Here is a 57,671-nt window from a genome sequence, read left to right as displayed (position 1 = left end):
CGTCGGTCACGATCGTGATGGTCGCGACCTCCTCGTAGAGCGGGCGGCGCTGATCGAGCAGGTGCTTGAGCGTGGCCCGGGGGTTGATCGCCAGCAGCGGGCGGCCGGCGCCGAGGCCGACGCGGGAGATGGCGTCGGCGAACCCGACGGCGAGGTACACCACCGTGTGACCGGCCAGGGCCTTGCGGTTCTCCTCGGCCAGCACGGCGCCGCCGCCCAGGGCCAGCACGCCGTCGAAGCCGGCGAGCTCGTCGGCGAGCGTGGCGCGCTCCAGGGCGCGGAAGTGGTCCTCGCCCTCGTCGAAGAAGATCTCGGGGATCGGCTTGCCGGCGCGCTCCTCGATCGCCGCGTCGGCGTCGCGGAACGGCACGCCGAGGCGGGCGGCCAGCAGCTCCCCCACGGTCGTCTTACCGGCGCCGGGGGCGCCGACGAGCACGGCCCGGGGGCTCACCGGATGACCAGGTTGTCGAGGTACCCGGCGACGTTGCGGCGGATCTCGGCCACCGAGTCGCCGCCGAACTTCTCCAGCGCCGCCTCGGCCAGCACCAGCGCCACCATCGCCTCGGCGACGACGGCGGCGGCCGGGACCGCGCAGACGTCGGAGCGCTGGTTGATCGCGGTCGCGGGCTCGCCGGTGGTCACGTCGACGGTCTGCAGGGCCCGGTTGAGCGACGAGATCGGCTTCATCGCGGCCCGCACGCGCAGCGGCTCGCCGGTGGTGATGCCGCCCTCGAGGCCGCCGGCGCGGTCGGTGACGCGCCGGACGCCGTCCGGGGTGTTGATGATCTCGTCGTGGGCGACGGAGCCGCGGGAGCGGGCCTGCGTAAAGGCGTCGCCGATCTCCACGCCCTTGATCGCCTGGATCGACATGAGGGCCGTGGCGAGCCGCGCGTCGAGCTTGCGGTCCCACTGCACGTGGCTGCCCAGGCCCGGCGGCACCCCGTACGCCAGCACCTCGACGATCCCGCCCAGCGTGTCGGCGTCCTTCTTGGCCGCGTCGACCTCTTCGACCATCCGGGCACTCGCGTCCGGGTCGAGGCAGCGCAGCGGGTCGGCGTCGATGCGCTCGAAGTCCTCCGGCCGGGGCAGCAGGCCGGGCTTGGCGGCGACCGAGCCGAGCTCGATGACGTGCGAGACGATCTCGACGCCGAGGGCCTGGCGCAGCAGCGCCTTGGCCACGGTGCCGACCGCGACCCGGGCCGCGGTCTCGCGCGCGCTGGCCCGCTCGAGGATGGGCCGGGCGTCGGTGTGCCCGTACTTCTGCATGCCCGCCAGGTCGGCGTGCCCGGGCCGGGGCCGGGTCAGCGGCGCGTTGCGGGCCTGCGCGGCCAGCACGTCCGGGTCGACGGGGTCGGCCGCCATGACCGTCTCCCACTTCGGCCACTCGCTGTTGCCGACGCGGATGGCCACCGGGCTGCCGAGCGTGAGCCCGTGCCGGAGGCCGCCGATGAACTCGACGACGTCCTGCTCGAAGCTCATCCGGGCGCCGCGGCCGTAGCCGAGGCGTCGACGGGCCAGCTCAGCCGCCACCGACGCGCTCGTCAGCTCGATCCCGGCGGGCACGCCCTCCAGGACCGCGACGAGCGCCGGGCCATGGGATTCTCCAGCGGTCAACCAGCGCAGCACGCCAGCAAGTCTGTCACGGACTCCGATCACGCCCCGGACAGGGCCGCGCGCATCTCACCCACTGGCGCCTTGGCCCCGGTGAAGAGCTCGAACTGGTCGACCGCCTGCCACAGCAGCAGGTCCAGGCCCGACACGATCGGGCACCCGGCGGCCTGGGCGCCGGCGGCCAGGGGCGTCGGCCAGGGGTCGTAGATCGCGTCGAAGACGACGGGGCGTTGCGAGAAGTCGGCGAGCCCGAGGTGGTCGGCGGCCCCCTTGGGTACCGTCGAAATGACCACGGGCGCGGACATCGCCTCGGCCGCGGACGCCCAGGGCGCGGCGGTCAGCTCGACGTCCAGGGCCTCGGCCACCGGCCGCAGTTCCTCGGCCGCCTCCGGTCTGCGGGTGTACACCGTGACGTCCGCGGCCAGGCTGGCCGCCGCCGCGATCGCCGCCCGGGCCGTCCCGCCCGCACCGAGCAGCGCCAGCCGGGGCGTGCGCGACACCCCGGCCTCCAGCAGCGCCCGAACCATGCCCGGCGCGTCGGTGTTGTAGGCGTGCCAGCCGTACGAGCGCCGCACGAGGGTGTTGGCCGCGCCGATCGCCGCCGCGAACGGGTCGACGAGCGCGGCGACGCCGAGCGCGACCTCCTTGAGCGGCATGGTCAGCGACAGGCCGGCCCACTCGGGCCCGAGCGAGGCGACCAGCGGCGCCAGGTCCTCTTCGCCGCATTCGATCGCCGTGTACTTCCAGTCGCGAAGCCCCGCCGCCGCGTACCCGGCGTTGTGGATCGCCGGTGAGCGCGAATGGCCCACCGGCTTGCCCAGTACCGCGGCTCGCACTACTTGACGCCGTTCTTCTGGGCCTGCGCCCAAAGGTCCTGGAACTCCTTGTACGTCTTGGCGTAGGCGGTGTCGCCGGCCGTGTTGATGGCCAGGAAGTAGTAGAACTCGGCCTTGGTCTTGTCCGGCGCCATGGCCGCGCTCAGGGCGCTGGTGCCCGGGTTGCTGATCGGGCCGATCGGCATGCCGGGGTTGTCGTGGGTGTTGTACGGGTTGTTCTTGTTGTGCAGCTCGGAGTTCAGCAGCTCGGTCGAGGGCTTCGCGCCCTTGCCGGTGATGCGCAGGTAGTAGTTCACCGTGCTGTCGACCTGCAGGCAGTTGCAGGGGAACTTGTTGCTGTACACCCGGTTGTAGAGCACCCGCACGATGCCCGCCTGGTCCTTGTCGAGCCCCTCGACCTGCGCGATCGACGCGCCGACGAGCGCCTCGAACGGCGAGATGTGCAGGGTGTTCGTCACCGCGTCGATGAAGCCGATCTTCTCGACTTCCTGGTTGAAGCGCTGGACGATGATCTTGAGGATGCCGGTGGCGTCGACGTTGGGCGGGAACTCGTACGTCGCCGGGAACAGGAAGCCCTCGATGCCCGGGGCCCGCTCCTTCTTGTCCGTTCGCGTGTACCAGACGTCGCCGACGCCGAGCGCCTTCGGATCCTTGGCCGCGTTCTCGAAGTCCTCGTAGGGGATCTTCGTCGCCTCGGACAGCTTCTTGAACGTGTCCTGCCAGGTCAGACCCTCGGCCAGGGTCACTTTGTTCACGAGGCGGCTGTGCGGGTCGAGCATCAGCGTCAGCGCGGCCGAGGCCTTCATCTGCTTGCGCATGTTGTAGAAGCCCGGCTGCAGCTTCTTGCTGCGCTCGTCGTTCTTGGCCGCCTCGACGAACGCCTTGGCGCTCTTGACGACGCCCTTCTCCTGCAGCGTGTTGCCGATGTCCGCGGCGAGCTGGCCCTGGATGACCTCGACCGTGACCGACCCGGTGCCGCCGCCGTCGTAGTCGGGGGCGCTGAAAAGCCCCTTGATCTTGTCGATTCCGGCGTAGGCTCCAAGCGCCAGGCCGCCGACGACGAGCAGACAGAGGAAGAAGGCCAGGAAGGTCCTTCCGCCGCGCCCCTTCTTCTTCCTGCTCTTGGCCGGGGCCGAGGCGGCGCGCCGCCGGTGGTTACGCGGGCGCTCCTCGTCTTCCCAGGCCAGATCGAGCTCGTCCATCTGCACTCTGCCTCCTGGCGCTCAGCCGCGAACTGCTCCGGCACGTCTGGCGTCGAGCCAACGCTGCAGGATTTCCACCGCGGCCACCTGGTCGATGACCGCGCGCTGGCGCCTGCCTCGGACGCCGCGCTCCGACAGCCTACGTGCTGCCGTCGCCGTGGACATCCTCTCGTCCGTCAGCACGACAGGGACGGGCGCCGCCAGCTCCGCCAGCCGGTCCGCATATTGCCTGATCAGGACCGCCGCCGGGCCTTCCTTGCCGGCCAGGTTGATCGGCAGTCCGACGATGATCTCCACTGCCTCGTATTCACCGACGTAGCGGAGGATTTCCGACATGTCGGCCGGCGTCGCGTCACCTTCGGCGCGCTGGTCCCGGGCGACGGTCGCGACGGGGCTGGCAAGGATGCCGTCGGGATCGCACACGGCGACGCCGACCCGCACCGACCCCACGTCGATGCCGAGCCGCCGGCCGCGCACCCACTGCTGTTGCCCCACACGCGCACCATAACGGTTCGGCGCACAGTGGCGTCGACCGCCCGATGCCATGCCGATCTTCCAGGTCGCGGCACTATATGCCGATAAGTCCGACATGTCGGGCGCGTCAGCGCCTGACATGTCGCCTAAATCGGGATCACGCCGGTCGTGGCGGCCATGTGGCGGCAACCGCGCCAAACTCGAACGTTGGCACGCGGCGTCACGCAACGTGCTGACCCGTCGACGCAACGGCCCGCCCGGCGTTTTCGCCGGGCGGGCCGTGTGCGCGCGTGTCAGAGGGCCTTCTCGACCGCCAGCAGCAGGTTCGGGGCCTCGGTGGCCGGCACGCCGCCGCCCTGGGCGAGGTCGGCGTTGCCGCCGCCCCGGCCGGACAGCGCGCCCTTGACGAGGTCGCCGGCGGACAGGCCGCGGGACTTGCCGGCGCCGTTGACCGCGACGACCAGCGACGCCTTGCCGCCCGCGCGGGAGGTCACGGCGACGACCGCGGGGCGCTCGGCCGGGATGCGGCCGCGGATCTCCTGGACCAGGGTGCGCACCTCGTTGGCCGAGGTGCCCTCGGGCGCCTCGGTGCCGACGAACGCCACCCCGTGCACGTCCCGGGCCGCGTCGGCCAGGCCGCCGGCGCCGGCCAGGACCAGGGAGACGCGCAGCTTCTCCAGTTCGCGCTCGGCGTCGCGCAGCTGCGCGACCGTCTGCTCGACCCGGTCGGCGACCTGGTCGCCGGGGACGCGGAACAGCTCGGCCAGGCGCGAGACGAGGACGTGCTCGCGGGCCAGGTGGCTGAAGGCGTCCAGGCCCACGAGGGCCTCGACCCGGCGTACGCCGGAGCCGACCGACGCCTCCGAAAGGATCTTCACCAGGCCCAGCTGCGAGGAGCGCTCGACGTGCGTGCCGCCGCACAGCTCGCGGGCGTAGTCGCCGACCTCGACGACGCGGACCTCGTCGCCGTACTTCTCGCCGAAGAGGGCCATCGCGCCGATCTTGCGGGCCTCCTCCTGCGAGGTGATGAAGGCGTTCACCAGCAGGTCGCGCAGGAGTACCTCGTTGACCTGCTGCTCCACGTCGTGCAGCACGCTCGGCGGGACGGCCGCCGGGGTGTTGAAGTCGAAGCGCAGCCGGCCCGGGGCGTTGAGCGAGCCCGCCTGGGTCGCCGACTCGCCGAGGAAGTTGCGCATCGTCTGGTGGATCAGGTGGGTCGCCGTGTGGGCGCGCGAGACGGCCCGGCGCCGGTCGACGTCGATCTCGGCGAACGCCGTGTCGCCGGCGCGCACCTCGCCGGCCACCACGCGGGCGCGGTGCACGGTGAGGCCGGGCAGCGGCGCCTGCACGTCGAGCACCTCGACCTTGCCGCCGCCGAGCGTGATGAAGCCGGAGTCGGCGAGCTGGCCGCCGCTCTCGGCGTAGAACGGCGTGGCGTCGAGGACGATCGAGACCTCTTCGCCCTCGCCGGCGGCCTGGACGCCCAGCAGCGAGCGCACGCGCGATTCGCGGGAGATTTCGCGGTACCCCGTGAACTCCACCGGCCCGCCCTGCTCCAGCGCCGCCCGGTACACCGAAAGGTCGGCATGCCCGGTCTTGCGCGCCTTCGCGTCGGCCTTGGCGTTGGCCTTCTGCTCGGCCATGAGGCGGCGGAAGCCGTCCTCGTCGACCTGCAGGCCCTGCTCGGCGGCGATCTCCAGCGTCAGGTCGATCGGGAAGCCGTAGGTGTCGTGCAGCTGGAAGGCCTTGTCGCCGGCCAGGACCGCGCCGCCCTTGGACTTGGTCTCGGTCATCGCCAGGTCGAGGATCGTCGTGCCGGCGTTGAGGGTGGCCAGGAAGCGCTCCTCCTCGCCGTACGCGTACTGCGAGATGCGGTCGTACTCGTCGGCAACCTCCGGGTACGACGGCGCCATGCAGTCGCGGGCGATCGGCAGCAGCAGCGGCAGCGCCGGCCCCTCCTGCCAGCCCAGCAGACGCATGGAGCGGATCGCGCGGCGCAGGATGCGGCGCAGCACGTAGCCGCGGCCCTCGTTCGACGGGATGACGCCGTCGGAGATGACCATCAGCGCGGTGCGCACGTGGTCGGCGATGACGCGCAGGCGCACGTCGTCGGGGTGGCTCTCGGCGGCGACGTGTGAGACCGCCTGGCCGTACCGCTTGCCGGTCAGCTCCGCGGCCTTGGACAGGATCGGGGCGACCTCGTCGATCTCGTACAGGTTGTCGACGCCCTGCAGCATGGAGGCGATGCGCTCCAGGCCCATGCCGGTGTCGATGTTCTTGTTCGGCAGGTCACCGACGATGTCGAAGATCTCCTTCGACTTCACGTTGGTGATCTCGTGCTGCATGAAGACCAGGTTCCAGTACTCCAGGTAGCGGTCCTCGTCGACCTCCGGCCCGCCCTCCTTGCCGTAGGCGCCGCCCCGGTCGTAGTAGAGCTCGGAGCAGGGGCCGGCCGGGCCCGGGATGCCCATCGACCAGAAGTTGTCCTTCTTGCCGCGGCGCACGATGCGCTCGGCCGGCAGCCCGGTGCGCCGCCAGATGTCGATGGCCTCGTCGTCGTCCAGGTAGACGGTGGCCCAGATGCGCTCCGGGTCGAGCCCGAACCCGCCGTCGTCGACCGACTTCGTCGACAGGTCCCAGGCCAGCTTGATGGCGCCTTCCTTGAAGTAGTCGCCGAAGCTGAAGTTGCCGTTCATCTGGAAGAACGTGCCGTGCCGGCTGGTCTTGCCGACCTCGTCGATGTCGGGCGTGCGGATGCACTTCTGCACGCTCGTGGCGCGGCTGTACGGCGGGGTGCGCTGGCCCAGGAAGAACGGCACGAACTGCACCATGCCGGCGTTGATGAACAGCAGGTTGGGGTCCGCGATGGCCGGCAGCGGGGCGGAGGGCACCACCGTGTGCCCGTTGGCCTCGAAGTGGGCCAGGAAACGTCGCTTGATCTCGGCGGTTCTCATCCGTGCTGCCGGCCTTCCGGGTAAAGGTCCTCGTCCAGGGGCAGGCCTTCGGCGAACGCGGCGTGGATCTCGGCTTCGCGCTCGGCCATCCCGTCGCGCACGTCATCGACGAAGCTGCGCACGCCGGCGGCGATGCCCACGGCGGAGTCCCGCGCCGATGCCGCGATGCCCTGCGGGGTGAAGGCCTGGGCCTTCTTGGTGACCGCCCGGACCACCAGCGCCCCGACGGCGAGTCCGATTCCGAGCCACAGCAGACGCCGCATGGCTCAACCTTCCTTCAGATATGTGATTTCGTACCGCGTCAGCCGCGCCGGCGACGCTGCTTGATCTGCTCGCGCACCTCGGCCTCGTCCGCGTCGCGGCGACGGTTGGCGGCGGCCTTGCGCACCCCGTACCCGAATGCGGCGACCTTCACCAGCGGGTTGGCCGCGGCGGCGCTGACCACCGTTGACAGGTTCGCAACGTTTGCGCTGACGTGCGACACGTTTTCGGTGATGGTGTCGATCCGCGCGAGCTGCATGTTGACCCCGTCGAGGGTCGTGTGCACCTGCGTCAGCGCCGTGTTGACGTTGTCGATGGTCATGTTGACCCGCTCGAGCATCGGTGTGGTCTGATTGCCGGCGTCGCGCATGGCAACGGTGGCCGCGTCGATCGTGTGGCGCACGCGCAGGATCGGCACGGCAAGCACGAGGACGAGCACCAAGAATCCACCAGACGCCACCAGCGCCGCGATTCCGCCCAGGGACACGGTCACGCATGCCTCCTTCAACCCGCATGGATGCGCGATTCCAACGGAGGAACCCTACCCTCCGTGATGCGGCCCCGCGCTTCGACCGGCCGCGAAACGGTATTGCCCCACCGCCGGTGCATTCATCCGCGGGCGTCAGGGCGCCGCCGGGCCGCTCTTATTCGCGGCCGTCAGGGCCCGCCCTGGCCGCCGCCGCCCGGGTCGTAGCTGATCCGGTTGAAGACCTTGATGGTGGTCACGGCCAGTGGGCAGATCGCCGTCGGCGCGGGCCCGGGGGCCTCGCTCTCGCCGCCACCGGGGTCCGCCGACGCCGGCGCGGAGGGCGCCTTGGTCGCGCTGGGCTTGCCGGTGGGCGCCTTCGTGGCGCTGGAGCCGGGCGCCGGGCTGATCGTCGGCCGGGCCCCCTTCACGTCGCAGACGGCCGCGCGCACCCACAGGTCCAGCACGTACTCGTCGCGCTGCCAGCAGGTCTCGATCCCGTCCACGCCCTCGGCCTGGCAGTCCGGGATGTCCCACTCGACCCAGCCGGCGTCGCGCAGCTTGCCGACGAAGGCCCGGTTGGTCTCCTCGGGCCCGCGCGCCGACTCCCACGTGCGCTGCCGCGACCGGCACTCCCGGATGCACCACCGGCTCCCGAGCGCCCCGTCGGTCGGGTTGCGGGCCGCCCACTCGGGCAGGTTGAGGTCGTCGAGCTCGACGAAGACCGGGTCCCGCGAGAGCTCCCGGATGACGAAGAACGCCGCGGGCGCGCTGACCACGGCCAGCACCACGAAAATGATCGTGGCGAACCGCAGCTGCCGCACCCGCTTGGCCTGCGCCCGCTGCAACAGCCCGAACGGCGCGACCTGCGTCGTCGACTCCCAGTCGAACGCCATCGGCGAGCTGGCCGTGCCCCGGTAGGTCACCGGATTCGGATCGAACCGCGCCAGGTCGACGAACGGCTTCGGCGGCGGCCCGTCGCCCGGGAACCGCCCGCCGGGCGCCCTTCCACCCTGGTACGGCGTAGGCCGCCCACCGGGCCCCCCAGGCCCACCGGCGCCACCACGGCCGCCCTGCCCGGGTCCGCCAGGCCCACCCGGCCCGCCACGACCGTCGCGCCCGTGCCCTCCGGCGCCACCCTGGCCGCCCTTGCCGGGTCCGCCAGGCCCATCCGGACCGCCACGACCGTCGCGCCCGCTCCCGCCCGCGCCACCCTGGCCGCCCTGGCCGGGTCCGCCTGGACCGCCGGGTCCACCGGCCCCGCCTGGACCGTTGGGGCCGCCCGAACCGCGGGGTGCGCCCGGAGCGTTGGGTCCGCCCGGAGCGCGAGTCGGCGCGTCCATCGGCGCGTTGCCGGCAGCGGCGGCCCGGCCGCCGCGGGCGTCGCCGGTACGCGGGTCGGGCACGCGCGGGTCGGGCACGCGCGGGTCGGGCACGCGCGGCTCGGCGCCGCGGACGTCGGGTCCCTGTCCCGGGTTGCGGCCGCCCGGACCCTGGCCCGAGCGGAACGCCGCCGGCTCGTCGGCTTCGGCCGCGTGCCGACGCCCGCCACCGGAAGCACCAGAGCCGCCGGGGCCGCTCGGGATCCGGCCGGTGCCGGGCGCGTCGGGCTCGGCCTGGCGGGGTTCGGGCAGCGCATGTGCGGCCCGGCGCCCACCGGTCGGCGACTCCCGCTCGCTGTCCGGCGCGCGGCGGCGCCCGCCACCACCACCGGCGCTGCCACCAACGGCACTGCCACCGCCGCCAACGGCACTGCCACCGCCACCAACGGCGTTGCCAACACCACCGGCGTTGCCCGCGCCGGCACCGGGGTTGCCCGCGCCCGCACCGGCGGCGGGCGGTGGGGTGTCGTTCGCGGCCCGCCAGGCGTCGGCGTCCTCGCGGGCGGCTCGGCGCCCGCGCGACGGCGACTCCCCCGACGGCTCGTTCGAGACCCGCCACGGCTCCGGCACACCCGACAGCCCGGGCGTCGCCGGCCGCTCGCCCCGGCCGGACGGCCCCTGAGCCGGCGGCACGGCGGCCGGCGCCGAGGGAGGCACCGCGGCCGAAGCCCGGGACCCACTAGGCGCGGCCGGCGGCGGCACCGCGGCCCGCGCGCCGGCCGAAGACACCGGCGGCACAGCGGCCCGGGAACCGGCCGGGGACGCGGGCGGCACCGCGGCCCGCGCGCCGGGCGGAGACGCGGGCGGCACCGCGGCCCGCGCGCCGGGAGGGGACGAGGGCGGCACCGCGGCCCGCGCGCCGGGCGGGGACGAGGGCGGCGTCGCTGGCCGCGCGCCGGGCGCAGACGCGGGCGGCGTCGCGGGCCTGGAGCCCGACGGCGTCTCGCGAACGGCATCCCGCAGCGAGCGCCAGTCCTGCGGCGCGCCCCGCGACCCGGACGGCGACTCGCGCCCCGCATCGCGCGGCGGCGTGGCCGCCCGCGAACCCGACGTCGACTCCCTCGCACCGTCACGCGGCGCGCGCCAGGCCTGCGTAGCGTCCGGCCCACCCTGCGACGGCGCCGCCGGCCGCGAACCGGACGCCGACTCCCGCGCACCCTGCGACGGCGTCGCCGGGCGTGAACCGGACGTCGACTCCCGCGCACCCTGCGACGGCATGGCCGGGCGTGAACCGGACGTCGACTCGCGAGCGCCGTCACGAGGAGTGCGCCAGGCCGGCGTCGGCTCCGGGGCGCCCTGCGACGGCGCGGCCGGGCGTGTACCCGAGGCCGGCTCCCGGGCGCCGTCGCGCGGGGTGCGCCAGGCCTGCGTCGGCTCGGCGGGCGGAGGCGTGACCTCGCTGCGTGACTGGGGCGGTACCGTGCGGCGGGGATTCACCTGATCGAGCACGTCGCCGGGCGCGGGCGGGCCGCCGAACGAGCCCAGGTCGTCCTCGCCGCCGCGGCCGGCGCTGCGCAGCTCCGCCAGCCAGCCGAGTTCGTCGTCGCTCGGGCCTTGTTCGGCCTTGCCGCGGCCGCGCCGCTTCTTGGCCTCGTCCCGACCCGATGTCACCGGTGCCGCTCCTCCGCAATGCCGTCCTGCTCCGAAGCGTCACCCGCCTCGACGGGCGCTCCGGTCCCCCGCACGATACGCCGCAGCTTCGGCAATCGTTCCGCCACCGCGCGCTCAGCGCCATGGCCCGTAGGGCGGTAGTACTCCCGGTCGCCGAGCCCCTCCGGGGCGTACTGCTGCTGCACAACGCCTCGGGGATCGTCGTGAGGGTATTTGTACCCCTTCCCGTGCCCGACCCGGCTCGCACCCTTGTAGTGCGAATCGCGTAAATGCGCGGGAACTGCACCGCCCTGTCCGGAGCGGACGTCGGCCATGGCGGCGCCGATGGCGGCGACGACCGCGTTGGACTTCGGGGCGAGGGCGAGATGGATCACGGCCTGGGCGAGGACGATCTGCACCTCGGGCAGGCCGACGTACTCCACGGCGTGCGCGGCCGCCGTCGCGATGGGCAGCGCGGTCGGGTCGGCCATGCCGATGTCCTCGCTGGCTGAGATGACCATGCGGCGGGCGATGAACCGGGCGTCCTCGCCGGCGGTGATCATGCGGGCCAGGTAGTGCAGGGCGGCGTCGACGTCCGAGCCGCGGATGCTCTTGATGAACGCGCTCACGACGTCGTAGTGCTCGTCGCCGGCCCGGTCGTAGCGCAGCGCGGCCACGTCGACGGCCTTCTCGGCGGTCGCCAGGTCGATGCTGGGGTTGCCCTGCGCCGCCGCCGCGCCCGCGGCCGCCTCCAGCGCCGTGAGGGCCTTGCGCACGTCGCCGCCGGCCAGGCGTACCAGATGCGCCTCCGCGTCCGCGTCCAGCGCCACGGCGCCGTCCAGCCCGCGGGCGTCCGCGACGGCCCGGCGCAGCAGGGCGCGCACGTCGTCGTCGGTGAGCGGCTGCAGCGTCAGCAGCACACAGCGCGACAGCAGGGGCGAGATGACGGAGAAGTACGGGTTCTCGGTGGTGGCCGCGAGCAGCGTGACGGTCCGGTCCTCGACGGCGGCGAGCAGCGAGTCCTGCTGGGTCTTGCTGAAGCGGTGTACCTCGTCGATGAACAGCACGGTCGGCGGCCCGCCGCGGCGGCGCTCCCGGCGGGCGGTGTCGATGACCGCGCGGACGTCCTTGACGCCGGCCGACAGCGCGGACAGCGCCACGAAGCGCCGGTCGGTGGCGCCGGCGACGAGGTGGGCGATGGTCGTCTTGCCCGAGCCGGGCGGGCCCCAGAGGATCACCGACATCGGCGAGGCGCCGCTGCGCGGGGCTAATCCATTCGCAGCGCCGACGAGCTGGCGCAGCGGCGCGCCCGGGGCCAGCAGGTGCTGCTGGCCGACCAGCTCATCGAGGGTGACCGGGCGCATACGCACGGCGAGCGGCGAGTCGGCCGCCACGTCGGTGAAGGCCCCGGTGGCGACAGGATCGCTGCCGCCACCGGGTGGCTGAACCTCAAACAAGCCGTCCACGGCCCCAGACCCTACAGTCTGGATCTCACTTCGAGCGCTCGACCGGAACCTTGACGTCGTGCGGGACCGGCCCCTTGGGCTTGGCGTCGATGCCGGCCTCGGCCCGCTGCTCGGCGGTGATCGGGGTCGGCGCCCCGGTGAGCGGGTCGTAGCCGCCGCCGGTCTTCGGGAACGCGATGACCTCGCGGATCGAGTCGTAGCCGCCAAGCAGCATGCAGATGCGGTCCCAGCCGAACGCGATGCCGGCGTGCGGCGGCGGGCCGTACTTGAACGCCTCGAGCAGGAAGCCGAACTTGTCGGCGGCGTCCTCGGCGGTGATGCCGAGCATGTCGAAGACCCGGCGCTGCACGTCGCCGCGGTGGATACGGACCGAGCCGCCGCCGATCTCGTTGCCGTTGCACACGATGTCGTAGGCGTAGGCGAGGGCCTCGCCCGGCGCCTCCTCGAAGCGGTCGATCCAGTCCGCGTTGGGCGAGGTGAACGGGTGGTGTACCGCGGTCCAGCCCTTCGCCCCGCCGCCCGTGCCGCCGGCCTCGGGGTCGGTCGGCTCGAACATCGGCGCGTCGACGATCCAGCAGAACGCCCAGGCGCTCTCGTCCACCAGCTTGGCCCGCTTGGCGATCTCGATGCGGGCGGCGCCGAGCAGCTCCTGCGCCTCGCGGCGCTCGGTCGAGGCGGCGAAGAAGACCGCGTCGCCCGGCTTGGCCCCGACAAAATCCGCCAGACCCGACAGGTGCTCGGCGGACAGGTTCTTGGCGACCGGGCCGCGGGCCTCACCTGTTGCAGCGTCGAGGACCACGTAGGCCAGGCCCTTGGCGCCGCGCGCCTTGGCCCAGTCCTGCCACCCGTCGAGCTCCTTGCGGGTCTGCGCGGCGCCGCCGGGCATGACGACCGCGCCGACGTAGCCGCCCGCGTCGATGGCGCCGGCGAACACGCGGAACTCGGTGCCGCGCAGGTACTCGGTCAGCTCGGTGAGCTCGACGGAGTAGCGCAGGTCGGGCTTGTCGGAGCCGTAGCGGGCCATGGCGTCGTGCCAGGTCAGGTGCGGGATGGCGCCGTCGATCTCGTGCCCGGCGAGGTCGGACCACAGGGCCCGGACGATCGACTCGCCCAGCTCGATGATGTCGTCCTGGGTCACGAACGACATCTCGATGTCCAGCTGCGTGAACTCCGGCTGCCGGTCGGCCCGGAAGCCCTCGTCGCGGTAGCAGCGGGCGATCTGGTAGTACCGCTCCAGGCCGCCGACCATGAGCAGCTGCTTGAACAGCTGCGGCGACTGGGGCAGCGCATACCAGGTGCCGGGCTGCAGCCGTACGGGCACCAGGAAGTCGCGGGCGCCCTCCGGCGTCGAGCGGGTCAGCGTCGGGGTCTCGACCTCGACGAAGTCGCGGTCGGCGAGCAGGTTGCGGGCGATCTGGTTGGCCCGGCTGCGCAGCTTCATGGCCTTGTGCGGGCCGCTGCGGCGCAGGTCGAGGTAGCGGTAGCGGTAGCGCACGTCGTCGCTGACATTCTCACCGCCCCGTGATTCGCCGTCGTCGATCGGCAGGGGTAGCGGTGCGGCCTCGGACAGCACGTCGAGCCCGGTCGCGACGACCTCGACCTCGCCGGTGGGCAGGTCCGGGTTCTCGTTGCCGGCCGGGCGGGCCCGCACCTCGCCGGTGACGAGCACGCAGTACTCGTTGCGCAGCGCGTGCGCGGCCTGCATCTCCTCGCGGAAGACCACCTGGACGACGCCCGAGGCGTCGCGCAGATCGACGAAGATGACCCCGCCGTGGTCGCGGCGGCGGGCCACCCAGCCGGCCAGCGTCACGGTCGTTCCGGCGTCGGCGCCACGCAGGGTGCCGGACTCATGGGATCGGATCACAGGGTCTCCTTCGGCGAACTACGCAAGACTGCTCATTCTCTCACCGCAGCATGGGGGCCATGTCTTCGGCCGGGGGGTTCCAGTCGTCGCTGGACGCGGGGACCTGCTCGCCGGAGCGGATGTCCTTGACCTGGTCGCCCCCCTCGGCCGAGGCGCTGGCCGGGAACCAGACGAACGGGATGCCGCGGCGCTCGGCGTAGCGGATCTGCTTGCCCAGCTTCGCCGGGACGGGCGCCACCTCGGTGGCGATCCCCCGGGCGCGCAGCGCGGCGGCGATGCGGTTGCTGGCCGCCCGCTCCTCCTCGTTCCACAGCGCGACGAGCACCGCGGTCGGGGTGGGCCGGCTCACGGCGAGCGCGTCGGCGTCGAAGAGCAGGCCGAGCAGGCGCGAGACGCCGATGGAGATGCCGACGCCGGGGAAGACGTCCTTGCCGGCGCTGGCGAGGTTGTCGTAGCGGCCGCCGGAGCAGATGGAGCCGTACTGCTCGTAGCCGGACAGCTCGGTCTCATACACGGTGCCGGTGTAGTAGTCGAGCCCGCGGGCGATCTTCAGGGTGGCCTCGACCAGGCCCGGCGAGTGCTCGCGGGCCGTCTCGACGACGGCGGCGAGCTCGGACACCCCCTCGTCGAGCAGCGGGTGCTCGACGCCGAGCCCGCGCACGGCGTCGGCGAAGGAGGCGTCCTGCGCCCGGATCTCGGCCAGGGCGAGGCACGCCTTGGCCTGCGAGTCGGTGCCGCCGGCCTGGACGATGAGCTGCGTCACGGCATTTGCCCCGATTTTATCGAGTTTGTCGATTATCCTCAGGATTTCCTCGGGATCCTCCAGGCCAAGGCCCCGATAGAAGCCCTCGCAGAGCTTCCGGTTGTTCACCATGATCTTGACAGCGGGAATCGGCAGCGAGCGCAGCGCGTCGCCGATGACCAGGGGGATCTCGGCCTCATAGTGGGGCGGGAGGGTGTCCCGGTCGACGATGTCGATGTCGGCCTGGAGGAACTCCCGGTAGCGGCCATGCTGCGGCTTCTCGCCCCGCCATACCTTTTGGATCTGGTACCGCCGGAAGGGAAACTGCAGCTTCCCGGCATTTTCAAGGACATAACGGGCGAACGGAACGGTCAGGTCGAAGTGCAACCCCAGGCTCTGCTCCTCCTCGCCTTCGGCGGCCTGGAGCCGGCGCAGGGTGTACACCTCCTTGGAGGTCTCCCCCTTACGCAGCAGCTGGTCGAGCGGCTCGACCGCGCGCGTCTCCAGCGGGGCGAAGCCGTAGAGCTCGAACGTGCGCCGCAGCCGGTCGAGGACCTGCTGCTCCGCGAGGCGCTGGGCGGGGAGCCACTCCGGGAAGCCGGACAGCGGCGTGGGTCGGGTCATCGGTGTCTACCAGCCCTTTCGCGGCGCCTCGAGCGCCTCACGGAGGTACGGATTGCGCGCCCGCTCGCGCCCGATGGTGGTCTCGGGGCCGTGGCCGGGCAGGACGACGGTCTCGTCGGGCAGCGTCAGGACCTTGTCGCGCAGGCTGGCCATCATCTGGGCCATGCTGCCGCCGGGCAGGTCGGTGCGGCCGATCGAGTCGCGGAAGAGCACATCGCCGGAGAAGCACAGCTTGTCGTCGCCCTCGCCGCCGCGGAACATGACCGAGCCGCGGGTGTGGCCGGGCGCGTGGTCGACGGTCAGCTCCAGCCCGGCGATCCTGAGCACCAGGCCGTCCTCGAGCGGTGCCACGTCCTCCGGCTCGGTCCACGTCAGGCGGCCGCCGAAGAGCGACGTCAGGTCGGCGCTGAGGCCCTTGGCCGGGTCGGCGAGCATCTCGCCGTCGTCCGGGTGGATGTACGCCGTGATGCCCCGCGCGCCGCAGACCGGCGTCACCGAGAACGTATGGTCGAGGTGACCGTGGGTGAGCAGGACCGCGGCGGGCTGGAGCCGGTGCTCGGCCAGCACCTCGTCCAGCGGGTCGACGACCCCGATGCCCGGGTCGATCACCACGCACTGCTCACCCGGCGCCGGGGCCACGACGAAGCAGTTGGTGCCGAATGCCTCGGCGGGGAAGCCGACCACAAGCACGGCGGCGCTCCCTCCTGTCAATGTCCAACCAACGTCGATGTCCGAGCCAATCTCCAGCTAGACCCTATCCGGAGGTCAGGTACAGCGAACCGTGACCGGGCGGCGACCCGCATTCCGGGTTCTACCCGTACACTCTGGCGGGCGTGTGACGTGGCACCCAAATGTATTTTCCTGGAGGGGAGCACAGGTGGCTTCCAGTAAGAGCCGGCAGCGCGCTCTGGCGCGCGCCAAGACCGAACGCCAGATCGCTCGGAGGGCGGCCGCGGCGCGGCGACGCCGCCAGTGGCAGGCGGGCATCGGCAGTGCGGTGGTCCTCGTGCTGCTGGTCGTGGTCGTGATCTGGAAGACCGGAGGCTTCTCTCCCGCGCCGGCCCAGGCCGACGAGTGCGCCTACACGGCGGTCGACCCGGGCAACGGGGTGACGGACGTCGGCAAGCCGCCGACCAAGAACATCGTGAAGAACGGCGTCAAGACCATGACGCTGACCCTCGGCCAGGGCACCGTGACCGCCAAGCTCGACCCGAGCAAGGCGCCGTGCACCGTGAACAGCATCAGCTACCTGGCCGGCAAGAACTTCTTCAACAACACCACCTGCCACCGCGTCACCGGCGCGATCCTGCAGTGTGGCGACCCGGGCAACCCGCCCAACGGCAGCGGCGGGCCGGCGTACCGGTTCCCCAACGAGAACGTGCCGTCGCCGATCGAGCCGTCGGCCGACCCGAGCGCCGCCCCCTCGGCGGACCCCGGCACCCCCATGGCGCTGTACCCGATGGGCACGGTCGCGATGGCGCACTCCTCGCAGCCGGACAGCAACAGCAGCCAGTTCTTCCTGGTCTTCAAGGACACGCAGTTCCCGGCGGACTACACGATCTTCGGCACCATCACGGGCGGCCTGGACGTGCTGCAGAAGATCGGCGCGGCCGGCACCGACAACGGCTCCGCCGACGGCAAGCCGAAGGAGGAGGTCAAGATCAGCACGCTGAGCGTGACCGACACGGCGCCGGACGAGACCGAGCCGACCCCCGCCCCGTCGACGGGCGGCTCGGCACCGGCATCGAGCGCCTCGGCCGCCCCCTCGGCCAGCAGCAAGTCCTGACAAGGGCAGTTTCGTAAGTCCACCCCATCCCTGTTGAGCAAGGAGTACCAACCGTGACCACCAACCGGGACCGTCAGCGCGCAGCGGCTCGCGCAAAGCTGGAGCGGGAGATGACCGTGCGCGCCGAGCAGTCCCGGCTCCGGCGCCGCCGCAACACGACGATCGCCGCCGGGGCCGGTGCCCTGATCGTCCTGCTCGCCGCGGCGTGGGTGGTCGTCGCGGTGACCAGCGGCGACAAGGACGAGCAGGCGGGCGCCAGCCCGTCGGCCTCGGCCACCCCCACCAGCTGCTCGTGGCTGCCGCTGGTCGACCCGAGCTCGAGCGCCTCGGCCGACCCGGAGCTGGCGAAGAACACCAAGGACGTGGGCAAGCCCCCCGCCACCGGCGAGGCTCGCACCGGCACCCAGACGATGACGCTGGACACGAGCGTCGGCACGATCAAGATCGAGGTCGACACCGCCCACGCCCCGTGCGCCGCGGAAAGTTTCACGTACCTGGCCAGCAAGAAGTTCTTCGACGACTCGATCTGCCACCGCCTGGTGCTGCAGAGCGTCTACGTCCTGCAGTGCGGCGACCCGTTCGGCACCGGCTACGGCGGCCCGAGCTACCGCTACGCGGAGGAGAACCTGCCGACCGGCAAGCGCCCGGCCTACGGCGAGGGCGTGGTCGCGATGGCGAACAACGGCCAGCCGGCGTCCACGGGTAGCCAGTTCTTCATCGTGTACAAGGACATCGCCCAGCTCGACCCGAACTACACGGTCATCGGCCGCGTGACCGAGGGCCTCGACCTGGTCAAGAAGGTCGCGGAGGCGGGCGTGCAGGCCGAGCCGTCGGCCGACCCGTCGGCCGCGGCCAGCGAGGGCAAGCCGAAGACCGAGGTGCGCATCAAGTCCCTGACGATGAGCGCTCCGCAGGCGTAGTCACCAAGGTCAGACGGCGAGGGCCGTTCCCGGGGAACCGGGAACGGCCCTCGCTTTTGCGCTGCACAGTCCGGACGGGGCCCGCGAGCCCACGCCCCGAAGGAATGCCTCTCAGGCCCCCGAGGTGACCCGGTAGGCGTCGTAGACGCCGTCGATGCGCCGCACGGCGGCCAGCAGGTGGTTGAGGTGCTTCGGGTCGGCCATCTCGAACGAGAAGCGGCTGATCGCCACCCGGTCCCGCGTCGTGGTCACCGTCGCCGACAGGATGTTGACCTTCTCGTCGGACAGCACCCGCGTGACGTCGGCCAGGAGCTTGTGCCGGTCGAGGGCCTCCACCTGGATCGCCACCAGGAACGTCGACGCGCTGGTGGGCTTCCAGCTCACCTCGAGCACGCGCTCCGGCTGCTCCTTGAGGTCCGCGGCGTTGGCGCAGTCGTCGCGGTGGACGCTCACGCCGCCCGAGCGCGTTACGAAGCCGAAGACCGCGTCGCCGGGGACCGGGGTGCAGCAGCGGGCCAGCTTGATCCAGACGTCGTCGACGCCCAGGACCTCGACGCCGGGGTCCGAGGCCGCCGTCCTGGTGCGGGCCGGGCGGGTCGGGATGGCGGTCTCGGCGATGTCCTCGACCGCGCCCTCCTCGCCGCCGTAGCCGGCGACCAGGCGCTGCACGATCGACTGGGCCGAGGCCTGGCCGTCGCCGACGGCGGCGTAGAGGGCGGCGACGTCGATCAGGTGCAGCTCGCGGGCGATCGTCATGAGCGACTCGGAGGTCAGCAGGCGCTGCAGCGGCAGGCCCTGCTTGCGCATGGCCTTGACGATCGCCTCCTTGCCGGCCTCGATCGCCTCCTCGCGGCGCTCCTTGTTGAAGTACTGCCGGATCTTGGTCCGGGCCCGCGGGCTCTTGACGAAGCCCAGCCAGTCCTGGGTCGGGCCGGCCGTCTCCGACTTCGAGGTGAAGATCTCGATGACGTCGCCGTTGGACAGGGTGCTCTCCAGCGGCACGAGCTTGCCGTTGACGCGGGCACCGATGCACTTGTGCCCGACCTCGGTGTGCACCGCGTAGGCGAAGTCGACCGGCGTCGAGCCGGTGGGCAGGGCGATGACGTCGCCCTTGGGCGTGAAGACGTACACCTCCTGGCTGGACAGGTCGAAGCGCAGCGCGTCGAGGAACTCGCTCGGGTCGCTCGCCTCGCGCTGCCAGTCCAGCAGCTGCCGCAGCCAGGTCATCTCGTCGATGTGCGCCGGCGGGCCGGCGATCGTGGCGTTCTTCGTCTCCTTGTAGCGCCAGTGCGCCGCGATGCCGTACTCCGCGGTGCGGTGCATCGCGTAGGTGCGGATCTGCAGCTCGACGGGCTTGCCGGTGGGTCCGATGACCGTCGTGTGCAGCGACTGGTACATGTTGAACTTCGGCATCGCGATGTAGTCCTTGAACCGGCCCGGCACGGGCTGCCAGTTCGCGTGGATCACACCGAGCGCCGCGTAGCAGTCGCGCACCGTGTCGACGAGGATGCGCACGCCGACCAGGTCGTAGATGTCGCCGAAGTCGCGGCCCCGGACGATCATCTTCTGGTAGACGGAGTACAGGTGCTTCGGCCGCCCGGTCACCTCGGACTTGATCTTGGCGGCCTTGAGGTCGTTGGCGACCTTCTGGGTCACGGTGCGCAGCAGCGAGTCGCGCTGGGGCGTGTGCTCGGCGATGAGCCGGCTGATCTCGTCGAAGCGCTTGGGGAACAGCGTGCGGAACGCCAGGTCCTCCAGCTCCCACTTGATCGTGTTCATGCCCAGGCGGTGGGCCAGCGGCGCGAGGATCTCGAGGGTCTCCTTGGCCTTCTGCTCCTGCTTGGGGCGGGGCAGGAAGGTCAGGGTGCGCATGTTGTGCAGCCGGTCGGCCAGCTTGATGACCAGCACCCGCGGGTCCTTGGCCATCGCGACGACCATCTTGCGGATCGTCTCGGCCTTCGCCGCGTCGCCGAGCTTGACCTTGTCCAGCTTCGTGACGCCGTCGACGAGCAGCGTGACCTCGCCGCCGAAGTCGACCTGCATGCGCTCGATCGTGTACTCGGTGTCCTCGATCGTGTCGTGCAGCAGCGCCGCGACCAGGGTCGTGGTGTCCATGCCCAGGTCGGCGAGGATCGTGGCGACGGCGAGCGGGTGCGTGATGTAGGGGTCGCCGGACTTGCGGTACTGCCCCTTGTGGAAGTGCTCGGCCATGTCATACGCCCGCTGCAGCAGCCGCACGTCGGCCTTCGGGTGGCTGGCCTTGTGCTGGGCGATGAGCGGCTCGAGGACCTCGCTGACCGAGGGGCTCTGCCAGGGCGCGTTGAAGCGGGCCAGGCGGGCGCGGACCCGGCGGCCGGTCGGCGCGGCGCCGACGAAGCCGGCGACGGCCCCGGTCACGCCGCCCGCGGCGTCGGTCAGGTCCTCGGTGTCCTCGCCGAGGATCTCCTCGGCGGAGCGGCGGGGCTGGCCCGCATCGAGGCGGCCCGCCGACGTGCCGGGCCGGTCCGAGGCCCGGCGCTGGGGCGTGCCTGCGGGCGCCACGGGGAACTGCAGCACCACGCCGCCCGCCTCGGCCGTCTCCGGCGTGGCGTTCTCGCTGGCCTCCTGCGGTTCATCCTGCACGTGGTCGACCGTACCCTCAATGGGGGGTGCGATGTCGCCGGTCACCGGCCGCTCCTCATCGCCGACAACGATCCGAGGTGCAAGCTTACCCGTCCCCGCCGACATTTCCCGTCAGGGAAAGTGCCGGGAAAACGCCCGGGAACGCCCCTCAGACGGTCAACAGGGCATGAACCGGGCGCGGGGCCAGTCGGGACCGGCCCTCGAGGAACGAGAGCTCCAGCAGGACGCTGAAGCCGCTGATCGACCCGCCGGCCCGCTCGACGAGCTCCAGGGTGGCCTCCGCGGTGCCGCCGGTGGCGAGCACGTCGTCGACGACGAGGACCCGCTCCCCCGCCAGGAAGGCGTCCGCGTGGACCTCCAGGGTCGCCTCGCCGTACTCCAGCGCGTAGGTCGCCGACACGGTCTTGCGGGGCAGCTTGCCGGCCTTGCGTACGGGTACGACCCCCTTGCCCGTCGCGTAGGCGATCGCGGCGGCGATGACGAACCCCCGGGCCTCGATGCCGGCCACGACGTCGAAGCTGCCGGCGCCGTGCTCGGCGATGATCGCGTCGACGCTGGCGGCGAAGGCCGGGCCGTCGGCGAAGAGCGGCATGAGGTCCTTGAACAGGACCCCCGGCTTGGGGAAGTCCGGCACGTCCAGGACCTTGCTCGCGACCAGATCGGCGATCTCCACCCGGGCCTCCCACGCAAACGGCAACGGGCGCCGCGGCAACCGCGACGCCCGTTGATTACTACCAGATCGATTATCGGCGGCCGCTGCCGCCACCGGGGCGGCCGCTCGCCCGCGGGCGCTTGCCCTGGCCCGGCCGGGCCGACGGGCGGGCGCCCGGGCGCGGCGCGGCGCCGGCGAGCTCGGAGCGCTCCACCGACTTGGCCGGGCCGCCGATCGGCACGCCGTCGCTGTCGCGGGCCACCGTCTGCGGCTTGCTCGCCGCCTCCTTGGCCTGCGCGTTCCGCTTGGCCATGACCCGGTTGGCGTGCGCCTGCAGCCGCGGCTCGCGGCTCTTGAGCTCGGCCAGGACCGGGGTGGCGAAGAAGATCGACGAGTACACCGCGACGCCCATACCGATGAACAGGACCAGGCCGAGGTCCTTCAGCGTGCCGGCGCCCAGCAGGCCGGCGCCGATGAAGAGCAGGCCGCCGACGGGCAGCAGCGCCACGAGGCCGGTGTTGATCGAGCGCATCAGCGTCTGGTTGACCGCCAGGTTGGCCGCCTCGGAGTAGGTCGAGGTGCTGGAGCCCGTGATGCCACGGGTGTTCTCCTGCACCTTGTCGAAGACCACGACCACGTCGTACAGCGCGAAACCGAGGATCGTCAGGAAGCCGATGACGGTCGACGGGGTGACCTCGAAGCCGACCAGCGAGTACACGCCGCCCGTCAGCACCAGGTCGAGCAGCAGCGAGGCGATCGCCGCCGCGGCCATCCGCCACTCGAAGCGCGCGATGAGGTACACCAGCACCGCGGCCAGGAAGATCGCGAGGCTCAGCGCCGCCTTGTCGGTGACCTGCCCGCCCCACGAGGTGCTGACCGAGCTGTCGCTGATCTGGTTGGCGTCGATGTTGAAGTGCTGGGCGACGGCGTTCTTGACGTCGTCCTGCTTCTTCGGGTCGGTGATCAGCTCGGTCTTGATGACGTACTGGCTGTCGCCGACGGTCTGGCCGGTCTTGACCGAGACGCCGGCGTTGGTGAACGCCTGCTCGACCTGGTCCAGCGTGCCGACCTTGACCGGGACGTTGTACTGGTTGCCGCCCTCGAACTCGATGCCGAGCGTGAAGCCCCGCACCAGCATGCTGGCGATGGCGATCACGATCGCGATGCCGGCGACGGTGAACCAGACCTTGCGGCGGCCGACGATGTCGACGCCGGCTTCACCCCGGTACAGCCGGGCTGCGATCCCACCCGCGCTCATCGTCAGGCCTCCTTCGGGCGGTTACGACGCGTCGTGGCCGGAGTCGCCTCGGTCGTCGGGCGGTTTTCGAGGACCCGGCCGAGACCACTGACCCTCGGTGACAAGAATGCCTTGCTTCGAGCGAAGAGCGTCATGATCGGGTGACGGAAGAGGAACACGACCACGAGGTCGAGGATCGTCGCCACGCCCAGGGCGAAGGCGAAGCCCTTCACCGAGCCGATCGAGACGAAGTACAGGATCGCCGCCGCGAGCAGGGTGATCGTGTTGGCCGAGATGATCGTGCGGCGCGCACGGACCCAGGCCCGGGGCACCGCGCTGCGCGGGCTGCGGCCCTCACGTATCTCGTCCTTGAGCCGCTCGAAGTAGATGACGAAGGAGTCGGCGGCGACACCGAGCGAGACGATGAACCCGGCGAAGCCGGCGAGGCTCAGCGTGAAGCCGATCCAGCGGCCCAGGATGATCAGCGACATGAAGACCAGCACGCCGGAGAGCAGGAGGCTGATCATGATGACGCCGCCGAGCAGCCGGTAGTAGAAGAACGAGTAGAGCACCACCAGCAGCAGGCCGATGCCGGCGGCGAGCAGGCCCGCCTCCAGGTGGGAGCTGCCCAGGGTGGCCGAGATGCTCTGCGCGTCCTGCGACTTGAACGACAGCGGCAGGGCGCCGTACTGCAGCTGGCTGGCCAGCAGCTGGGCCTCGGACTTCGTGAAGGTGCCGCTGATCTCGGCGTCGCCGGGGATGACGGCCTGGATCGTCGGGGCCGACACCACGGTGTTGTCGAGCACGACCGCGACCTGCTTGCTGCTCTGGCCGCCGTTGTAGGCCTCGCGGGTCAGGTCGGTCCAGCGGTTCTGCCCGTCGCTGTGGAAGGACAGGTTGACCGTCCACTTGCCGTTCTGCGAGTTGATGCCGGAGCTGGCCTTCGACACGTCGGTGCCGAGCACCTTGGCCACGTCGAGCTGGTACTTCACGCCCGGGCCGCAGGCGACGGCCTGCTGGTCCTTGTTGCTGATCGAGCCGACCGGCCGGTGGTTGAGCTTGTCGCACGTGACGTACGGGATGTTGTACTGCATGGAGGCCGGCAGCACCGCGACCTCTTCCGGCGTCAGGTCCTTGAAGCCCTTGTACGTCTGGGCCTTGTCCGGCGCCTGGCTGAAGTCGACCGGCGCCTGCTCGGCGAGCGCGGCGGCCCACACGGCGTCGCCGAGCTTCTTCTGCACCGCGGCGCGCTGGGTGGCGATGTCCGGGGCCACCGAGTCGCTCGGCGCGGGGGTCGCGCCCGCGGCGGCGGTGCCCGACGGGGTCGGGGTCGCGGCCGGCGCCGAGGAGGCGGGGTCGCTCGGCTTGGCCGAGCCGCTCGCCGAGGTGGACGGGGCGGCCGAGCCCGTGGCGCTCGGCGAGCCGGACGCCGAAGCGGAGGCCGACGCCGAGGGGTCGGTCGCACCCGTGTCGCCCGTCTGCTGCAGCACCGTGCGGAAGCGCAGCTCCGCGGTCTGACCGATCTGCTTGAGGCGGTCGTCGCTCTTGCCGGGCAGGGAGACCACGATGTTGCTGTTGCCCTCGACGACGACCTCGGCCTCGGAGACACCCAGACCGTTGACGCGCTGGTCGATGATGCTCCGAGCGGTCTCCATCTGCGCCTGGGTGGGCTTCTTGTTGCCCTCCAGGTTCTGCGCCTGCAGCGTGACCGTGGTCCCGCCGATCAGATCAAGGCCCAGCTTCGGCTCGAGCCGGTCCCGCCACCCACCCTTGCCCCCGAACCATACGATCGAGGCAAGGATGATGAAGATGGCGGCAAGGACGGCGAGCTGGCGGCTCGGGCGCATCGGTGCCTGAGGTTGTGCCACGGCTGTCGGGTCTCCCTACACGACGCCGGCGGGGTTCGCGCGGCGTGAATGTTTCACAGAGCGGGACTTGCGAGCGGGATTTCAGTCGGAGTCCGCGGTGCCGGCGGACTCCTCCTCGTTGGCGGCCTCGTCGTCGGCGGCCGCCTTCTGCACCACCTTGCCGATTGCCTGGCGGGCGTACTTGGCGGTGACGCCCGGTGCGATCTCCAGGAGCACGGTGTCGTCATTGACCTCGGCCACGATGCCGTAGAGGCCCCCGACCGTGACGACCTCGTCGCCGACACCCATCGCGGACTGCATGCTCTCGACCTCGCGGCGGCGCTTCTGCTGCGGGCGGATCATGAGGAAGTACACGACGATGGCGAAGCCGGCGAGGAGGATGAACGGGAATGCTGATGAGCCCCCGCCAGTGCTCGCGTCGGCGTAATTCACGATATGGGCCTTCCGGTTCGAGTTATCTGATGTCCGCGCAGCGGATCGCGGCGAGTCTAGTCTGTGTGTCGGAGACCACGTAAACCGGCGTCCGTAACGGCTCCATCACGACAGGCAGGGAGCTTAGGGCTCCAAGCTGAACAGATCGGGTGTTTGGGACATGCCGCCCGCTGGGTTTCCGCCACCGACGGTACCAGCGGGGGCTGGGATTCCAAGGTGCCGCCATGCGCTCGCGGTGGCGATACGACCACGGGGCGTACGCGCGATAAGGCCCGTCCGCAGCAGGAATGGCTCGCAGACCTCCTCGACGGTGTCCGGCTGCTCACCCACGGCGACCGCGAGCGTGGACAGGCCGACCGGCCCGCCGCCGTGGCGCAGCAGGGCCGCGAGCACCGCCCGGTCCAGCCGGTCCAGGCCCAGCTCGTCGACGTCGTACACCCGCAGGGCGGCCCGCGCCGCGGCGAGATCGACCACGCCGTTGCCGCGCACCTCGGCGTAGTCGCGGACCCGGCGCAGGAGCCGGTTGGCGATTCGAGGTGTACCGCGGGAGCGCCGCCCGATCTCCACCGCGCCGTCGTCCAGGATCGGCACGTCGAGGATGCGGGCCGAGCGCGTGATGATCTGCTCGAGCTCCTCCGGCTCGTAGAACTCCAGCTGGCCGACGAAGCCGAAGCGGTCGCGCATCGGGCCGGTGAGCAGGCCGCTGCGGGTCGTGGCGCCGACGAGCGTGAAGGGCTCGACGTCCAGCGGGATCGCGGTCGCGCCGGGGCCCTTGCCGACCACGACGTCGACGCGGAAGTCCTCCATGGCGCTGTACAGCAGCTCCTCGGCCGGCCGCGCCATGCGGTGGATCTCGTCGATGAACAGCACGTCGCCGTGCTGCAGGCTGGTGAGCACGGCGGCCAGGTCGCCGGCCCGCTCGATCGCCGGCCCGCTGGTCATCCGCAGCCCGGAGCTCAGCTCGGCGGCGACGATCATGGCCATGGTGGTCTTGCCCAGCCCCGGCGGGCCGGACAGCAGGATGTGGTCGGGCGGGCTGCCGCGGCGCAGCGCGCTCTGCAGGAGCAGGTGCAGCTGCTCGCGGACGCGGTGCTGGCCGATCAGCTCCGACATGCGCTTCGGCCGCACGGTCTGGTCGGCGACCGCGTCCTCGTCGGAGGCCCAGGCGCTGACGAGCGGGTCGGTCATCGCAACGAGCCCAGCATCCGGATCGCCTGCTTGAGCAGCACCGGCACCGGCGGGGCGGTCTGCCCGTCGAGCTGCTCGGCCACGGCCGCCACGGCCTGGTCGGCCTGCTTCTCGTTCCAGCCGAGCCCGACGAGGGCCTGGCGGACCTGCTCGGGCCACACCGCACCGCCGACGAGCACGGCACCGGCGCCCGGCAGCGCGCCGATCTTGTCCCGCAGCTCCAGCACCAGGCGCTCGGCGCCCTTCTTGCCGATGCCCGGCACCTGGGTGAGCGTCGACGTGTCGGCGGCCGAGATCGCGCGGCGCACGACCTCCGGGGTGTGCACGGCGAGCACCGCCTGGGCCAGCCGCGGACCCACGCCGGTCGCGGTCTGCAGCAGCTCGAACAGCTGCTTGGCCTCGTCGTCGGCGAAGCCGTAGAGGGTCAGCGAGTCCTCCCGCACGACCAGCGAGGTGGCCAGCCGCGCCTCCTGCCCCACCCGGAGCTCGGCGATGGTGTGCGGCGAGCACTGCACGGCGAGCCCGACCCCGCCGACCTCGATCACGGCGCCGTCGGGCGACACCGCCATCACCTTGCCGCGAACGCTCGCGATCACCGGGCCCTCCTCAATGCGGCGCTGATGCGCTCCCGCGCGCCGCCCCGCCAGACGTGACAGATGGCCAAGGCTAAGGCGTCGGCGGCGTCGGCCGGGCGCGGCGCCACCTCCAGCCGCAGCAGCCGGGTCACCATCGCGGTGACCTGTGCCTTGTCGGCGTTGCCGTTGCCGCTGATGGCGGCCTTTACCTCGCTCGGGGTGTACAGCTGAACGGGGAGCCCGGCCCGGGCGGCGGCGAGGATCGCGACGGCGCCGGCCTGGGCGGTGCCCATGACGGTGCGCACGTTGTGCTGGCTGAACACGCGCTCGACGGCGACGGAGGCGGGGCTGAACTCCTGGACCACCTCGGCCAGCCGCTCGTCGAGGCCGAGCAGGCGCAGCGGCAGGTCCATGTCCGGGTCGCTGGTGACCACCTCGACGTGCACGAGCTTGCACGGCCGGCCGGGCCGGCCCTCGACCACCCCGACGCCGCATCGGGTCAAGCCTGGGTCGACCCCCAGCACGCGCACGCCCTGCTCCCCTCATACGTGTGTTCGACACCCTATCGGATGATGTTGGAACCGCGGCGCTACGACACACACACCGACTACCGTGAAGGTATGTGGGCGCGCCCCATGGGACGGGCGCGCGAAGCCTCGTACGTTTCCCGCCATGACGACGCCACACCCCGTTACCCCACAGCAGGTGGTCGCGCTGGACCTGCGTGGGCGCTCCGCGCTGGTCACCGGGGCCGGCAGCGGCATCGGCCGCGCCGTGGCCGCGCGCCTCGCCGCCGCCGGGGCGCGGGTGGTGGCGGTCGACCGTGACGCCGAGCCGATCAAGACGCTCGCCGAGGAGGCCGGGGTCGTGCCCGTGGTCGCCGACCTGGCCGACCTCGACGACATCGAGGGCCGCCTGGCCGGGCACCTCGACGCCGACATCCTCGTCAACAACGCCGGCCTGCAGCACGTCGCCCCGCTGGACGACTTCCCGCCCGAGCGCTTCGGCTACATCCAGACCGTGATGGTCGCCGCGCCGTTCCGGCTGGTGCGGGCCGTGCTGCCGCACATGTACGCCGGCGGCTGGGGCCGGGTCGTGAACATCTCCTCCGTGCACGGGCTGCGGGCCTCGCCGTTCAAGGCGGCGTACGTGACCGCCAAGCACGCCCTGGAGGGCCTGTCCAAGACGGTCGCGCTCGAGGGCGCGCCGCACGGGGTGACCTCCAACTGCATCAACCCCGCCTACGTGCGCACCCCGCTGGTCGAGGGGCAGATCGCCGACCAGGCCCGCACCCACGGCATCGACGAGTCCGAGGTCGTCGAGAAGATCATGCTGACCAGCGCCGCGATCAAGCGCCTCATCGAGCCGGCCGAGGTCGCCGAGCTCGTCGCCTACCTCTGCACCGACGTCGCGGGCTTCATCACCGGTACTTCGCTGTCGATCGACGGCGGCTGGACCGCACACTAGGGCGTGTGACGATGCTGGAGTACCTCGAGCTGCTGGCCCGCGAGGCGGCCGCCGTGGAGTTCGAGGGCCCGCTCGTCGCCGCCCGCAACGCCGGCCTGCCGCCCGAGCACATCGCCGAGCTGGAGCAGGCCAAGGTCGTGGCGCTGCGGGTGCGCGCCCTGCTGGAGCGGCGCCGCCGGCGCGAGGAGGAGCTGTCCGGCCTGTTCGACACGGCCAGCGACCTCGCCGGGCTGCGCGACGTCGACGCGGTCCTTGCCGCCATCGTGCACCGGGCGCGGACGCTGCTCGGGGCCGACGTGGCGTACATGACGCTGAACGACGAGACCCGCGGCGACACGTACATGCGGGTCACCGACGGCTCGATCTCGGCCCGCTTCCAGGCGCTGCGCCTGCCGATGGGGGCCGGCCTCGGCGGCCTGGTCGCGCAGACCGGCAGCCCGTACGTCACCGCCGACTATCCCCGCGACGAACGCTTCCGGCACACCGGCGACATCGACGCCGGCGTGAGCGAGGAGGGCCTCGTGGCGATTCTCGGGGTACCGCTGCGGCTCGGATCCCGGATCATCGGCGTGCTCTACGCGGCCAACCGCTCCGCCCGCCCGTTCGCCCGCGAGGAGGTGTCGCTGCTCGTCTCGCTCGCCGCCAACGCCGCCGTCGCGATCGACACCGCCCGCCTGCTCGGCGAGACGCAGGCCGCGCTGGAGGAGCTCTCCGCCGCCAACGGCGTGATCCGCGCGCACAGCGACTCGGTCGAGCGCGCGGCCGCCGCCCACGACCGCATGACCGCCCTCGTCCTGCGCGGCGCCGGCGTCGAGGACGTCGCGGCGGTCGTCGTCGAGGTCCTCGGCGGCTCCCTGCTCGTCCTGGACGCCGAGAACCGCCGCCTCGCCCTCGTCGGCGAGCTCGACCAGCCCGACCCGAGCGCCATCGCCGAGGCCCTCGCCGCCTCGCGCACCGAGGGCCGCAGCGTGCGCCGCGGCGCCCTGTGGTTCGCCGCCGTCGTGGCCGGCGCGGAGAACCTCGGCGCCCTGGCCCTTCGCCCCGACGAAGCGCTCGTCGACGCCGACCAGCGCATCCTCGAGCGGGCCGCGGTGGTCACGGCGCTGCTGCAGCTGTTCCGGCGTACCGTGGCGGAGGCCGAGGGCCGGGTCCGCGGCGAACTGCTCGACGACGTCATCACCCGCCCGGTCCGCGACGCCGACGCCCTGCGCGCCCGGGCCAAGCGCCTCGGCGTCGACCTCGACGCCCCGAACGTCGTCGTAGCCATCGGCGCCGACGCATTCACCGCCGGTCCGCTCCGCCAGTCCACCGCCGGCTCGATCCGCCAACGCGCGGTGTCGTGGGCGCAGACGTACGCCCAGACCCGCTCCGGCCTGGCCGCCGCCCGCGACGGCCACATCGTGCTGCTCCTGCCGGGCGACGCGCCCGGCGCCGCGGCCCGCGCCGTCGCCCGCGACCTCGGCAAGCTGCTCGCCCGCCCGGTCACCGCCGGCGCCGGCGGCCCCGCCACCGCTCCCGAGGGCATCGCCGCGGCCTACCGCGACGCCGACCGCTGCGTCACCGCCCTCACGGCCCTGGGCCGCACCGGCACCGGCGCCAGCACGGCCGAGCTCGGCTTCGTCGGCCTGCTGCTCGGCTCGGCCCCCGACGGCCGCGACCGCGACGTACGGTCCTTCCTGGACTCGGCGATCGGCCCGGTCGTCGACTACGACGCCCGCCGGGGCACCGCCCTGGTCAAGACCCTGGAGGCGTACTTCGGCGTCGGCGGCAGCTTGGCCCGCGCGGCCGAGGTCCTGCACGTCCACGTCAACACGGTCACGCAACGCCTGGAGCGCATCGCCCAGCTGCTCGGCGCCGACTGGCAGAAGCCGGAGCGGGCCCTTGAGGTACAGCTGGCCCTGCGCCTGCACCGCCTCAGCACCTCGTAGAGTCTCTGTCCGTGGGTCGGCTGGCGGTGGTGACGGGCGCCGGACGCGGCCTGGGTCTGGCGCTGGCCGAATGCCTGGCGTCGCGCGGCTGGGAGGTCGTGGCGTGCGTCCGTGGCACATTTTCGCCGCGCGACGGCATCCGCCCGGTGCTGCAGGACGTCCGCGACCCCGTCGGGCCGGCCCTGCTCGACGCGGTGGCCGGCCGCCCCCTCGACGCGCTGGTCAACAACGCCGGCGTCGGCGCGCCGGGCGTACCGCTCGCGTCGTGCGACCCGCAGAGCATCGTGAACGCCGTCGACGTCAACGTGGCCGGCCCGCTGCGCCTGGCGCAGGCACTGCTCCCCGCCCTGGTCGCCGCCCCGTCGCCCCTGATCGTCAACGTGTCGTCCCGGCTGGGCTCGCTGTCGGCCCAGGCGGCCGGGGCGTTCGCGGGGCGGAGCACCAGCTACGCGTACCGGATCTCGAAGGCCGCCCAGAACATGCTGACGATCGCGCTCGCTCAGGAACTGGCCGGCCGTGTGCGCTGCTGGGCGGTACACCCGGGCGCCCTGACCACGACCATGGGCACCGCGGACGCCACCACTGCCCCGTCGGAGGCCGCCGCCCGCCTGGCCGACCTGCTGGACAGCCCCGATCCCACGTCGCCGCGCTACATCTCGTTGGACGGCCCCGACCTCACCTGGTGAGGCTTCCCTCGCATTTTCGCTCCACGGTCATGCCAATCCGTCGGCACAAATCGGACATGTCCTAGAGCGTTCTCACTCCTCTGGGCGCGTTCTCTCTCCAAGATCTTGACGATGCCCGATTTGTCGCCGACTTTTCGCATAATCGTGGAGAGAACATGCCGCCGGCCCGACGGCGCCGGCCCGACGGCGCCGGCCCGACGGCGCCGGCAACACGGCGTGGAGCAACATTGGCGCCGGTAACTCTCTTGCCCGGATTTATCCCCCGGCGACGTATAAATCCGACAAGTCGCGGCACGGAGTGCCCGACTTGTCGGACCACAACAGGCGGCGAGCCCGTAAACACGCTCGATGCACTGTGGCCAGGCGCCGCTGTGAACAGCGGGCCGAGCCACAGGAGCGCGAACGGCTACCAGCCGAGCCGCAGCCGGCCAGCGCGCCGCACGTGCAGTGGCCCGGCGCCGCTGCGAACAGCGGGCCGGGCCAAAGAGAGCCAACTCGTCCGCCGGCCGGGCGCTCCGCTGCCGGTTTTGAGGGGCTTCGGGTGGAGCGGGGCTCCCCCGGGCGAGCGAAGCGAGCTAGGAGCCCGCAGCAGCGCCGCGGAGGACGAAGTCGACCAGGTTTTCGGCGAAGTTCTCGTCGGGGACGTTCGGGTTCCAGCGGAGCATGTTCTGCGCCAGCGTCGGGCCCGACAGGACCAGCAGGCACAGCTCCACGTCCAGGTCCGGGCGCAGCTCGCCCGAGGCGATGCCGCGGCGCAGGATGCCGCGCATCACCTCGCGGCGGGGCTCCACGACGCCCTGGTAGACCCGGGTCATCTCGCCGCTCTTGAACAGCTCGGGCATCAGGCAGGCGGTGACCTTGCCATACTGCGCCATCCGCTTGTTGCGCATCGCGGCGACCTGGGCGATCAGGTCCTCGCGCACCGACTCGCCGCGCACCTCGGGCAGGGGGCCCTTCATGGCGAGGACGGCGTCGATGAGCAGCGCCTCCTTGTTGGGCCAGCGGCGATAGATCGTCGCCTTGCCAACGCCGGCCTTCGCGGCGACCGCCTCGATCGAGATCGCGTCGGCGCTCTGGCCGGAGCTCAGCAGCTCGAACACCGCCTGCACGATCGCCTCGTCGACCCGGGCGCTGCGGGGCCGACCAGGACCCTTCCGGTCCTGGTCAGGCACCACATCCACGCTGAGCGTCATGGTTTCCATTGTTACCGAGTTTTCACACCGAAGCTACCCACCGGTCGCCTCACCTCGTCACTCGCCGACCGTTACCAGCTCCGCACCCTGCTCCTCCGCCAGGCTCTCGGCGGTGGACGGGGCGGGGGCGCCGGCGGGGCGCTTGCCGGGCAGCCAGACGACGGCCACGACCGCGCCGAGGACGGCGAAGATCGCGGAGCCGATCGCGGCGCTGTGCATGGCCGTGATGAAGGCGTCGTTCACGTTGTGGATCAGCGCCTGCTGGGCGGGCCCGGCAAGGTGCGACGCCACGGCGTAGCCACCGGAGATCGACTCGCGTGCGCCGTCCCTCGCCGCGGGCGGCAGGGCGGCCGTGGCGTCGGCGACGTGGTCGCGGTAGACCGAGGCGATGACGGCCCCGAGGGCGGCCACGCCGAGGGCGCCGCCGACCTGACGGATGGTGTTGCTGACGGCCGATCCGACGCCGGCCTTCTCACGGGGAAGCGACGACATGATCGCCTCCGTCGCGGGCGGCATCACGTTGGCCATGCCGACGCCCATGAGGAAGAACAGCGCGCCGACGATCCAGATCGGGGTGGTCTCGGAGATGAACATCCACGAGGCCAGGCCGATCGCGACCAGCAGGAGACCCGTGGTGCTGACCGCCTTCGGGCCGAAGCGCTTGACCATCGCGGCGCTGCGCGGGGCGAAGACCATCTGGGCGGCGGCGAAGGGCACGAACAGGGCGCCGGAGGCCAGCGGGCCGTACCCGCGGACCAGCTGCAGGTAGAAGGCGCTGATGAACATGATGCCCATGGCCGCGAAGAAGACCAGGCCGATCATGCCGGTCGAGGCGCTGAACTTGCTGTTGGAGAACAGCCGCACGTCCAGCGACGGGAACTCGATGCGCCGCTCGTAGACGACGAACGCGGCGAGCACGACCACCGCGCCGGCCAGGGCGCCCCACGCCTCGATCTTGCCGAAGCCGTGGTCGCCGCCCTCGATCACGCCGTACGTGAGCAGGGTGAGGCCGACGATGGACAGCAGCACGCCGACGACGTCGATGCGGCCCGGCTTGGGGTCGCGCGACTCGGGGATGAGCGTGTTGACCAGGATCAGGCCCACGATCACGATCGGGACGTTGATCAGGAAGACCGAGCCCCACCAGAAGTGCTCGAGCAGCAGGCCGCCGACGATCGGGCCGATCGCGACGCCGAGGCCGACCGCGCCGGCCCACACGCCGATGGCGCGGCCGCGCTCGCGCGGGTCGAAGACGTTGGCGATGATCGACAGCGTCGAGGGCATGACCGCCGCGGCGCCGAGGCCCATCAGGGCGCGGGCCCAGATCAGCTGGTCGGGCGAGCCGCTGTAGGCCGAGACGAGCGAGGCGATGCCGAACAGCGCCAGGCCCACGGTCAGCGTGATGCGCCGGCCGAGGCGGTCGGCGAGGATGCCGGCGGTGAACAGCAGGCCGGCGAAGACGAGCGTGTAGGAGTTGATCGCCCACTCGAGCTGGCTCTGGGTCGCGCCCAGGCCCTTCTGCGGGTCGGCGATGGTGCGCATGGCGACGTTGAGGACGGTGTTGTCCAGCACGACCACGAGCAGGCTAATGACGAGCACGCCGAGAATGGCCCAGCGTCGAGGATGTCCGGTGTTGGCTGGTGCGGCCTGTGTTGCTGCGTCCACGGTGGTGCCCCCCTGGCTTGGAACGCGCGATAACGATACGGAACAGTTCCGTATCAACGTAGCCGCCGGCCACGCGATACGGAACCGTCTCGTATTGAAAAGTGCGTCCGATCACACCGAAAACGCCGCCGGCGCTCGCTCCGCTCGGGCGCGCCGGGGGGTTCCCACCCCGGACCCCCCATGCTCCGCACTCAAACTCGACGCCACCGGCGGAATAAATCCGCGACGGTGCCCCAGAGCCCCCTTCGGAACAGCAGCACCACCAGCACGAAGATGCCCCCCGTGATCAGCCCGATCAGGGTGAAGCCGGCCTGCGAGAGCTGGTCCTCGAGGTCGACGATCAGGCCGGCGCCGAGCACCCCGCCCCACAGGGTGCCGATCCCGCCGAGCACGACGAGGACCACGCCCTTGCCCGACGTCGTCCAGTGCACGACGTCGAGGGAGACGAACCCGTGCGCGACCGCGAACAGCCCGCCGCCGAGCCCGGCCAGAAAGGCCGAAAGGACGAAGACCAGGAGTTTGTACCGCGAAGCCGCATACCCCAGCGCCCGCGCCCGGTTCGGGTTGTCCCGGACCGCGACCAGCACCCGGCCGAACGGCGAGTGCACGATCCGCCAGGCCAGCAGCAGGCCGAGCACCGCGATCGGCAGCGCCGCGTAGTAGAAGTAGTACGGGTCGGACAGGTCCAGCCCGAACAGCTCCCGCGGCACGCTCTGCAGGCCGTTCTCGCCGCCGGTGACCGACGACCACTCGTTGGCGATGAAGTACACCATCTGCGCGAAGGCGAGGGTCACCATCGCGAAGTAGATCCCGCTGCGGCGCACCGCGAGGTACCCGATCGGCACGGCGAGCGCGGCGGCCAGCAGCGCCCCGCCGAGGACCGCGACCGGGAACGGCGCGCCCAGACGGGCGGCGATGATCCCGGCCGTGTACGCCGACGTCCCCCAGAACGCGGCATGGCCGAACGACAGCAGCCCGCCGTAGCCGAGCAGCAGGTCGATCGCGACCGCGAACAGCGCCCAGCAGAGCATGTCCACGGCCACCGCCGGGTAGATCCCGTTGGGCAGCCAGAGCGCGACGGCGGCGCCCACGGCCAGCAGCAGCCACCTCATGCGGGACCTTCCTCCCTGCCGAACAGCCCGGCCGGGCGGAACAGCAGCACCAGCGCCATGACCAGGAAGATGAGCGTCTGGGCGAGCAGCGACGGGCCGTACGCCTCGCTCCACGCCTGCAGCAGCCCGATGCCGAAGCCGGCGGCGACCGAGCCGAACACCGACCCGAGCCCGCCGATCACGACGACCGCGAAGACGCCGATGATGAGGTCGCCGCCCATGAGCGGGTTGACCGCCCGCATCGGCGCGGCGAGCACGCCGGCGAGGGCCGCCAGGGCCACGCCGAAGCCGAACACCGGCGCGATCCACCGCCCGACGTCGATGCCGAGGGCCCGGGTGAGCTCGGGCCGCTCGGTCCCGGCCCGCACCACCATGCCGACGCGGGTGCGGGTGAGCACCCACCACACCACCACGCACAAGGCGATGGCGACGCCGAACACGAAGACGCGGTACGCCGGGAAGTCGAACAGCCCGAAGTCGACCGTGCCGCCGAGCCCGGCGGGCGCGTGGTACGGGTTGGACTGCGAGCCGTACTTCGCCTTCACCGCGTCCTGCAGGATCAGCGTGAGCCCGAACGTGAGCAGGAAGTTGTACAGCGGATCGAGCTTCGACAGCCGCCGGATCACGGTGCTCTCGAGCGCCACGCCCAGCAGGCCGAGCACGAGAGGTACCACTGCCAGCGCCACCCAGAAGGAGAGCCCGAAGGAATCCAGCAGGAAGAACGCGCCGACCGCGCCGAGCATGTAGAACGCGCCGTGTGCGAAGTTGACGACGCGGAGCATCCCGAAGATCACGGCCAGGCCGAGGGCGAGCAGCGCGTAGAAGCTGCCCCCGACCAGGCCGTTGAACGTGTGGGTGAGCAGGCCCATGAGGGACTCAGAGCTTGCAGTCGGGCGACGGCGCGCGGAACGCCTCCTGCGCGGGGATGGTCTTCACGATCTGCTCGTAGTCCCAGGGCTCCTTGACGTCGGCCGAGGGCTTGACCTTGGCCAGGTACGCGTCGTGCAGCACCCGGTGGTCGGCCGCCCGGAACTCGCCGTTGCGCAGGAAGAAGTCGTTGACCTTCTTGCCCTCCAGCTGCTTGACGACCGCGTCGGCGTCGTCGGTGCCGGCCGCCTGGACGGCCTCGAGGTACTGCATCGCCGCCGAGTAGTTGGCCGCGTGGGCGAACGTCGGGCGCTGGCCGCCGGCCTTCGCCGCGAACTTGTCGGCCCAGGCCCGGTTCTGCTCGTCGAAGTTCCAGTACCACGCGTCGGTGAACGTGGTGCCGGCCAGCGCGTCCGGGGTCAGCGAGTGGATGTCGGTCAGGAACATGAGGCCCACGGCCAGCCCGACGCCCTTGTCCCGGAGCTTGAACTCGTTGTACTGCTTGACGAGGTTCACCAGGTCGGCGCCGGCCTGCATGGTGCCCAGCACGTCCGGCTTCGGGTTCAGCGTCGGCGCCTTGAGCAGGAACGTGGAGAAGTTGTCGTTCGGGAACGGCGTCGGGTCGCTCGCGATGACCGTGCCGCCGCCCTTCTTGACCGCCTCGGTGAAGGACTTCTGCATGTCCTGGCCGAAGGCGTAGTCGGGGTACACGATGTACCAGTTCTTGGCCCCGGCCTGGGTGGCCGCGGTGCCGGTGCCGTTGGCCAGCATCGCCGTGTCGTAGGCGTAGTGGAACGTGTACTTGTTGCAGGACTTGCCGGTCAGGTCCGTGGTGGCGCCGGAGATGTTGAAGTACAGCTTCTTGCTCTGCTTGGCGACGTCGGCGACCTTCAGCGCGGCCGAGGACGTCGGCACGTCGAGGATCGCGTCGACGCCGAGCCGGTCGTACATCTCGCTCGCCCGCGTGTTGGCGACGTCGGGCTTGTTCTGGTGGTCGGCGGTCTCGACGGTGATGTTCTTGGTGATGGCCTTGTCGCCGTACTTCGCCTTGAAGTCGTCGATGGCCATCTGCACGGCCACGACGGAGTTCTTGCCGGACAGCTGGGCGTAGACGCCGGACTGGTCGTTGAGCACGCCCAGCACGATCTTGTCGCCGGTGAGCTTGCTGCTGCCCGACGAGCGGGGGCCTCCGCCGCCGCAGCCGGCGAGCGTGACACACAGGGCGGCACCGACAGCGATGGATCTCTTCATATGTGTACCTCCGGTCAGATGCCGAGGTGCGCGAGGAACTCGGCCTCGCGTGAACGCACGTCGGCGTTGTCGAAAGTGCCGGCGATCCGCCCCTCGGCGAGCAGGTAGTGGCGGTCGGCGATGGTGGTGGCGAAGCGCAGGTTCTGCTCCACGAGCAGCACGGTCGCGCCGTGGTCGCGGGCCCGGGCGAGGATCTCGCCGACCCGGCGGACCAGCAGCGGCGACAGGCCCTCGGTCGGTTCGTCGCACAGCAGGACGGTGGCGCCCATGCGCAGCACGCGGGCGAGCGCGAGCATCTGCTGCTCGCCGCCGGAGAGCTTGGTGGCCGGGCTGTTGCGCCGCTCGTACAGGTTGGGGAAGGCCTCGTGGATCTCGTCGAGGCTCCAGGGGCCGGGCCCGACGACGGGTGGCAGCGCCAGGTGCTCGGCGACGCTGAGGGTGGCGTAGGCGCCGCGGTCGTCGGGCACCCAGCCCAGCCCCGCGCGGGCCCGCTTGTGCGCGGCCTTCCTGGTGATGTCGGCGCCGGCCAGCTCGACCGTGCCCGACTGCCCGCCGTGCAGCCCCATGACGCAGCGCAGCAGCGTGGTCTTGCCGGCGCCGTTGCGCCCGCACAGGGTGACGACCTCGCCCGCCTGGATGTCGAGGTCGACGTCGCGCAGGACGCGCGCCTCGCCGTACCAGGCGGACAGCCCCTCAATGCGCAGCATCGACGCTCCCCAGGTAGGCCTCGACGACGCGCTCGTCGGCGCGCACCTGGTCGTAGGTCCCTTCGGCGAGTACCCACCCCGCCTGCAGCACGGTCACCCGGTCGGCGAGCCGCCCCACGACGCTCATGTTGTGCTCGACGAGCACGACGGTCCGCCCGTCCCGGACGGCGGCGACCAGCTCGACGGTCCGCTCGACGTCCTCGACGCCCATCCCGGCGGTCGGCTCGTCCAGCAGCAGCACCTTCGGATCGAGCGCGAGCGCGATGGCGAGCTCGAGGGCCCGCTTGCGCCCGTACGCGAGGCTCCCGGCCGGGCTGCCGGCCGTGTCGGCCAGCCCGACCCGCTCGAGCAGCTCCTCCGCCCGCTCGCGGAAGCGCCGCAGCGGCCGCTCGGAGCGCCAGAACGCCCACCCGAGCGAGGTCGCCCCCTGCAGCGCCAGTTCGACGTGCGCCCGCACGGTCTGCTGCGGGAACAGGCTCGCGATCTGGAACGACCGCGCCATCCCGAGCCGCGCGACCCGCTCGGGCGCGAGCCCGGTGATGTCGCGGCCCTCGAGCTCGATCCGCCCGGCGGTCGGCGCCAGGAACCCGGTCAGCAGGTTGAACAGCGTCGTCTTCCCGGCCCCGTTGGGCCCGACGAGCGCGTGCACGCTCCCGGCCGCGACATCGAGATCGACCCCGTCGACGGCCCGGAACCCGCGGAAGTCGCGCGTGAGGCCGCGCGCCTGGAGCGCGGAACCGTCCATGTGGGACACACCCCCTTTGGCGGCTTGGAGTGACGGTCGCCACAAGTTATGGCGGCCGCTCCCAACGTCACCACGGAGCCGATCCACACATTTCTCTACGTGCTTATGTGTGGATCACATGCCCGACAAACACGAAAAATCCGGGCGGCCAGCCGCCCGGATTTTTCGGAAATATCATCATTGCCACGCCCGCACGGTCAGTGGCGCTGCGCCGCCGCGGGGTCCGTAGCGCCACGCGGTCCGTGGCGCTACGCCGCCACGCGGTCCGTGGCGCCCCGCGGTCCGTGGCGCCCCGCGCCCCGCGGTCCGTGGCGCCCCGCGGTCCGTGGCGCCCCGCGGTCCGTGGCGCCCCGCGGTCCGTGGCGCCCCGCGGTCCGTGGCGCCCCGCGGTCCACGCCGCCGCGGCGCGGGACGGCCCAGTGCAACCTCAGCCGCCGGCGCGCGGCCTAACGGCGCGCGGACAGCGGCGCGCGCCGGCCGCGTTGCGGTCGCTGCCTGCCGAGAGGCCGCTGCCGACCAGACCGACCGGCCGCGACGCCGCACCGACCGCCGCGATCAGCGCCGGTCGGGTATCCACTTCGCCAGTGGACCCAGGCGGGTGCGCAGGCCGGCGAGGCCGCCGGGGAAGAAGTACACGGCCAGGATGAACACCGTGCCCAGGATGAAGAGCGGCTGGGACAGCGGACCGCGCAGCACGCCCGGCAGGCCGGCCACCGCGTCGGAGTCGCCAAGGGCGACCAGGCGGTAGTCCAGGTACGTGAACAGGAAGCCGCCGATCAGCGGACCCCAGCGCGTGCCCGGGCCGCCCAGCACCACCATCACCAGCAGCGTCAGCGTCTGGTCCGACGCGGCGATGTGGGGCGTGGCGCCGCCGATCAGCAGGGCGTACATCGCGCCGGCCAGGCCGGCCAGGCCGCCGGCCACGGTGAAGGCGAACAGGCGGTAGCGGTACGGGTCCAGGCCGAGGACGCCGACGCGGCGCTCGTCGTCGCGGACCGCGGCCAGGACGCGGCCGGCCGGGGAGTCGGCGATCGCGTGCACGACCAGGGCCGTGATCACCACGACGGCGACGGCGAGCCAGTACAGGTTCACCGTGTTCGAGACGCCGACCAGGAAGTCCGGCACGCGCTCGGTGGACATCGGCAGGCCCTCCTCGCCGCCCGTCGCGCCGCCGGGGTTGCGGCCGATGGTGATCGCGGCGACCTGGGCGAAGGCCAGCGTCACCATGGCGAAGGCGATGCCGCCGGTGCGCAGGGCGACCGAGCCGAGCAGGGCGGCCAGGATCGCGGTGCCGATGACCGCCAGGAGGATGGCCGTCCACAGGCCGTAGCCGGCCTTGGTGACCAGCATGTCGGTGCCGTAGACGCCGGCCGCGAAGTACAGGGCGTGGCCGAACGACAGCATGCCGGTGCGGCCGAAGAGCAGGTCGTAGCCCATGGCCAGCGCGCCGAAGACCAGGCACAGGGCCAGCAGCTGCAGGGTGCCGGGGGCGTTGACCGCGGAGTCGAAGAGGCCGGGGATCTTCAGGCCGCAGTACGGCAGGGCGAGGAACACGACCAGCACCACGAGCGGGCCGAAGCGCGCCAGCGGGATCCGCCGGGCGGGGGGCACCGCGGTGGTCCGGGTCGGTGGCGCCGTCTGTGTCGTCATGAGGTGGCGACCTTCCCGGTGATCCCTTGTGGACGGACGAGCAGCACGACCGCGAGCAGGACCACGACGCAGATGTCGCCGAGGCCCGACCAGTTGTAGTTCACGAACTGCTGCAGCAGGCCGACGGCGACCGCGGCGTAGGCGGCGCCGGTGACCGAGCCCATGCCGCCGATCACGACGACGATGAACCCGAAGATGAGCAGCGAGCTGCCGCCGGTCGGCGAGATCGAACCGGCGTAGACGCCGCCGAGCGCGCCGGCCAGGGCCGCGGCGGCGCCGCCGATGGCGAAGACGAGCGTGAAGGCGCGGCGCACGTCGATGCCGAGCGCGGTCACCATCGAGCGGTCCTCGACGCCCGCGCGAATGACCAGACCGATCCTGGTGTACTTCAAGAAGGCCAGCAACCCGCCCAGCACCACGACGGCGGCGCCGATGAGCAGGAAGCGGTCGTTGGGCACCCGGGCCCCCGCGATGCTGGTGAGCTGCTGCGTCCACTGCGGACGGGGGTAGGGGCGCGGGTCGCTGCCCCACGACGCCTGCAGCAGCGCGACGCCGGCCAGCGACAGCCCGACGGTCACGAGCACCTGCTCGATCGTGCGGCGGTACAGCGGCCGGATCAGCACCAGCTCGACCAGCGCGGCCACGATCGTGCCGGCGACGACGCCGCAGAGCACGGCGAGGGCGAAGCCCCACCCGCTCGGTCCGGCGCCGGGCACGTGGCCCGCGGCCCACCAGGTGCCGTACGCGCCGACGGAGAGGAACAGCCCGTGCGCGAAGTTGAGCACATCGGCGAGGCCGAAGACGAGCGCAAGCCCGGAGGCGACGAGGAAGTACAGCGCGGCGAGACCGAGCCCGGTGAGCGTCAGCAGCACGATCGTGCTCATGCGAACACCTCCGCAACGCTGCGGCGCCCGCATGAGTTGAGGAATCCATGATGAGCGGCCACTCCGCTTCGCTCCGTACCGCTCATGCCAGCACCTCCGCTTCGCTCCGGCGCCCGCATGAGTTTGAGGAATCCCTGATGAGCGGCCACTCCGCTTCGCTCCGTACCGCTCATGCGTGGTCTCCCTTGCCGACGCCCAGCAGCGCCTTGGTCTTCTCGGTGTAGTCCAGCAGGTCCCGGGCGCCGCCGGTGTAGGCCACCTTGCCGTTGGCGATGACCACGGCGTCCTGGGCCAGCCGGCGCACGACGGCCAGGTTCTGCTCGACCAGCAGCATCGGCACGACCTGGGCGACGGTGTCCAGCACGGCGGCGACCTCGCTGACCACCTTCGGCGCGAGGCCCTTGGTCGGCTCGTCGATGAGCAGCAGCCGGTTGGGGTTGAGCAGCACCCGGCCGATGGCCACCATCTGCTGCTGGCCGCCGGACAGGGTGCCGGCCCGCTGCCGGCCGCGCCGCTGCAGCTCGGGGAAGAGGCCGTAGACGCGGGCGTAGTCGGGCTCGGCGCCGGGGCGCTCGGCCAGGCGCAGGTTCTCGGCGACGGTCAGGCCGCCGAAGACGCCGCGGTCCTCGGGCACGTAGCCGAGGCCCTCGCGGACCAGGCGGTGCGTCTGCGCCCGGGTGATGTCCGCGCCGGCGAAGCGCACCTCGCCGCCGACCTCGGCCTTCGGGGGCAGCAGGCCCAGCACCGCCTTGAGCGTGGTGGTCTTGCCGACGCCGTTGCGGCCGAGCAGCGCGGTCACGCCGTGCGGGGCGACGCCGAACGTGACGCCCTGCAGGATGTGGGACCCGGCGATGCGGACGGAAAGGTCCCCGATCTCGAGGATGCTCACAGCTTCTCCCCCAGGTACGCCTCCTGGACCGTGCGGTCGGCCATGACCACCTCCGGGGTGTCGCAGACCAGCAGGGCGCCGTGGTGCATGACGGCGACGCGGTCGGCCAGGTCGAGGACCACGTCCATGTGGTGCTCGACCATGAGCACGCTGCGCCGCTCGTCGCGGGTCAGGCTGCGGATCAGCGCGACCAGCCCGGGCACGTCCTCGGCGCTGACGCCGGCCATCGGCTCGTCGAGCAGCAGCACCCGCGGCTCGCCGGCCAGCAACAGGGCGATCTCGAGCTTGCGCTTCTCGCCGTGGGCGAGGTTGCCGGCCAGTGCCCCGGCCCGGTGGTCGAGGCCGACCCGCCACAGCACGCGCTCGGCCCGCTCGGCGATCTCGCGGTCGCGGCCCGGCCACGGGAACGGGCGGATCGAGCCGCCGCGGCGGGCCTGCACGGCCAGCCGGACGTTCGCCGCGACGGTGAGGGAGCCGAAGACCGACGAGGACTGGAAGGTCCGCCCGAGACCGAGGCGGGCCCGCCGGTGCGTGGGCAGCCGGGTCAGGTCGTGCCCGGCCAGGGACACGGAGCCGTCGGAGGGGCGGCGCAGGCCCGAGATGAGGTTGAACAGCGACGTCTTGCCGGCGCCGTTGGGGCCGATGACGGCCAGGAACTCGCCCTCGGCCAGGTCGATGTTGACCCCGTCGACGATGGCGACCCCGCCTACCCGCCACGTCAGGCGCCGGGTGCTCAGCAGGCCGGTGGCCGGGGAGTCACGACTGGGCGCCACCCCCCGGGAAGACTCAGGCATCGGTGGTGTGGCGCCGAGCGACACCGCTCAGCCCTTCATCTGCGCGACCGGCGGCGCGGCGTCGGCCGGGTCGAGCGCCTTCACCAGCTCGGGCTTGAGGTCGGCGCCGGAGCCGGAGAACTTGCCCTGGAACATCGGCTGCAGCAGGGCGTGGTCCTCCTTGCGGACGGTCAGCTTGCCCTTGACGCCGTCGAAGCTCCAGCCCTCAAGCGCGGTGACCATCTTGTCGACGTCGTCGCCGCCCTCCTGCGCGGCCCGGACCACCATCTGCGCGGCGGTGAAGCCGTCCGGGTGGAACAGGTCGACCTTGCCGCCGTCCACGCTCTTGCGCAGCGCGGCCGTGGCCTCGTTGTCGCTGGCGCCGTCGAAGTAGTGGGCGAGCAGGGAGATCTTCGAGCCGGCGGCGCCGAACGTCGGCCAGGAGGCGCGCTGGTCGATGCCGGTGACCACGAGCGTCGAGCCGAGCACACCCTGCTGGTCGAGGGCCTGCCACATGGCGGTGGCGGTGGTGCCGGCCCACGCGACGAAGATCATGTCGGCCTTGGCGTTCTTGGCCTGCACGGCGAAGCCGGTGAAGTCGGTGGCGTTGGCCGGCACGGCGAGGGTGTCGACCGTGGCGCCGGCCCCGCCGACGACCGCCTTGACGGCGTCGGCGTTGGACTTGCCGAACGCGCCCTCCTGCGTGAAGACGAGGACCTTCTTGCCCGACGGCGCCGGCAGGTAGGACTTGGCGGCCAGCACGTCCTGGTAGGACTGGCGGCCGGAGCGGAAGGTGTACTTGTTGATGCCCGTGATCGCGTCGGTGGCCGCCGGCCCCGAGATGAACAGGACCTTGTTCTGGGCGGCCAGCGGCGCCATCTGCCCGGCGACCGCGGACGAGGTGCTGCCGGCGATGATCTTGTATCCCTGGCCGATGAGGTCCTTGCCGGCCGACACCGCCTTGGCCGCGTCGCCGGCGTCGTCGACCTCCTTGACCTCGATCGGGCGGTTGCCCACCTTGCCGGTGCCCTTGGTGGCGTAGGCGAGGCCGGCCTTCCAGCCCTCGATGTACTGCTTGCCGTAGCTCGCGAGCGGCCCGGTCTGCGAATAGACGAGGCCGACCTTGATCGGTGCGCCGTCCCCGGCCGGCTCTTGCGCGGCCTCCTGCGGGCTGCTGCACGCCGACGCGAACGTCGCGGCGAGCGAGAGCCCGAGCGCCGCGAACAAGACCCGCCGCGGCGCGCTTGTCTGCCTGATCAACGCTTCCTCCGTGTGAACGCCTTGTTAAGGCCAGCGCCTGCTGGCGGTGTTCGCACACGCTAGGAGTGGCGTCGGGCACGTAGCTATGTGGGCAGGCCACACAGAATGGGCGGAACCCTATGGGGCGACGCGGTCCAGGAAGGCCCCGAGCAGCGGCAGGAAGGCCGGGGACAGCTGCTCGAACAGCGAAATGTCGTCCCGCGGGGGGACCGGGTAGAGCATGTGGCCGACGCCGGGGAACACGCCGACGCCGTTGAGGCCGCGATGCCGGGCCGGCAGCCGCGCGCCGAGCACCTGCAGGCTGCGCTCGACCGGCACGTGCTCGTCATCGCCGCCGAAGAGGGCCAGCAGGGGGCAGCCCAGGAACGGCAGCAGCGCGGCCGGGTCGAAGCTCAGCGCCCGGGCGAAGAACCCGAGCTCCTGCGCGGTGGCGTAGGGCCCGCCGTCGACCACCGCGGCCCAGTCGGCTCCGGCGTGGCGGGCCTGGGACTCGAGTACCGAATCCGGATCCTCGCCGGCGGCGAGCCGGGCGGCGCGCTCGTCGGCCCAGGCGAGGCCGGCCGCTACGGACTCCTCCGCCAGCCCGTGGCGGCGCATGACCCGGGCGAGCAGGGCCCGCTCCTGCTCCTCCATGCCCACGAACGGGCCGCCGAGCGTGACCACGAAGTCGACCTGGTCGGGGGCGGTGACCGCGGCGAGCAGGGAGATCCAGCCGCCCTGGCTGTAGCCGATCAGCCCGGCCCGCTCGACGCCGGCGTGCTTGCGCAGCGTGGCGAGCGCGCCGAGGGCCTCGGCGGCCCGGTCGGCGAAGGTCTGGGTGCGCCAGTCGCCGGGCGAGCCGCCGCAGCCGGGCTTGTCGTGGCGCAGCGTGGCGATGCCGCGCTCGGCGAGCCAGCCGGGCACGCCCTGCCAGTCGTCGCGGGTGGCCGGCCCGGAGCCGTCGGACAGCACGAGGCCGCCGCGGGCCGGACCGTCGGGCAGGCACAGGACCGCGTTGAGCGGACCCTGGGCAGAATCGACGAAGATCACTGTCTCAGGCATGGAAAGGCCCTCCCCCCGCGAAATGTAACAGCGGAGGGAGGGCCTCGCCGACCGGCGATGCGCGCGTGGTTACTGCGCGGCCGCGGCCAGAGGCGCCTGGTAGCTCTTCAGCAGCGCCGCCTTGTCGGCGTCGACCGTCTTCCAGTCGTCCTTCAGGACCCCGCCGGTGTCACCGGAGTTCGGGTTCCAGGCCCAGTAGGTGTAGCTGAGCCCGTTGTCCTTCAGGTAGGAGACGAGGTTGCGCTGCCAGATGCCCTCCAGGTCCTTGTTGCCCTGGGCGTCCTTCTCGGCCACCGAGCGGCCGCCGAACTCACCCATCAGGACCGGGGCGGTCTGGCTCTTCACGAGGTACCCGAACTGCTTGTCCCACAGCGCCGGCATGTTGGCCGGGAACGACGGGTCGTTGAACCACTGCTGCGACCAGACCTTCGGGCTGTAGTCGTGCGCGGAGTACACCAGCTTCGACTGGTCCGACAGCTTCACCGGGTGCGCCTTGGCGCCCTGCAGGTTGCCGCCCCACCAGTAGCCGTCGCTCTGGCCGTCGGCGGTCTTGTAGTTCTCGATGCCCTCGACGATGATCAGCCAGTTGGGGTTGGCCTTGAGCACCGCGTCGCCGGCCCGCTGCGCGGCGGCCTGCCAGTCGGTCTTGGCGTTGCCGTCGCCCCACGTGGCCTCACCGTGCGGCTCGTTGTGCAGGTCGGCGCCGACCACCAGCGGGTTGTTCTTGTAGTGCTTGGCGAGATTCACCCAGTCGGAGATCCAGCGGTCCTCGGAGACCTTGTCGGTGTACCAGAGGTTGCTCTGACCCTGCGAGTCCGGGCGGTGCCGGTCCAGGATGACCATCATGCCGCGCTTGGTGGCGCCCTCGACGACCTTGTCCATGATCTGCGGACCGGTCAGGTCCTTGAGGCCGGGGTTGAGCGCGTAGTCGACGCCGGTCGGCTTCGAGGCCGGGTCGAACAGCTCGTTGCTGAACGGCAGGCGCATCGAGTTGAAGCCCTGACCGACCATCTGGTCGAGCATGTCGTCGAGACCTCGCGACCAGAGGCCGTGCGGCGCGAAGGTGTTCGTCTCCAGACCGAACCAGTTCACGCCGGTGAACGTCACGGTCTCACCGCGAGCGTCCACGATCCGGCTGCCCTCGGCATGCAAGGGCATCTGCAGCCGCTGAGCGGACTGCGTCATCGTCGGGTGGACCTTCTTTTCGTGGTGCAGGAGCGGCACCAGTGCCACTCCCGCGACAGCGAGCGCTACCAGGGCTGAAATCCAGTAGAGACGCGTGCGACCCATGAACTGACCTGTCCTCACGTGTGACGGCGGGGCAGATCAGAACGTTACGGATCTCGGGAATATCCAGTCAGCGTACAAATGTCGGATTTGTAGGTACTACAAGTGGAGGAGCAATGCGGTGATCACGCTGCGATCACGAGGTGCCGGAAGGGCCGCCCCTCACGAGCCGACCGGCGGCGCATCCCACTCCGCCGCACGCACGACGGCCTCGAGCTTCGAGCGGGCGCCCATCTTGCTCAGCAGGTGGCGCACGTGGCTGCGGACCGTGGTGTAGCTGATGCTCAGCTCGCGCGCGATGTCACGGTTGTCCATGCCCTCGGTCATCAGGGCGAGGATCTGCCGCTCGCGCGGCGTGAGGCTATCAAGGCGCCGGGCATGCTCCTGCGAGCGGCGGGACTCCTCGCGCCGCCGGGACAGGAGCTTCGCCAGCTGGCGGGCGGGCACCAGGATCTCGCCGTCGACGGCCCGGCGTACGGCCTCGGCCACGTCGGCACCGCCCGCGCTCTTGATGAGGTAGCCCGCCGCGCCGGACTCGAGCGCGGTGAGGATGACCTGGTCGCTCTGGTCGGCGCTGAGAAACACGATCGCGACCTCGGGCTGGTGCGAGCGCAGCGCGGCGACGGCCTCGGCGCCGGTGCCGTCGGGCAGCCAGAAGTCGCACAGCACCACGTCGACCCGCTCCACGTCGGCCAGGTGCTCGACCTCGCCCACGCTGCCGGCCAGGGCCACCACCCGCAGCTCCGGGTGCTCGTTGAGCAGCGCCGCGAGCCCCTCCGCGACCACCTGGTGGTCCTCGACGATCAGCACCCGGTACGGCGGACGGCTCACGCCGTCACCTCCGCAACGCTGCGGCGCCGGCGCGAGTCAAACCTGTGCATATGATTCACGGCTCCTCCGCTTCGCTCCAGACCGCTCATGGTGAGGCTCCCTTGGACTCGAGGTCGGCGCCGCGCGGCACCCAGAACGTGACGGTGGTACCGCTGCGGGGAACGCTGCTGATCCGGAACCACCCGCCGGCCAGCGCCGCCCGCTCGCGCATGAGCAGCAGCCCGAGGTGGCCGGGGTCGCTGTGCAGGTTCTCGGCGCCGATGCCGTCGTCGACGACGCGGATCAGGTAGCCGCGGTCCTGTTCGCCGAGGATCACCGTGCACCGGTCCGCCCCGGCGTGCTTGCCGACGTTGGCCACGGCCTCCTGCAGCATGCGGAAGATCAGCAGCCGGGTCGGCAGCGCCGGCTCGGCGGTGAGCCGGTTCTCGACCGTCACCTCGATGTCGTGGTCCTCGGCGAGGTCCTCGAGCAGGTCGCGGGTGGCGGCGGCCAGCCCCTCGTCGGTGAGCCGGGGCGGGCGGAAGTCGAAGATGAGCCGGCGCAGGCGGGCGGCCGCCTGGACCAGCGACGCCTCGAGCCGGTCGAGGATCTCCAAATCCGCCGGGTCGCGCAGCCGCCGGCGCAGATGCTGCAGGCGCAGGGTGGCCGCGGTGATCACCTGCAGGCTGTCGTCGTGCACGCCGGCGGCGATGCGGGCCCGCTCCCGCTCCTGGGTGACCATGAGGTCGGTGAGCAGCTCGCCCTGCTCGTGGCCGGTGAGGGTGAGCCGGGCGATGCGCTGCTCGAGGCTCGCCCGGCTGCGGGCCGGGTTGCTCTGGTCGTCGACGGCGAGGACCAGCAGGCCGCTGGGGTCGCCCTCCAGCGTGCGGGAGCGCACGTCGACGGGCAGCTCCCGGCCGTCGGGCAGGCGCACCGCGGTCGCCACCGGCTCCTCGGGGCTGAAATCCGGCTCGCCGGTGAAGAGGTCGCGGACCCGGCGGCCGACGAGGTCGGCGGTGGTGCGCTGGAACAGTGCCTCGGCGGCGCTGCTGGCCAGGCGCACCACCCCGGCGGCGTCGAGCACGATCAACGCTTCCGGGGCGGCGCGGAACGCCTGCCAGTACAACCCTCAGTTCTCCAGATCCTTCGGCACGACGTACGGCTTGGCCGACGGGATGTCGACCGGGCCACCCGACTTGTCGACCTTGAAGTTCACCGTCGCGACCGCGTCGCTGCGCTGGCCGTGCAGCTGGAACACCACGGTGTCCTCGGTGTCGCCGGGGATCGTGTACTGCCCGACCGCCCGCGCGGTGCCCTTCGCGTCCACCCGGAACGCGGCCACCAGCTCCGGCTTGGCGCCCTTGGCCGTCCGGACGGTCACGTGCACGGCCTCGTTCGGCGCAAACTGGGTCGCGTAGAAGTTGACCACCGTGCCGGGCAGGCCGCCGTACGCGTTGGTGCGCGCCTGCGGGGTGAACGGCAGGATGGTGAACCCGGTGGAGACCGCGGCGCGGCTCTGCTCGCCCATGAAGACCAGCGACTGCGCGCCCTTGAGCTGGAACGGCATGACCAGGCCGGCGCCCTTGAACGTGCCGGCGCCGTCCGTCTCCACGGCCATGACGGGCTGCCCGCCGGCCGCGTTGAGGCGCACCAGCACCCGCTCGCCCGGCGCGAAGCCGCTGCCCGAGAACGTGATCTTCTGGGTCGCCTTCACCGCGTACGGCGCCAGCTTGATCGACGGGTACAGCCGCAGCACCTGGAACGGCGCGCTGGCCGCCGCCCCGCTCGTCTTGCCCACGACTATCAGACTCGTCGTCCCGACGGCCGTGACCCCGACCTTGATCGGCGTCTTACCCACCGAGCCATCCTCGTCGGCCTTCAGGGTGAGGTTCGGGTCGCCGTTGATGCGGCCCCAGTACACGTTGAGCTGCTCCCCCGGCGTGAAGCCCTTGACGGTCAGGTTGACGACGTCGCCCGGCCGGCCGACGATCGCCGACAGCGTGGCCTGCCCGGCGCCCTGGGCCACCGAGGCCTCGGCCTTGGCCACCTTGTCGCTGCCGCGGGCCTGGGCGGTGACCTCCTGCACGGGCGCGCTCATCGTGTTCGGCATGGAGAAGTTGGCGGTGAACACGCCCCACTTCCCCGCCTTCGCCGTGGCCACCTGGTGCGGCTTGCCGGCGTTCTTGGGCGCCTTCTGGCCCGGCTGGGAGGAGGGCCCGAGGTACACGTCGACCATGGAGCCCTGGTCGAAGCCGGAGCCCGAAACGGTGACGCCGCCCCCGAGCCGCACCAGCCCAGGGTTCAGCGTGATCATCGGCGATCCGCCGCCCTGCACCAGGACCCCGTTCAGGTCGATGGTGGGCGCGGGCGGGGCCTTGGTCTGCACCTCGGTCGGGGTCTCCTCGGCGCCGCCGCCGCCCAGCCCCGGCGCGCTCACCCCGAGCGCCGGCAGCAGCGAGCGGCCCACCAGCACCATGAGCACGGCCGCGGCGCCGGCCAGCAGCACGCGCTTGCGGGAGAGCTTGAACTTGGCCTTGGCCCGTTTCCGGCGACCCTTGCCCCGCGGGATCGCGGGCCGATGCTTGAGCGATTGCATCTCGACGCCCCTTCAACAACCTACGACGAATTGCCGATCTTGACGATGGACAGTGAGACGTCGCCCCGGGTCGCCTGCCACACGGTCGTCCCGTGCTGGTCGATCGCCTCGATGATCCAGGTCTCGCCGCCGCGCTGGAGTGCGTCGCGCATCTTGTTCGACATCACGACGTAGTCGACGTTCTCCCAGCTGGAATGGAAGACCTTGTCCCGCACGTCCGGGTCGGACGTGGCCTTGTAGTGCGGATGCGCGTACTTGTACGCCGGCTTGCTGTCGTGCAGCGACACCCAGATGTCGTCGTCGATGATGAGCCGCGCGCTGGTCGGGATGTTGTGCTTGATCCACGCCACCTGCTGCTCCTGCAGCCGGGTGAGCGGCAGCCGGTACGCGTCGCTGAACTCCAGCTGGCCCCTGGCGTTGTACTTCACCAGGAAGCCGCCCGGCATCACCAGCACCGGCACCAGCACGCAGGCCACGAGCACCGCCGCGCCGGCCTGCTTGGTGCGGCGGGTGAGCCAGCCGAAGAACATGCCGAGGTTGAGCGAGAACAGCGGCACCATCGGCGCGATGTAGAAGTCCAGCAGCGCGCTGCGGCTGAGGTAGAACGCGTAGCCGACGGTCATCAGCCCGCACGCCAGCATCGGCGTGCGCAGCCGTTTGTTGCGCCGGCCCGCGATGAGCACCAGCACCGTCGCCGCGGCCCCGGCGATGAGCAGGTAGCGGTCCTTGAACAGCCAGCTCTGCTGCAGCAGGTAGGTGAAGGACAGGCCGTTGGAACTGTTGGAGTTGCGGTGCATCTGCCACCAGATGGTGTTGAGCAGCGACACGTGGCCCTTGAGCTGGTTGTTGTCCGGGCTGAACTGGAAGCCCTCGGGGAACAGCTCGTTCTTGATCTGGGCATACAGCAGGTAGCAGCCCACGGGCACCAGGACCGCGAACCACCAGAAGCTGAGCCCGAAGCGCCGGTTGTTCTGCTCCTTGATCGTCTTGTGCAGCAGGTACGCGCAGCCGGGCAGCAGGAACACCGCGTTCTCCTTGGTCACCAGGGCCAGGCCGAAGCACGCCCCGGCGCCCATCGCGGTGACGATCCGCCCGTCGCGGCGGGCCAGCATGTACAGGCCCAGGAGGATCCAGAACATCATGAGGTTGTCCAGCAGGACCTGGCGCTGGTAGTACACCCCGAGCGGGCTCAGGTTGAACACGAACGTGGCCAGGAACCCCGCCGGCTTGCTCCCGGTGAAGCGCCGGATGATCTCGAACATCAGGAACACCGACGCCAGGTGGACGATGAGCATGAGCACCCGGCCGGTGTTGAGCGCGTTGCCGAACGCGGAGAAGCCGCCCGGCAGCACGCCGACCCACCCGGCCAGGGCCAGCCAGCCCATCGGGGCGTGGTCGTAGAAGTACGTGTACGGGGAGAGCTTGCCCTCCTTCAGCACCGACCAGGCCTGCTCCATGTAGATGCCCTCGTCGGTGAGGTACAGCGGATACCGGAACATGTTCCAGCCGTGGCTGACCAGCCCGATGAGCATGCACAGCGCGATGAGCGCCTTCGGGGCCTTGTCCGGCTTCGGTGCGGTACCGGCTGCGGCCTTCGGTCTTGTGAGGACATCAGCCGACATTGGTCAACTCCGGTGCCTCGGTGCGGTGAGCGCCGACGTGGGCCGTCTTCTCCCAGTTGGTGGCGCCCTTGAGCTGTCGGTAGAGGGCCCGCCCGGCGGCGTAGGACAGCACCATCTGGTACGGGAACCAGGTGATCGCCATCTTCACGACCGTGCCCGGGGTGGCCTTGAGGCCGTGCGCGCCGGTGAACTCGTAGAGCCCGACGACGGACATGACGAAGTGCGCGCCGAGCAGGAGCACCGGCAGCCACGACAGCATGGCCACCGGCACGGGAACGCTGAGCACGAAGGCGCTCAGCAGCGCGACCGGCAGGTAGAAGCCGAGCATCGCCTGCACGTGCGGGAACGCGAGGGTGTACCAGGCCAGGAAGCGCTGCCGCCGGTTGGGCATGAGCTTCCAGGTCCCCTTGCCCAGGGTCTGCATGAAGCCCTGGCACCACCGCGTGCGCTGCTTGATGAAGCTCTGCAGCGTCGGCGGCGTCTCCTCCTTGGTGACGTAGCGGTCGTCGTAGACCACCCGGACCTTCTCGCCCATGCTGGAGACCCGCAGCCCGATGTCGGCGTCCTCGGTGAGGTTGGACTCGTCCCAGCCGCCGAGCCGTTCGATGAGGTCGCGCTTGAAAAAAACCGTGTTGCCGCCGAGGGTGATCGCCCCGTTCTTGGCGTGGTAGTGCAGCCGGCTGCGAAACCAGAAGAAGTACTCCAGCACGTTGAACGTCGAGTACCAGTTGGAGTCGAAGTTCATCAGCTGCACGCCCGCCTGCACCACGCTGACGTCGTCGGACAGCATGATCGTGTTGACGATGTCGAACAGCTGCGGCTGGACCTCGTCCTCGGCGTCGAAGATGGCCACGACGTCGTTGGTGGCGTAGCGCAGCGCCGTGTTGAGCCCGTGCGGCTTGTTGATCGGCCCGTCGTCGAACACGACCACGTCGACGTTGTTGCGTCCGGTCGCGCGCAGCGCCTCGACCTGCGCCCGGGCCCGCTCGATCGTGCCCACGTCGTCGGCCGAGCAGACGACGAGGATCTGCACGAGGTGCGGCGGGTATTCAGCGGACGCGGCGCGGGCGATGGTGTGTTGGATGACCTCCTCCTCGTGCCGTGCCGGGAGGATTGCGGTGAACGAAATTTCCGGCGTAGCACGTTGATCGGGGACGCGTGCCTTGGCGTCCGCCTCCGGCTGGTCCCACGTGTAGATCATGAGATACAGGGCGTGGGCCGCCTGCACCGTCAGCACCAGCGAGATCAGGGTGAGGACGGCCAACACCAACTTCTCCATCGGTGCGTTCACTCCAAATCCACTTCGAGCTGACGGCGAAGTTGACCCCGAATCCAGCCGCGATGCCGACCAGGTTGGCGGGGAGATAGTGCATGCCGAGACCGACCAGCAGCTGCACCACGACGACGTTGACCGGCATCGCGGCCAGACCGGCGAGGCTGAAGTACGCGAACCGCTGCAACGAAAGGCGGCGACGCCGGAAGGTCCACAGTTCGTGCAGGACGTAGTTGGACACCAGAGCGAGTTCGACGGCTGCTACCGTGGCCGGGAGCAGGGCGAGCCCGAGCAGCCCGTGCAGCACGAGCAGGGCGGCGTTGTTGACGACGACACCGCTGACTCCCACCAGGGAGAACCGGCTCAGCCGGTGCAAGTAGGGCGTCACACCCCCAACCGTGCCGACGGGCGCCCCCGGCCACATCACGCCGCGGTCCGGGCTTGTTCCGGACCTTCGTCCTACCCCATTTGGCGTAAGCCGCCGAGCGGTATTTGTTCCTTTTGCGGGGTATAGCGCGCGGCGATGAGTATCAGGATCTTGATCGCCGACGACCATGCGATGGTCCGCGAGGGGCTGCGCAGCTTCCTGGCCCTCAGCCCGGACCTCGAGCCGGTCGGCGCGGCGGCCGACGGGCGCGAGGCCGTGGCGCTGACCCACGAGCTGCGGCCCGACATCGTGCTGATGGACCTGCTCATGCCGGTCCTCGACGGGATCAGCGCGATCGCGGTCATCCGCCGGGAGCTGCCCAGCGTCGAGGTCGTGGCGCTGAGCGGGTACCTCGAGCCGCAGCTGATCGCCGACGCCCTGCACGCCGGCGCGGTCGGCTACCTGCTCAAGGACACCGACGCCGAGGAGTTGCACCGCGCGGTGCGGGCCGCGGCGGCCGGCCAGGTCCAGCTCTCCCCGGCGGTGGCCGCACGGCTGGTGCGCGACGTGCACGTGCCGACCACCCCGCCGCAGCTGACCCGCCGCGAGGAGGAGGTACTCACGCTGCTGGCCCGCGGCCGCGCCAACGGTCAGATCGCCCGCGAGCTGCACATCGCGCCGCAGACGGTCAAGACGCACGTGAGCAACATCCTGCAGAAGCTCAACGCGGAGAGCCGGACCCAGGCCGCGCTGTACGCGATGCGCGTCGGCCTCGTCCCGGTACATGCGGCGGCCCCTTCGTGACCGCCGTCTACGTCCTCGACGCCCGCGGGGCCATCGTCTCGGGCTCCGGCCCGCACGACGTCGTGGACCGCGCGGTCGCGCTCCGGGCGATGGCGAGCGGGCGGCCGGTGTGCACCGAGCGCGTCGCGTATCAGCCGGTGGCGGGCGGCCTGCTGGCCGTCAGCGGGCGGCGGGCGCCGCGCCCGGACGCCCTCGCCCCGTTCGTGCCGCTGGCCGAGCTGCTGCTCGCCTCGGCCGCGGAGCCCGCCCGGCTGGCCCGGGACCTGCACGACTCGATGGTGCAGACGCTGTACGGCATCAGCCTCGGCGCCGGCACCGCCGCCGAGCTGATGCACGGCAACCCCGCGCACGCCGAGGCGTCGCTGGCCTGGATCAAGGAGACGGCGGCGGCCGGCCTGACCGACCTGCGCGGCATCATCCTGCGGCTGCGGCCCGAGACGCTGGTCGGCGCCGGGCTCGCCACCGCGCTCAAGGGCGTGTTCGAGACCCTGCACAACGCGCCCGGCCGCTCCGGATGGGGGCTCGAGCTCGACGCCGACCCGCCGGCCAGCCCGCGGGTGGAGGAGGCGCTGTACCGCATCGCGCTGGAGGCCCTCGGCAACGCCGCCCGGCACGCCGAGGCCTCGCAGGTGACCGTCCGCCTGGCCGGCGACGACAGCCACGTCGTGCTCGAGGTCATCGACGACGGCGTCGGCTTCGTGCCCGACGCGAGCCACCCGGGGCGCCTCGGGCTGCGCTCGATGCGCGAGCGGGCCGAGCTGCTGGGCGGGACGGTCGACATCCACAGCGCGCCCGGCGCCGGGACCGTCGTGCGCGCGGCCCTCCCCACCGGGTGACCCGCCCTCGCGCGGCCGCCGGGCACCGTGGACCCATGCGCGTGGTTGTCGACCTCACGAAGTGCCAGGGGTACGCCCAGTGCGCCTTCCTGGCGCCGTCCGCGTTCCAGATGCAGGGCGACGAGGCCCTGCTCTACGACCCGGAGCCGTCGGACGAGCAGCGCGAGCGGGTCAGCCGCGCGGCCGCGGCCTGCCCGGTGCAGGCCATTCAGATCGACCGGCTGTCGACGCAGGACATGCCGCCGATACACACCGCGCCGGGCGCCGGGCGGATCGTCATCGTCGGCGCGTCGCTGGCCGGGCTGCGCGCGGCCGAGGCGCTGCGCGAGGAGGGCTACGCGGGCTCGCTGACGATGATCGAGGACGAGCCGTACGGTCCCTACGACCGCCCGCCGCTGTCGAAGCAGGCGCTCAGCGGCAACGTCCGGCCCGACGGGACCGGGCTGCCGCGCCGCGACGACCTCGACGCGCAGTGGCGCCTCGGCGTGCGGGCGATCGGCCTGGACCTGCCCGTCCGCCGGGTGCAGCTCAGCGACGGCTCGTCGGTGCCGTTCGACCGGCTGCTCATCACCACCGGCGTGCGGGCCCGGCCGTGGCCCGACCCGGTCGAGGCGGCCCTGGACGGCATGTTCCTGCTGCGCACCCGCGACGACGCCGTCCGCCTCCAGCACCGGCTCTGCCCCGGCACCGGCGAGCGGCCGCGGGTGCTCGTGGTCGGGGCGGGCTTCACGGGCTCGGAGGTGGCCTCCACCGCCCGCTCGCTCGGCCTCGACGTCACCGTGGCCGAGACCGCGCCGACGCCGCTGGCCGGCGCGCTGGGCGGCGTCATCGGCTCGATCGCCGCCGAGATCCAGCGCGAGCACGGCGTCGACCTGCGCTGCGGGGTCACCGTCGAGGCGATCGAGGGCTCCGCCGGCCGGGTCCGCCGGGCCCGGCTCTCCGATGGCTCCTCGATCGAGGTCGACGTCGTCGTCGCCGCGCTCGGCGGCATCCGCAACGTCGAGTGGCTCGAGCGCTCCGGCCTGGCCGTCGGCCCGTGGGGCGTGGCCTGCGACGCCGGCTGCCGCGCGTTCGACATCAACGGCCTGGTGACCGACGACGTCTTCGTCGCCGGCGACGTGGCCCGGGCACCCAACGCGATGTTCGGCTACCAGTTTCTGGCCCTGGAGCACTGGGCCAACGCCGTGGAGCAGGCCGAGGTGGCCGCGCACAACATGGTCAGCGACGAGTCGGACCGCTGGCCGCACCTGCACATGCCGAAGTTCTGGTCGCTGCAGTTCGGGCACAACATCAAGTCCGTGGGGGTACCGACCTTCGCCGACGAGGTCGTCATCACCCAGGGCTCGGTGGAGGAGCGCCGGTTCACGGCGGCGTACGGGTACAAGGGCCGCATCACCGGCGCGGTCACCTTCAACCAGGCCAAGTGGCTGCCGTTCTACCAGCGGCTCATCGAGCAGGCGGCGCCGTTCCCGCCCGAGTTCCCGACCGTCGACCGCCCCGACGACGTGCTGCCCGTGCCGGCCGAGGTGCCGGACCAGAAGCTGCTGGCCCGCGACGCCACCGTCGTGGTCACCGGCCACCGCCCGGCCATCGTGAGGAGCATCGCATGACGACGTCCGTCGGTTCGGTGTTCAGCGCCGTGCTCGACCCGGTCAACCGGCACGACCCGTATCCGCTGTACACCTCGCTGCGGCGCACCCCGGTCACCCGCCAGGCGGACGGCACCTACGTCGTGAGCACGTTCCGGGAGATCTCCGCGCTGCTGCACGACCCGCGGATCAGCTCGGCGGTCTCCGAGAACGACCCGCACGAGCTGCTCGGCCTGCCGCCGAGCTTCCTGCGCCTGGACCCGCCCGGCCACGACCGGATGCGCCGCATCGCGATGCGCCCGTTCGGCCCGCCGCACACCCCGCACCGGGTCGCCGACCTGCAGCCGACCCTCGAGGACCTGGCGGCCGGCCTCATCGCCGAGCTCCCGCCGTCCACCGCGGACCTCGTGGACCAGTTCGCGTACCCGCTGCCGGTCCGCGTCATCTGCGCGCTGCTCGGCGTGCCGCTGGAGGACGAGCCGCGCTTCCGCGCCTGGATCGACGCCGCCCTGACGGCCATCACCCCGGACCGCGCCGCCCTCGGGGAGCTGGCGCAGTACCTCGGCGACCTCGTCGACCGCCGCATCGCCGACCCCGGCGACGACATGCTCTCGGCCCTGGCCACCGACGACGGCCCCGAGGGCCGTATGACCCGCGCCGAGCTCGTCTCCACCGCGATGCTGCTGCTCATCGCCGGCCACGAGACGACCGTGAACCTGATCGCCAACACCGCGCTGGTCCTGCTGCGCCAGCCGTTGTGGCTCGAGCGCCTGCTCGCCGACCCCGCCCTCATCGCGCCGCTGATCGAGGAGGTGCTGCGCTACGACCCTCCGGTGCAGATGCTCCCGTGGCGCACGGCCCTGGCCGACATCCCGATCGGGGGCACCATCATCCCGAAGGGCGCGAACATCACCCTGGTGCTGGCCGCCGGCAACCGCGACCCGGAGCAGTTCACCGACCCGGACCGCTTCAACCCGGATCGCCGCATCGCCCAGCACCTCGGCTTCGGCGACGGCATCCACTACTGCTACGGCGCCCCGCTGGCCCGCCTGGAGGCGCAGCTCGCACTGCGCGCGCTCGCCCCGGTCCTGGCCCGCGCCCGCCTGCTGGAGGATCCGCCGGTGTACCGCATCAGCGCCGTCCTGCGCGGCCCCCGCCACCTCCGGGTCGCATTTGACTAGCGGTCACATGATCGAAGCGTGGCACTGAAGGGCCCGCTTCGACCCGCCTACCTCGCGCTGCTCGCGTCCGGCATCCTGCTGATCGCGGGCGGCGCGGCCGTTGTCGCCGCCCGGCACCGGGTCGACCGGATCATCCTGTGGCCGGTCATCCTCGGCGCCGTGATGGCCGGCAACGCCGTCAAGCGCCTGCGCTTCCCGGCCGACCACGCCATCGCGGTGATCGAGCCGGACGGCGAGCGCCCCGGTTACGCGCTGCAGTTCGGCTACTCGCGCCCCGGCTACCGCACCCGCGACGTCGAGCGGCTGCTGGTCCCGGTCGAGCGGGCGATCGTCACCGCCGACGTGCCGGCCCACGCCGCCGCCCTGGCCCACGCCCGCGCCACGCCGCTGCCGCTGGCCGGCCGCGGCTACGACCGCGCCCGGGTCGACGACTACA

General features: G+C 71.7%; 52 protein-coding genes and 1 pseudogene (2 of these 53 only partly in view). 12 read left to right on the top strand and 41 right to left on the bottom strand.

What is annotated here, in order from left to right; genetic code table 11:
- The 9 genes from ACQEVU_RS05910 to ACQEVU_RS05870 form a co-directional block, all read right to left on the bottom strand.
- Window positions 1–451, bottom strand: partial view of a shikimate kinase gene (locus ACQEVU_RS05910; protein WP_433321517.1) — the 5' portion only. Its footprint begins 47 nt before the window's first position; the window shows 451 of its 498 coding nt (coding positions 1–451); the start codon lies at window positions 449–451; its stop codon lies off the left edge, out of view.
- Window positions 448–1,626, bottom strand: coding sequence for a chorismate synthase (aroC, locus tag ACQEVU_RS05905; protein WP_433321516.1), 1,179 nt, complete (start codon window positions 1,624–1,626; stop codon window positions 448–450). Before aroC ends, ACQEVU_RS05910 begins: the two co-directional genes overlap by 4 nt.
- Window positions 1,627–1,652: 26 nt before the next feature.
- Window positions 1,653–2,447, bottom strand: a complete 795-nt coding sequence (locus tag ACQEVU_RS05900; protein WP_433321515.1) for a shikimate dehydrogenase — start codon at window positions 2,445–2,447, stop codon at window positions 1,653–1,655.
- Window positions 2,447–3,649: an endolytic transglycosylase MltG gene (gene mltG / locus ACQEVU_RS05895; RefSeq protein ID WP_433321514.1), complete on the bottom strand. Its 1,203-nt coding sequence runs from the start codon at window positions 3,647–3,649 to the stop codon at window positions 2,447–2,449. Before mltG ends, ACQEVU_RS05900 begins: the two co-directional genes overlap by 1 nt.
- A gap of 21 nt (window positions 3,650–3,670) precedes the next feature.
- Window positions 3,671–4,144, bottom strand: a complete 474-nt coding sequence (ruvX, locus tag ACQEVU_RS05890) for a Holliday junction resolvase RuvX (protein ID WP_433321513.1) — start codon at window positions 4,142–4,144, stop codon at window positions 3,671–3,673.
- 272 nt (window positions 4,145–4,416) lie between these two features.
- Entirely contained in the window at window positions 4,417–7,077 is a 2,661-nt protein-coding gene (gene alaS / locus ACQEVU_RS05885; RefSeq protein WP_433321512.1) for an alanine--tRNA ligase, read from the bottom strand.
- Entirely contained in the window at window positions 7,074–7,340 is a 267-nt protein-coding gene (locus ACQEVU_RS05880) for a hypothetical protein (RefSeq protein ID WP_433321511.1), read from the bottom strand. The genes alaS and ACQEVU_RS05880 overlap by 4 nt, the downstream gene beginning before the upstream one ends.
- A 38-nt stretch (window positions 7,341–7,378) precedes the next feature.
- On the bottom strand, window positions 7,379–7,825 hold the full coding sequence (locus ACQEVU_RS05875; RefSeq protein WP_433334812.1) for a DUF948 domain-containing protein: 447 nt from the start codon (window positions 7,823–7,825) through the stop codon (window positions 7,379–7,381).
- 170 nt (window positions 7,826–7,995) lie between these two features.
- Window positions 7,996–8,730, bottom strand: a complete 735-nt coding sequence (locus ACQEVU_RS05870) for a hypothetical protein (protein WP_433321510.1) — start codon at window positions 8,728–8,730, stop codon at window positions 7,996–7,998.
- A gap of 919 nt (window positions 8,731–9,649) precedes the next feature.
- On the opposite strand from ACQEVU_RS05870, the gene ACQEVU_RS05865 reads away from it, so the two are divergent.
- The gene (locus ACQEVU_RS05865; protein WP_433321509.1) at window positions 9,650–9,808 is read left to right on the top strand and encodes a hypothetical protein; all 159 of its coding nucleotides are present in this window, start codon (window positions 9,650–9,652) and stop codon (window positions 9,806–9,808) included.
- Between the two features lie 594 nt (window positions 9,809–10,402).
- Window positions 10,403–10,627 (top strand): hypothetical protein, encoded by a 225-nt coding sequence (locus tag ACQEVU_RS05860; RefSeq protein ID WP_433321508.1) that lies wholly within the window; start codon window positions 10,403–10,405, stop codon window positions 10,625–10,627.
- Between the two features lie 166 nt (window positions 10,628–10,793).
- Here ACQEVU_RS05860 and ACQEVU_RS05855 read toward each other — a convergent pair whose 3' ends face one another.
- The 4 genes from ACQEVU_RS05855 to ACQEVU_RS05840 are packed head-to-tail and all read right to left on the bottom strand — an operon-like array spanning window position 10,794 to window position 16,162.
- Window positions 10,794–12,242 carry a replication-associated recombination protein A gene (locus ACQEVU_RS05855; protein WP_433321507.1) on the bottom strand — a complete coding sequence of 483 codons (1,449 nt, stop codon included), beginning with the start codon at window positions 12,240–12,242 and terminating at the stop codon, window positions 10,794–10,796.
- A gap of 25 nt (window positions 12,243–12,267) precedes the next feature.
- A complete protein-coding gene (gene aspS / locus ACQEVU_RS05850; RefSeq protein WP_433321506.1) occupies window positions 12,268–14,106 on the bottom strand; it encodes an aspartate--tRNA ligase in 1,839 nt (612 codons plus the stop codon).
- A 40-nt stretch (window positions 14,107–14,146) separates the two neighbouring features.
- The gene (gene hisS / locus ACQEVU_RS05845) at window positions 14,147–15,472 is read right to left on the bottom strand and encodes a histidine--tRNA ligase (protein ID WP_433321505.1); all 1,326 of its coding nucleotides are present in this window, start codon (window positions 15,470–15,472) and stop codon (window positions 14,147–14,149) included.
- Between the two features lie 6 nt (window positions 15,473–15,478).
- On the bottom strand, window positions 15,479–16,162 hold the full coding sequence (locus ACQEVU_RS05840) for an MBL fold metallo-hydrolase (protein WP_433321504.1): 684 nt from the start codon (window positions 16,160–16,162) through the stop codon (window positions 15,479–15,481).
- 187 nt (window positions 16,163–16,349) lie between these two features.
- Between ACQEVU_RS05840 and ACQEVU_RS05835 the strand changes: the two genes are divergently transcribed.
- On the top strand, window positions 16,350–17,258 hold the full coding sequence (locus ACQEVU_RS05835) for a peptidylprolyl isomerase (protein WP_433321503.1): 909 nt from the start codon (window positions 16,350–16,352) through the stop codon (window positions 17,256–17,258).
- Between the two features lie 53 nt (window positions 17,259–17,311).
- Entirely contained in the window at window positions 17,312–18,178 is an 867-nt protein-coding gene (locus ACQEVU_RS05830; RefSeq protein ID WP_433321502.1) for a peptidylprolyl isomerase, read from the top strand.
- A 111-nt stretch (window positions 18,179–18,289) separates the two neighbouring features.
- On the opposite strand, the gene ACQEVU_RS05825 is transcribed toward ACQEVU_RS05830, so the two are convergent.
- The 8 genes from ACQEVU_RS05825 to ruvC form a co-directional block, all read right to left on the bottom strand.
- Complete coding sequence (locus ACQEVU_RS05825) at window positions 18,290–20,845, bottom strand: RelA/SpoT family protein (RefSeq protein WP_433321501.1); 2,556 nt, start codon at window positions 20,843–20,845, stop codon at window positions 18,290–18,292.
- Window positions 20,846–20,948: 103 nt separating this feature from the next.
- Complete coding sequence (locus tag ACQEVU_RS05820; protein WP_433321500.1) at window positions 20,949–21,473, bottom strand: adenine phosphoribosyltransferase; 525 nt, start codon at window positions 21,471–21,473, stop codon at window positions 20,949–20,951.
- A gap of 70 nt (window positions 21,474–21,543) precedes the next feature.
- Window positions 21,544–22,710 carry a protein translocase subunit SecF gene (gene secF / locus ACQEVU_RS05815; protein WP_433321499.1) on the bottom strand — a complete coding sequence of 389 codons (1,167 nt, stop codon included), beginning with the start codon at window positions 22,708–22,710 and terminating at the stop codon, window positions 21,544–21,546.
- 2 nt (window positions 22,711–22,712) lie between these two features.
- A complete protein-coding gene (gene secD / locus ACQEVU_RS05810) occupies window positions 22,713–24,557 on the bottom strand; it encodes a protein translocase subunit SecD (RefSeq protein ID WP_433321498.1) in 1,845 nt (614 codons plus the stop codon).
- A gap of 81 nt (window positions 24,558–24,638) precedes the next feature.
- On the bottom strand, window positions 24,639–24,989 hold the full coding sequence (yajC, locus tag ACQEVU_RS05805; RefSeq protein WP_433321497.1) for a preprotein translocase subunit YajC: 351 nt from the start codon (window positions 24,987–24,989) through the stop codon (window positions 24,639–24,641).
- Between the two features lie 123 nt (window positions 24,990–25,112).
- Complete coding sequence (gene ruvB, locus ACQEVU_RS05800; protein WP_433321496.1) at window positions 25,113–26,177, bottom strand: Holliday junction branch migration DNA helicase RuvB; 1,065 nt, start codon at window positions 26,175–26,177, stop codon at window positions 25,113–25,115.
- The gene (gene ruvA / locus ACQEVU_RS05795) at window positions 26,174–26,773 is read right to left on the bottom strand and encodes a Holliday junction branch migration protein RuvA (RefSeq protein WP_433321495.1); all 600 of its coding nucleotides are present in this window, start codon (window positions 26,771–26,773) and stop codon (window positions 26,174–26,176) included. The genes ruvB and ruvA overlap by 4 nt, the downstream gene beginning before the upstream one ends.
- Window positions 26,770–27,282, bottom strand: coding sequence for a crossover junction endodeoxyribonuclease RuvC (gene ruvC / locus ACQEVU_RS05790; RefSeq protein ID WP_433321494.1), 513 nt, complete (start codon window positions 27,280–27,282; stop codon window positions 26,770–26,772). Before ruvC ends, ruvA begins: the two co-directional genes overlap by 4 nt.
- A gap of 142 nt (window positions 27,283–27,424) precedes the next feature.
- Between ruvC and ACQEVU_RS05785 the strand changes: the two genes are divergently transcribed.
- From ACQEVU_RS05785 to ACQEVU_RS05775, 3 genes are read left to right on the top strand one after another with little or no spacing between them, the layout of a single operon-like run.
- Complete coding sequence (locus ACQEVU_RS05785) at window positions 27,425–28,219, top strand: 3-hydroxybutyrate dehydrogenase (protein WP_433321493.1); 795 nt, start codon at window positions 27,425–27,427, stop codon at window positions 28,217–28,219.
- An 11-nt stretch (window positions 28,220–28,230) separates the two neighbouring features.
- Window positions 28,231–30,147: a helix-turn-helix domain-containing protein gene (locus ACQEVU_RS05780; RefSeq protein WP_433334810.1), complete on the top strand. Its 1,917-nt coding sequence runs from the start codon at window positions 28,231–28,233 to the stop codon at window positions 30,145–30,147.
- Window positions 30,148–30,158: 11 nt separating this feature from the next.
- On the top strand, window positions 30,159–30,833 hold the full coding sequence (locus ACQEVU_RS05775; RefSeq protein WP_433321492.1) for an SDR family NAD(P)-dependent oxidoreductase: 675 nt from the start codon (window positions 30,159–30,161) through the stop codon (window positions 30,831–30,833).
- Window positions 30,834–31,408: 575 nt separating this feature from the next.
- Here ACQEVU_RS05775 and ACQEVU_RS05770 read toward each other — a convergent pair.
- From ACQEVU_RS05770 to ACQEVU_RS05675, 20 genes and pseudogenes are all read right to left on the bottom strand, one after another.
- Window positions 31,409–32,026, bottom strand: coding sequence for a TetR/AcrR family transcriptional regulator (locus ACQEVU_RS05770; protein WP_433321491.1), 618 nt, complete (start codon window positions 32,024–32,026; stop codon window positions 31,409–31,411).
- A 57-nt stretch (window positions 32,027–32,083) separates the two neighbouring features.
- Window positions 32,084–33,625, bottom strand: a complete 1,542-nt coding sequence (locus tag ACQEVU_RS05765; RefSeq protein WP_433321490.1) for an MFS transporter — start codon at window positions 33,623–33,625, stop codon at window positions 32,084–32,086.
- Window positions 33,626–33,882: 257 nt separating this feature from the next.
- The gene (locus ACQEVU_RS05760) at window positions 33,883–34,803 is read right to left on the bottom strand and encodes a branched-chain amino acid ABC transporter permease (RefSeq protein ID WP_433321489.1); all 921 of its coding nucleotides are present in this window, start codon (window positions 34,801–34,803) and stop codon (window positions 33,883–33,885) included.
- Entirely contained in the window at window positions 34,800–35,672 is an 873-nt protein-coding gene (locus ACQEVU_RS05755) for a branched-chain amino acid ABC transporter permease (protein WP_433321488.1), read from the bottom strand. Before ACQEVU_RS05755 ends, ACQEVU_RS05760 begins: the two co-directional genes overlap by 4 nt.
- Before the next feature lie 7 nt (window positions 35,673–35,679).
- Entirely contained in the window at window positions 35,680–36,921 is a 1,242-nt protein-coding gene (locus ACQEVU_RS05750; protein ID WP_433321487.1) for an ABC transporter substrate-binding protein, read from the bottom strand.
- A gap of 14 nt (window positions 36,922–36,935) precedes the next feature.
- Window positions 36,936–37,628, bottom strand: coding sequence for an ABC transporter ATP-binding protein (locus ACQEVU_RS05745; RefSeq protein ID WP_433321486.1), 693 nt, complete (start codon window positions 37,626–37,628; stop codon window positions 36,936–36,938).
- Window positions 37,615–38,373, bottom strand: a complete 759-nt coding sequence (locus ACQEVU_RS05740) for an ABC transporter ATP-binding protein (RefSeq protein WP_433321485.1) — start codon at window positions 38,371–38,373, stop codon at window positions 37,615–37,617. Before ACQEVU_RS05740 ends, ACQEVU_RS05745 begins: the two co-directional genes overlap by 14 nt.
- 555 nt (window positions 38,374–38,928) lie before the next feature.
- Window positions 38,929–40,023, bottom strand: a complete 1,095-nt coding sequence (locus tag ACQEVU_RS05735; protein WP_433321484.1) for a branched-chain amino acid ABC transporter permease — start codon at window positions 40,021–40,023, stop codon at window positions 38,929–38,931.
- A complete protein-coding gene (locus ACQEVU_RS05730; protein ID WP_433321483.1) occupies window positions 40,020–40,907 on the bottom strand; it encodes a branched-chain amino acid ABC transporter permease in 888 nt (295 codons plus the stop codon). Before ACQEVU_RS05730 ends, ACQEVU_RS05735 begins: the two co-directional genes overlap by 4 nt.
- A 169-nt stretch (window positions 40,908–41,076) precedes the next feature.
- Window positions 41,077–41,796 (bottom strand): ABC transporter ATP-binding protein, encoded by a 720-nt coding sequence (locus ACQEVU_RS05725; RefSeq protein WP_433321482.1) that lies wholly within the window; start codon window positions 41,794–41,796, stop codon window positions 41,077–41,079.
- Window positions 41,793–42,536, bottom strand: coding sequence for an ABC transporter ATP-binding protein (locus tag ACQEVU_RS05720; RefSeq protein ID WP_433334808.1), 744 nt, complete (start codon window positions 42,534–42,536; stop codon window positions 41,793–41,795). Before ACQEVU_RS05720 ends, ACQEVU_RS05725 begins: the two co-directional genes overlap by 4 nt.
- A gap of 81 nt (window positions 42,537–42,617) precedes the next feature.
- Window positions 42,618–43,826, bottom strand: a complete 1,209-nt coding sequence (locus tag ACQEVU_RS05715; RefSeq protein WP_433334806.1) for a substrate-binding domain-containing protein — start codon at window positions 43,824–43,826, stop codon at window positions 42,618–42,620.
- 120 nt (window positions 43,827–43,946) lie between these two features.
- Window positions 43,947–44,870, bottom strand: a complete 924-nt coding sequence (locus ACQEVU_RS05710) for an alpha/beta hydrolase family protein (protein ID WP_433321480.1) — start codon at window positions 44,868–44,870, stop codon at window positions 43,947–43,949.
- Window positions 44,871–44,939: 69 nt separating this feature from the next.
- Complete coding sequence (locus tag ACQEVU_RS05705; RefSeq protein ID WP_433321478.1) at window positions 44,940–46,160, bottom strand: glycoside hydrolase family 5 protein; 1,221 nt, start codon at window positions 46,158–46,160, stop codon at window positions 44,940–44,942.
- Window positions 46,161–46,319: 159 nt separating this feature from the next.
- Complete coding sequence (locus tag ACQEVU_RS05700; protein ID WP_433321476.1) at window positions 46,320–46,988, bottom strand: response regulator; 669 nt, start codon at window positions 46,986–46,988, stop codon at window positions 46,320–46,322.
- A gap of 85 nt (window positions 46,989–47,073) precedes the next feature.
- Entirely contained in the window at window positions 47,074–48,093 is a 1,020-nt protein-coding gene (locus ACQEVU_RS05695) for an ATP-binding protein (RefSeq protein ID WP_433321474.1), read from the bottom strand.
- 3 nt (window positions 48,094–48,096) lie between these two features.
- Entirely contained in the window at window positions 48,097–49,563 is a 1,467-nt protein-coding gene (locus ACQEVU_RS05690) for a hypothetical protein (RefSeq protein WP_433321472.1), read from the bottom strand.
- A gap of 20 nt (window positions 49,564–49,583) precedes the next feature.
- Window positions 49,584–51,185: an ArnT family glycosyltransferase gene (locus ACQEVU_RS05685; protein WP_433321471.1), complete on the bottom strand. Its 1,602-nt coding sequence runs from the start codon at window positions 51,183–51,185 to the stop codon at window positions 49,584–49,586.
- Window positions 51,175–52,464, bottom strand: a complete 1,290-nt coding sequence (locus ACQEVU_RS05680) for a glycosyltransferase (RefSeq protein WP_433321469.1) — start codon at window positions 52,462–52,464, stop codon at window positions 51,175–51,177. The genes ACQEVU_RS05685 and ACQEVU_RS05680 overlap by 11 nt, the downstream gene beginning before the upstream one ends.
- Window positions 52,465–52,537: 73 nt before the next feature.
- A pseudogene (locus tag ACQEVU_RS05675) lies at window positions 52,538–52,882 on the bottom strand (GtrA family protein); the annotation flags it as partial.
- 99 nt (window positions 52,883–52,981) lie between these two features.
- Here ACQEVU_RS05675 and ACQEVU_RS05670 point away from each other — a divergent pair.
- The 5 genes in view from ACQEVU_RS05670 to ACQEVU_RS05650 are tightly spaced (at most 35 nt apart) and all read left to right on the top strand, a layout consistent with a single transcriptional unit that may run on beyond the window.
- Window positions 52,982–53,629 (top strand): response regulator, encoded by a 648-nt coding sequence (locus tag ACQEVU_RS05670; RefSeq protein WP_433321467.1) that lies wholly within the window; start codon window positions 52,982–52,984, stop codon window positions 53,627–53,629.
- Window positions 53,626–54,465, top strand: coding sequence for a sensor histidine kinase (locus tag ACQEVU_RS05665; RefSeq protein ID WP_433321465.1), 840 nt, complete (start codon window positions 53,626–53,628; stop codon window positions 54,463–54,465). The genes ACQEVU_RS05670 and ACQEVU_RS05665 overlap by 4 nt, the downstream gene beginning before the upstream one ends.
- A gap of 35 nt (window positions 54,466–54,500) precedes the next feature.
- Window positions 54,501–56,075, top strand: coding sequence for an FAD-dependent oxidoreductase (locus tag ACQEVU_RS05660; protein ID WP_433321463.1), 1,575 nt, complete (start codon window positions 54,501–54,503; stop codon window positions 56,073–56,075).
- Window positions 56,072–57,235 carry a cytochrome P450 gene (locus ACQEVU_RS05655; RefSeq protein ID WP_433321461.1) on the top strand — a complete coding sequence of 388 codons (1,164 nt, stop codon included), beginning with the start codon at window positions 56,072–56,074 and terminating at the stop codon, window positions 57,233–57,235. The genes ACQEVU_RS05660 and ACQEVU_RS05655 overlap by 4 nt, the downstream gene beginning before the upstream one ends.
- An 18-nt stretch (window positions 57,236–57,253) precedes the next feature.
- Window positions 57,254–57,671, top strand: partial view of a DivIVA domain-containing protein gene (locus tag ACQEVU_RS05650; RefSeq protein ID WP_433321459.1) — the 5' portion only. 272 nt of this gene lie beyond the right edge of the window; 418 of the gene's 690 nt are visible here — the first part of the coding sequence; it begins with the start codon at window positions 57,254–57,256; its stop codon lies off the right edge, out of view.

It is taken from the genome of Dactylosporangium sp. CA-139066 (assembly GCF_050936175.1).
In the GTDB taxonomy this organism is placed as follows: Bacteria; Actinomycetota; Actinomycetes; order Mycobacteriales; family Micromonosporaceae; genus Dactylosporangium.
This window is presented reverse-complemented; position numbering and strand designations above follow the sequence as displayed.

Excerpts from the sequence above, each read along its gene's own strand:
- mltG (WP_433321514.1), bottom strand. The coding sequence starts at position 3,649 with ATGGACGAGCTCGATCTGGCCTGGGAAGACGAGGAGCGCCCGCGTAAC.
- alaS (WP_433321512.1), bottom strand. The coding sequence starts at position 7,077 with ATGAGAACCGCCGAGATCAAGCGACGTTTCCTGGCCCACTTCGAGGCC.
- ACQEVU_RS05880 (WP_433321511.1), bottom strand. The coding sequence starts at position 7,340 with ATGCGGCGTCTGCTGTGGCTCGGAATCGGACTCGCCGTCGGGGCGCTG.
- ACQEVU_RS05860 (WP_433321508.1), top strand. The coding sequence starts at position 10,403 with ATGGCCGGGCGTGAACCGGACGTCGACTCGCGAGCGCCGTCACGAGGA.
- hisS (WP_433321505.1), bottom strand. The coding sequence starts at position 15,472 with ATGACCCGACCCACGCCGCTGTCCGGCTTCCCGGAGTGGCTCCCCGCC.
- secF (WP_433321499.1), bottom strand. The coding sequence starts at position 22,710 with ATGAGCGCGGGTGGGATCGCAGCCCGGCTGTACCGGGGTGAAGCCGGC.
- ruvB (WP_433321496.1), bottom strand. The coding sequence starts at position 26,177 with ATGACCGACCCGCTCGTCAGCGCCTGGGCCTCCGACGAGGACGCGGTC.
- ACQEVU_RS05785 (WP_433321493.1), top strand. The coding sequence starts at position 27,425 with ATGACGACGCCACACCCCGTTACCCCACAGCAGGTGGTCGCGCTGGAC.
- ACQEVU_RS05780 (WP_433334810.1), top strand. The coding sequence starts at position 28,231 with ATGCTGGAGTACCTCGAGCTGCTGGCCCGCGAGGCGGCCGCCGTGGAG.
- ACQEVU_RS05770 (WP_433321491.1), bottom strand. The coding sequence starts at position 32,026 with ATGACGCTCAGCGTGGATGTGGTGCCTGACCAGGACCGGAAGGGTCCT.
- ACQEVU_RS05760 (WP_433321489.1), bottom strand. The coding sequence starts at position 34,803 with ATGAGGTGGCTGCTGCTGGCCGTGGGCGCCGCCGTCGCGCTCTGGCTG.
- ACQEVU_RS05755 (WP_433321488.1), bottom strand. The coding sequence starts at position 35,672 with ATGGGCCTGCTCACCCACACGTTCAACGGCCTGGTCGGGGGCAGCTTC.
- ACQEVU_RS05750 (WP_433321487.1), bottom strand. The coding sequence starts at position 36,921 with ATGAAGAGATCCATCGCTGTCGGTGCCGCCCTGTGTGTCACGCTCGCC.
- ACQEVU_RS05745 (WP_433321486.1), bottom strand. The coding sequence starts at position 37,628 with ATGCTGCGCATTGAGGGGCTGTCCGCCTGGTACGGCGAGGCGCGCGTC.
- ACQEVU_RS05740 (WP_433321485.1), bottom strand. The coding sequence starts at position 38,373 with ATGGACGGTTCCGCGCTCCAGGCGCGCGGCCTCACGCGCGACTTCCGC.
- ACQEVU_RS05735 (WP_433321484.1), bottom strand. The coding sequence starts at position 40,023 with ATGACGACACAGACGGCGCCACCGACCCGGACCACCGCGGTGCCCCCC.
- ACQEVU_RS05730 (WP_433321483.1), bottom strand. The coding sequence starts at position 40,907 with ATGAGCACGATCGTGCTGCTGACGCTCACCGGGCTCGGTCTCGCCGCG.
- ACQEVU_RS05710 (WP_433321480.1), bottom strand. The coding sequence starts at position 44,870 with ATGCCTGAGACAGTGATCTTCGTCGATTCTGCCCAGGGTCCGCTCAAC.
- ACQEVU_RS05705 (WP_433321478.1), bottom strand. The coding sequence starts at position 46,160 with ATGGGTCGCACGCGTCTCTACTGGATTTCAGCCCTGGTAGCGCTCGCT.
- ACQEVU_RS05690 (WP_433321472.1), bottom strand. The coding sequence starts at position 49,563 with ATGCAATCGCTCAAGCATCGGCCCGCGATCCCGCGGGGCAAGGGTCGC.
- ACQEVU_RS05685 (WP_433321471.1), bottom strand. The coding sequence starts at position 51,185 with ATGTCGGCTGATGTCCTCACAAGACCGAAGGCCGCAGCCGGTACCGCA.
- ACQEVU_RS05680 (WP_433321469.1), bottom strand. The coding sequence starts at position 52,464 with ATGGAGAAGTTGGTGTTGGCCGTCCTCACCCTGATCTCGCTGGTGCTG.
- ACQEVU_RS05670 (WP_433321467.1), top strand. The coding sequence starts at position 52,982 with ATGAGTATCAGGATCTTGATCGCCGACGACCATGCGATGGTCCGCGAG.
- ACQEVU_RS05660 (WP_433321463.1), top strand. The coding sequence starts at position 54,501 with ATGCGCGTGGTTGTCGACCTCACGAAGTGCCAGGGGTACGCCCAGTGC.
- ACQEVU_RS05655 (WP_433321461.1), top strand. The coding sequence starts at position 56,072 with ATGACGACGTCCGTCGGTTCGGTGTTCAGCGCCGTGCTCGACCCGGTC.